We start from the raw sequence: 57671 nt of genomic DNA on the forward strand, positions 1-57671 counted from the left end.
TTTAAAAAACGGATTTTGATTGCTTTGAACATAAAGAAAGAGAGAACGAAGTTCGTCATCTCTAGGTGTTAGCTTTTCATCTACCCACTACAGTTGACAAAGAGCCGGATTAACTACCTATAGCTAGCTTAATGACAATGCCTCACTCCTACATTTTTTTCCACTCTGAATAGAGCTTAACAATCTCTCTCCAAGTAGATTCCTCTGCTTCTTTTGCTTGTGTATAAGAACTGTTGGCGCTATGAATGTAAAAAGCCAAACCTATTGCAATACAGATACTCAGAAAAATTCCAGAACTTCTAAGAAATACACAAAGTAAAAGTAACACGATACCAGTGAATTTATTAAACAACAATCCCCAATCCACTAACTTAGCATTAGAGAGATCACCCTTTGCTTTTGCATATCTAGTGGCTGCTGATTGACAAGCTATGACGTTCTTTCCTTTACTCGATTCCGGAACCTCCAATGCCATTCCATACCCTTTTCTTGCCATATCATCATTTGTTAATTTTAAAGGATAATATGAATCGCTTTCTGTCCTATCTATAAAACCAGATAAATTATAAAAATACTGACCAGAAATGAAAGCTTTAGCTTCTTCAATAAAAAATTCAATACCTATCTCTTCGGTATAACGTAGGTAATTTTTCAATAATGTTTCTAGTTCATTTCCCTTAGAAGCTGCCGTAATCTTATCCATTTCCTCCTCGCCAGTAAATATTAAGTTATACATAGCAATATACTTACTTCGATAAATCGCAGGATTTTCAGGACGTAGAATAAGTGCCTCATTTACATAGCGTAAAGAATCCTTATAATGGTGAGCATCATTATACACCCATCCAGCTAAAATTAAACTATCTACCTCTGTATCGTCTTTCCGAAACTCAAAAACTTTTTGCATGGCTGTTACTGCCAGGTCGTACTGTTTTTCGTTATAATAGTTCGCAGCCTTTTCTAGCCACATATCGAATTTAACTTTATCCTCATCCACCACTTTCTTTTCGACTATAGGTGCTTGTAATAATAGCTCATCATATTTGGCTTTAGTTGTCTCTGAAGAAAACACTTCAAACGCTTGCTTAACCAAGTCCAAGATTCTATTTGATATATCGGGAGTTTGTTGAAGACGGCTGATAGCAACACTCTTCTTCTCTTCTAGTTTCCTTTTAATTTGTTCTACAGATAGGCTCTGTGCAATATTCAATTCGTCATAAAAATTAATTAAATTCTCCATAATAAACACTCCGCCACAAATACGCTCATGTGGCTCAAATAAGATAGAATCAAGCGAGCGCCCCTTGATATAACTTTAAGTATTACAAGCTACTATAACACTTCAGTTCATATAACATCTTGATAAGCAAAACAATAATAATACTCAATGGAAATCAAAAGCAGACTACCTCCAATGGATCATTTCAGTCATCATATCAAGTCAACAAGATCTGATTTTGATTTTTGAAGAGTATAAATTTATTTTTCGATTATCTATATTTTATTGTTATTAATACAGTTCGTCAAACTTCTATTTATTTCCTCTCTTAACATGGCATACTTTTTCAAGTTATCCCGTACCGCTTCAACATTAGTTGTAACTGTACTTCCACGATTAAAAACAGACAATAACCCCATCACCCTACTCATAGATTCTAATTGTTCTGGAACAATATTCCGTTGATCTAAACCACTTTTAATCATATGTAACTTCCGATTCAAATCTTCAACTGACATCTCGTATTACCTCAATCCTCCTCTACCCACTTTTCTTCTGTTTCTTCCAAATCATCTATCATTGTGGAGGAACACTGAAGATACTGTACAATAGTCCTTAACACACCTTCACTCTCTGTAATCCTGTGTAATAGCCTATGACTAGCAGAAAAAGAACTACCTGCCAACAACAGTTCCAATTCCCTCCGTTCTCTACTTATAGCTGATAATTCTTGTTGAAGTACAGAGAGAGACTCTGACAAAAACTTTCTAATCAATAGTTTATATTGAATTTTAGTATAACTTATTACTGTCCTCAGTCTTCTCACCATATTGTTAATTCCTCAATTTTTGCTTATACTGGGATAATTCTGTAGTTTCGATTTGTACAATCTGTTTTGAATTTTCAATACTTGTCAGAATAATTTGAAGTTGTTGACCAATTTCCGCTTGCACTTGATTACCCTCTAGCAAAGCTTGAATAGCATGCCCTCTTTGCCGAATTGTTTCGTAAATTCGATTATAACGGTCAATATTCTTCTCTAAATCATCTTCCAATTTAGTAATTGTATCAATAATACTCTGTATAGACATAACTACTCTCCTATAAACGATTGGCTATATTTTGCATTCGCATAACAGCAGTTAGCATATTTTGCTTCTGTTGTTCCAATTCTACATTTGCCCTAGAAATGCCATCCATCACTTTCTTTATCTCATCCGAACTTGAGCCCTCTCCAAGCCAACTTAAATCTCCCAGCAGCTGATTATAAGATTGGTTAATATCTCGATTAAGGGGTATGATTTCTTGAAAATCATCTGCCAATTTCAGAATTCCTTTTTTTATCTCACCTATACTTTGCATACTATTCTCCCTCCAACGAAAATGGAATAATCACTTGTTTTCCTGAATAATCAATTTCATCGTATAACAAGGCACGATTCGCCTGTGGTTGCCAATGAATAAATGAAGATGTCTGACTCTGAACCACTCTCTCATCTACTCTAAGAAAAATTTTTGTATTAAAGATATCATTACTTTCAAAGCCAATACAATGTTCTTTCATTTTAGACTCTTTTAACCACCAACCAATAAAATGAATACCTGCATTCGGACCATTTTCCACTAAATTTCTCAAAGGTGGACTGGCACTAAATTGCTTAGTATAGGTCCATTTATCAAGTCCTAATCCAACTATGAACAATTTACCTGCACTATGAGTTGTCAAAACTTCTTCGACCTTGTCTTGTAAATTATTGGATTCAATAAATATTACGTTCGGAACAGTGGCGTTTACTTTTTTATAAAAATACTCATTCCTTGTAAGGTCACAGATAATAAACTTACAATCTGGAGTGGAATCTTTCAAGGACTGTAACAACCCCAAAACCATACCTAGTGCGGTATTATTCTCCTGATCCGGCACTCCTAATATAAGTAAATTTCGTCCACTCTCGCTTGGGAATGCAAGACTAGCCGCCCTATCATCCACTGAAACAATTTTACCTATGCTTCCCTGACATGACAATACTTTCACTTCAGAATCTGTATAGTAATATCTACGCTCTCCCTCAAATGTCATCGGTTGCGAATGCTTAGCCTTTGCCAAGTTCCACCACTCTTTCCTTAGTGGAGCTAAAATTCTCTCATCAGCAAATGCTATCACAGATTTTCTATTTTGAGATACCTCCCCATAGTCTAAATTCACAATTGCTTCCCGCGGTCTCAAATAGACTGCAGCATTATTATTCAATGACAAACTCTGATAAGATTCATTGAGAGAATTCTTATGAACCAATCGAATTGGAACTTGACCGAAAATATTTGTAGTTTTCCCAATAAGGGCACTAATTCCTCCTATGCTTTGTGAAGAAAGAATAAAATGTATCCCTGCCGCCCTAAATAGACGCACTGATTTTTCTAACATATCTGCTATTTTAGCCGCCTGAACTGTATCATCTCCAAACATCAACTGAAACTCATCAATAATCACTACTAAGCGCGGTAATACAAATCCTGTTTTCTCCCTATAATTCTGAATATTTTGGACATCGTACTTTTTGAATAATTTCAACCTCCTTTTGTATTCAGCATACAAGTGCATCAATACAGCACTTCCAAATTCTATATCACTTTCTAATGCCAAAACATCTGCATGAGGAAGGTAATCTTCCTTATGCAAATTAGAGTATGGTTTTAGAGTAACCCCTTCCTTATAATCAAGAAGAATCAGCCGGACTTCATCTGGTGAATAATGATAACAAATACTATGAATTATTACAGAAAGTAAGTTCGACTTTCCTTGTCCAACCGCACCTGTAACAAGAATATTATGACGTTGATTTACATCATCGCCTATAACGATTTCTGTAATCTCAGAACCATTTTTACCAATATAAAAACGAATACCTTCTGTTGATTTCTCTCTCCAAAAACCAGAATTAGTAGATGGATGGAGTGAATCGAAAGCTACTGTTGGGTACGCTGTTTTTTTACACTTAGTCGCCAACTCTTCCGTGATTCCCAAAATATGATTAACCGATATAGGTAAGAATGAATACACAGAATTAGTATTTAAATTAATTACTGTATTTCCAGATACTTCTAATTTTTGAATATTAGAATCAAAATAATTTGGATAGTACTCATCTTCATAGTAAGATACCACAACAATCGTAATCCCTGCTTGAACTGAACGCTTCATGAGAATCGACAGTAAATGGCGAATCCTATTGTCTAGCATTTCAAAATCAACATATAAAAAGACTAGCTTATAACTTTCCACAGGAGTTTGTAACATTTCCCTATACTCTAACAAACTATCTGCCATCCCTTGAAGGGTATTTTGTACCATCTGAATATAGTCCAAAAGATGGAATAAATATTTTTCCAAATCCATCTCTGAATGCAAAACGGTTAATAATTTGACTTCCCCAGAAGTAAAACTTGCAAAGGGGGCAAATGAACCTGATAGTGTATTATCAAAACATACCACTTCCAACTGGTTAGGAGCAGTATCTTGTAGGGCATGTAACAAGAGATAACGAAGTAAGTTTCCTATTGATCCGGAATCAAAATTATTACGTACCCAAATATTTCCACGACCAACAAAGGAAAGTCTTCCATCACTAAAGTGAACATAATCAGCTACTTTCAGCATAATTCTTCTCCTTCTAAAATTACTTTAGTATATTTCTTATGCTTATTAGCATCTAAGAATATTGACTAACAATCTAATATAAAACACTCCTTTATTATTGACGCTAATCACTAATTTCAATTGTTATTATATAAGTTAAAACAAGCTTTGTCCTTGCTTTGCAGAAATGAAATTTTTATAAATTATGATATAAACTTTCCTTATCAAAAAAGAAAGTTTCCAAGCACATAATTAGCTGATTTCCTTTAATTTTTTTGATAAAATAGAAATATAATACGCTTTCAAAGAGGAAGACTGAGCTATGATTTTTTTATCCTTTAGCGAAATTTTACAGGTTATACTAACTGTCAATAAGAGAAAGAAGAAAAATGTCGGCTGGGTTAAGCAAGAAGCTATTGTTAACAGTATCTTTCAATTTCTAGAAGTCCCTGGCAAGGAAGATGAGGAATTTTATGTTAGCACTTCGGATTGCTCTAAGTATTTCAACGGAAGGAAAAATATCCCTCAGAAACTCAAGAACTATCTGGCGCAACAAGATTTTTCTCAAATCGTAGAGAAATTTGCGCAGCGAATGATGCAATATACAGAAACATCGACTATTAGTATTGCCAAAAAATTATATGATGTTGCTGGTGAGCAAACAAATGTACCCAACTCTGAAAACCAACTATTTTTGGAACAGAAAAAAAGATTACACTCTTTTTATGATCAGGAAAAATATGCCCACTACATAGCATCAACCATCCTCTTTTCCCTTATCCATGTTCCCAATATCCTTAACTGCCAACAAGAAGAAACCTCCCTCCTTGATAGCCTCCACTTCAATCAGGACTTAGAGGAAGCTATCCAACAAGGACGCTATTACCAATCTTACGAACGGGACATCATTATCCATCCCGATATGAAGAAAAAAGAATATAAAGTCCTAGTCAAACGGCAGTTCATCTCCCACTATCCCAATCCTGTCCATCCTCACAAGGACCGATTTATCCTAAACACCTTCTACTCTACAGCTGCCTTACGAAGCAATAATCACTTTATCAGTCTAAAAATTAACCAAATCGATTATTCCGATAGGGTGCAGGTTCTGGACGAAGACTTGGATATTGAAAAACATCGCTTCCCTTACAAACGTAGCCTCTTAGTAGAAAATCTTCCTGCTTCTGAACTCTACCACATTGACTTGCAGACCAAGTACTTTGCCAGCTTTCCCATCCGTTTCGGCAGTTTTCGCCTGCATTCTCCGGCCAAACGTTTCAAGGTCACTGTCCGTATTCGGACCAATGAAAAACGCAAACTCTGCCTGACCTTGAAAAACTTCGGTAGCTTCAACAAACAAATTTCTAACATTGACCGTATCGAACCCAATGCCACCATGGCCTACTTTGAAAATATCGACTGGACCTTCCCGTCTTCAGGCTATGCCTACATTGTCAAACCCTGGAACGAATTTTGGCAGGATTTCTTACCACAAAGCCAGCAAAAAAGTGCAGAGGAATAAAATCCTTTGCACTTATTTTTTTATTTCCTCTTTGCATACTGGCGTGTCTCCTTGATGATGACAGGAGAGAGAGCTAGTAAGGCGATCAAGTTTGGAAGAGCCATGAGACCATTTACAATATCGGCAATGGTCCAAATCAAGTCTAGTTTGAGGAAACCACCAAGGGCTACCATTGCCACAAATAACAGACGATAAGGCAAGATGGACTTGGTACCGAATAGAAACTCGATACAGCGTTCACCATAGTAAGACCATCCGAGAATAGTTGTAAAAGCAAAAAGTACCAAACTAATCGTCAAGGCAATAGATCCTGTATTGCCAAAAACTGTTGCAAAAGCTGCCTGTGTCAGAGGAGCTCCTTCCAATCCTTCGACAGACCACTGACCTGTCACCAAGATTGTTAAACCTGTTAAGGTACAGATAATAATCGTATCGATAAAGGTACCCGTCATAGAAATCAAGCCCTGTTCAACTGGATTATCAGATTTGGCAGCCGCAGCAGCAATAGGCGCCGAACCTAGACCAGATTCATTTGAAAACACTCCACGCGCAATACCACGTTGGATTGCTTCTTTTACAGTTGCCCCTACAAAGCCACCTACTGCTGCTGCAGGTGAGAAAGCAGATTTCAGAACCAAACCAAGTGTCGGCAGCAGTTCATTCCAGTGAACTACCAAGACTATCAAACTTGCCAAAATGTATAAAATCGCCATGAAAGGAACGATTTTGGTTGAAACATCCGAAATTTTTTCAATTCCCCCAAAGATAAAGAAAGCAATTGAAATAGCTGTCACAATGCTGACCAACTGGGGAGCTAGTCCAAAACTCGAAGACATGGAAGATGCAATCGAATTAACCTGTGAAAATGTCCCCATCCCCAAAAGCGCTACGAGGACACCTGAGACAGCAAAGAAAACTGCCAAGGGTTTCCACTTCTGTCCCATTCCCAAGGTGATATAATGCATAGGTCCACCAGCTGCTTGCCCATTGGCATCCTTGGTACGGTATTTAATGGCTAAAAATCCTTCCGCATACTTGGTCGCCATCCCGAAAAAGGCCGCAACCCACATCCAAAAAAGAGCCCCAGGACCACCTGTAGTAATAGCTGTCGCAACTCCGACAATATTTCCTGTACCAACTGTCGCTGCCAAAGCTGTACAAAGGGCCGCAAAGCTGGACACATCTCCCTGTCCAGACTGGTCACTGGAGAAAATCAGACGAAAAGCCGTCGGCAATTTGCCGATTTGAAATACTCCCAACCGTAGGGTGAAATAGACACCCGTTCCGACCAATAGTAACAAGAGGGGCGGTCCCCAAACAAGATTGTTGATAGCCTTAAATAGTTCTAACATAGTTCCTCCTAAGCGTTTCTAATCCGATAAAGCTGCCGGAAAAACAAAAAGAGGCTGAACACTTCAACCTCTAGAATCAACGTGAAAAATACAGAAAAAGCCTATTTTTCAACGCTCTGTCCTTTTACCTGAGAGTTTCAGTAGCTCTACTTTTCCAAGCAGGACTACCTTGCCCCTTCGGTGCCAAAATGGTCTCTCCAGAGTTCCGTCCATTGAACAGTCAGTTTCCCTTCTACCCAATATCAACCGGTTATTCAGTTTTATCTAGTTTTATTTTAATCTAATTTCACGAAAAAATCAAGAATATTTTCTGATACTCAATGAAAATCAAAAGTAGCCTAGGAAACGAAGCCGAAGATAGAACTGGAGTTCATCAAGGTAAGTTGACAACGGATAATTTTGATTTTCGAAGAGTATGAATTTTTACAAGTCTTCCATTTTTATGATAAGGTCTGCTCGCTCCCAAATCAAAGGATTATGGGTCGCAATCACAATTAGCCGATCTGGGCTCTTCAAGGATAACAAAATATCCATAATTTCTTGGGAGCTCTTAGGATCCAAGGCAGCCGTCGGCTCATCTGCCAAAATCAATGGCGGATTTTTCAGGATGACTTTAGCAAGAGCTACCCGCTGGGCTTCCCCTCCTGAGAGTTCATAGATAGGCTGGGACAGGTCCAGATAAGACAGACCAACTGCATCAAGTGCCGCTTCCTGCCTCGATTTCCTTTCGTCTTTGGACAATTTCTGACCAATCAGTCCCAAATCCAGATTTTCTTTGATTGTCTGACTTTCTAAAAGACCAAAATTCTGAAAGAGATAGCCTAATTCCTCCCTAAAAAAGAGATGGGGCTTCAACTTTTTCAAACCCTTTCCCTTGTAGAGAATGTCACCTGCATCATAGGACTCCAACTTGGCTAAAATATTCAGCAAGGTCGTTTTTCCGCTACCACTGGCACCTATCAAGGCATAGACCTTTCCAGCCTGCAAGTCTAGCGTTACATCAGAAAACAAGCTGCGCTTCCCAAATTTCTTTTGAATTGATTGGATAGAAAACATACTAGGCTCCTTTCAAAATACGGATATTCCAAGCTCCTTCTTTCCTCGCCTGCCACCTCAATAAGTAGAGGGCATTGATTATAAACAAGGCAAAACTGATGCTACTTATAAAAATGTGACCTGTTACTACTATGCTCGCTCCCAAAGCTAATAAAAGGGCCAGTAGCTGAACCATTAGGTATTTCTGATGAATGCCCCAAAAATCCATCCCTGCAATTTCCTTGATGAAAATCTCACGTTTAAATTCTTCAAAGTATAGAAGATTCATGGTATTAAACAGGACAATTGATGTCACAATCCCTAAAATGGCACCCATAGATGTTGAAATGGTCTCTATCCGAATACGATCTAAAAGTTCCGTAAAGAGGGAAGAACTACTTTTCACTTCATTGACAAACTGAAACAGATTTCTTGCCTTCAATTCGCGCAAAAGTTTATCTCTATTTTTAAATAAGATACCGCTATCTACTTCATTCAACCAAAAGTCAGCAGATTCCTTTCCCAGACTTGACGGTGTCAGCACAACTAAAATAGGGTCTGTCAGGTATTGCACATGTTGACCAGAACGATGATTGTAGATAAACTGCTTCTGCCCATTTTTTAAATAGGCAACTTTTCCCTTAATGGTAGCTGAGCGTACTTGATTAGCAGGTCTAACCATGCGATTGATATAATCTTGGTAAAGATGGAGATAAGTATCGCTTTCAGGGCGCAATTTTTCAGGCAACAGAAGTTGAAATTCTCCTTCTTGTAGAGGGAACGCTACTTCTCCTTCTGCTAAGTTTACATCCTGTATCTGCAAATAATTTGGACTAACGTAGAGGGTGTTTCCAGCTGGATGGTAGCTATCAAGGCGTGTCCCATCTTCCAGTTGGGAGCCCATTAAATAGGCATTCAAATTACTTTTGACAAAGAGCGCGCCGTCTTCCTCCAAAGCTTGCTTTAGTAAAGGATACCAATTTTCAGGCGAATTTAGTCCTGAGCGACCATCCGCAGAAATATTCCAAGCTAAACTATAGTAATCCCCTTCATTCTCCCACTGCTGGGCACCTGCTTGATATTCCTGCCAAATCCCTGAATAATAGACGGTTTGAGCCACACCACATGACACCACCAGTAGAGCCAGCATTTGTCCCATAACCATAATGGTCAAGATTCCTTGCAGGGGCATCTTCCCTTTTAACAAGGGTAAAAAGTGATAGGTCCGAATGGCCAAGGTAAATGTAGCAGCGAAAAAAAGGACAATCAAACCAAGTAAGAAATAATAGCCCACCAAGGCTGCGACCAGATAGTAGACAGAATAGCCATCTAATCCAATGAGGTAGGCCAGTCCAACTGCTGGAAGAACCGCAAATGGGATAGTTAGAGCTATCTCTTTCGCATTTTCTTGTAGAGATAGTAGAAATAAATGCCAACGTGAATCTCCTGCAATCAAACGGATACCTGCTGTACGCAACTGCCTTACATTAGCAATCACGACCAAAGCCATATAGGTAATGAGAAAGACCAGTACGGCTAAGAATTGACCACCTTGTGTCAGAAATGCGAGTAAAGTAGCAATAGTCGAAGGCTTCCGAATCTGAACTTCATCAAAGCCAAGCGAAACAAGAAGAGACCGAAGCTCCTCTACCGTCGCTTTTCCTTGGAAAATAAAATATTTGGTTAAAAGTGCAGACTCCACTTTTTCTGATGCCTGAAATTCCTCTAGTCCTCTTGGTAGGGGAGTTTGACTAAAATTATCATAAGAAAAGGTACGTCCGCCTGATGTACTTGGCTCAATCACTCGTCTGGCAATGATACTATCCGTCTGTTGAGAATAGTCCTCTAATCGCTGTCGTACATCTGAGTAAGTCACGTCCTCAGATACCGACAAGGTAGTCACAGAAGGATAATAATGAACTAGCATAGTCTCCTTTTGGCTGACCCCCAACCAGATCATAAAGACAGCTAGAATGATAGTCGATACAAGTACAAATTTTCCTTTCATCATAATCATCTGTCTTCCTATTCTCTAAAATGTAAGAAATAGGCTAGGAAAAAATTCCAATGTCTCTGCTAAGAGTTCGCTTTAATATCTCAGCGAACTGGTTGATTGACAGCAAAATAGCAACTTCTTCAACTAAAATATTATCTATGTATAAATTATTATATCAAAATCATCTTTTTAAACATACAATTTTAATACACAAAAGCCTATTCTTTGCGAATAGACTTTCTGCGTTCCTAAATTTATTTAAGCAACTCCAAAAACAGGCCATATCCTGCTTCTTCCATTTCCTCTCTCGGTATGAAGCGAAGGGCTGCTGAGTTGATACAGTAACGTAATCCACCCTTGTCACGCGGTCCGTCATCAAAGACATGACCTAAATGAGCATGACCAGCCCGACTGCGGACTTCAATACGGTTCATGCCGTGGGACTTATCTTGGAAATAAGTCGCCACTTCCTTGCTGATTGGCTTGGTAAAGGAGGGCCAGCCGCAACCTGAGTCGAATTTGTCCGTCGAGAGAAAGAGGGGCTCGCCAGTCGTAATATCGACGTAGATGCCAGCTTGGTCGCTATTCCAAAACTCATTTTCGAATGGTCTTTCCGTCGCAGCTTCTTGAGTGACTTGATACTGGAGGTCGGTCAAGCTGTCTTTTAAGACTTGCTGGTCTGGCTTTTGGTAGTCTGCAACATCAATCAGAGGGATTTTTGCCTGCCCAAGATCGATATGGCAGTACCCTCGGGGATTTTTCTTGAGATAATCCTGATGGTAGTCTTCGGCGGGGATGTAATGTGCGAGTGGCTCCACTTCAACGGCTAGGGGGCGTCCGCCAAAGAGCTGGGACTGCTCCGTCATGACCTGCTCGATGGTCGGCAAATCAGCCTCATCCGTGTAATAGATACCAGTCCGATACTGGCGCCCCTTGTCAGGTCCCTGCTGATTGACAGAGAAGGGATCAATGACGCGGAAATAATAGAGGAGAATTTCCCGCAAATTGATACGAGTCTCATCATAGGCTAGATAGAGCGTCTCTGCGTGGTCTGTTTGTTTGAGGAGTTGATAATTGGTCGTCTCCACCTGTCCATTGGCATAGCCAACGCTGGTGTCAAGAATACCATCAATCTGGGAAAAGTAGCCTTCCATTCCCCAGAAACAACCGCCTGCTAGGTAGATTTCTTTCATGTGAACTCCTTCTTATCTGCAAGCGTGGTTTCGTCACTCTTACAGATTTTTTTCTTTCATTTCTGCTTCCATTTTGAGGCGTTGAACCTTCATGGTCGCTGTTCGTGGAATGTCGTCATAAGCCATCAAGATAGGCTCTTTCAATAGTGGTAGGTCTGCAACCATGGCCCACCAAGCTTCCCAGTTCATCTCAACATCTTCTGCCAGAGCGATAATCGGCTGCGGTGCTCCATTGACATCGCGGATAATCACGACTTCTGATAAAAAGTCCAATTTATCCAGCAATAAATCTTCCAAGGCAAGGTTGCTGTCGATGTGCTCAATGAGGTCAACCTGACGGTCTTTTAGAAGAAGTGTACCCTCTGGAGTCATGCAGCCGTAGTCACCACTATCCCACCAAGCACCGTACACATTATCTTGGAAACGGGCATCTTCTTTGTAGTAAGTCACAGCACGACCTTTTGACAGGAACTGGATATGCCCGTTTTCTCCAGCTGGGAGAGGATTCCCTTGGGCATCTGTGATACGTGCTTCTGTGTAACCTTCCAGACCAATCCCCATATCTCGTCCGCTAACTGTTCCTAGGTTTTCCAAGCGATGGTAACGTAAAATCATTGGACCACATTCACTTTGACCATAAACCTGCATAAAGACTGGATCTTGCTCTTTAGAAGCCTCCAAGAATGCGCGAAGCGTACCAATATTGATCGCATCAAAGGTTGAATGGTAATAACGAATGCTACTAAAGACCTCTGGTTTTTCCTTGGCCAATCTTGCCCATTGGACAAAGTTATTCGGATGGGTTTCCAGAGCACTTGGACGGTGAAGCGCAAGTGCCCGTTCAACATCATCTTTTCTTGCAGAAGAAAGCGGGTAGAGGGGGAATCCAAGCCCAATCGCCGAAGACACGCCGATATTATAGCGTGAATGTACAGGGGAGATATGGAAGGCCAGCAAGCCTCTCTCCGTCATCTTGTCAAAAATAGTTTGTTGCCAAGCTACTCGCCAGCCCATGGTCTGTGCTGTGTGGCAGATTAATTTTGGAACACCTGTCGTTCCCGAAGTATGAGTCATGTATTGAATGACATCTTCCGGCAGGAGATTTTCTTCAAAAGCAACTGCTTCATGCACTAGGACTTGGGGTAAAAATACCTTTGTGACCAGGTCAGTTCGAGTCATTCCTGCTACACGTTCTTCCGTTTCTTGGTCGTAGACAATGAAAGACTTTTCCAATCGCTCCGCAAACACATCTAAATTCGAAGATGGCAAATGGTAGGAAATCATAACAGGAACAGCACCCAATGCCGTTACCGCTACTGCTAACAAATAGGTGTCGAAAGCTGGGCTTTTATACAGAACCACCTTGTCCCCATAGCCAATACCTGCCGCTGCAAATTGGGCAGCTCTTTTTTGAATAGCCTCAAAAACTGTTTGATAGGTATTTTCCAATCCTAATTCAGGGAAGGATGCGTAGGGTTGGTCAAAATAAATGGCAACATTTGGAAACTCTTGAGCTGCTGTTTTAAACTGACGATAGAGATTTAATGGTTTGTAACTAATAGTTGACATATCTAACCTTTCTAAAATGACAATGATAAGGTTATTATAACATCTTGTGCCAACCTTCACAATCTTATATCTTAGCAAATATCGTCATTAAGTTTTTCTTTTATTACTTCGACGAGCGAGGAAATATCGTTTCTATATTTCCAACCTCCAACTATCTCCCAGATAGTTGGAGCAGATACTAAAAGACTATATTAGAAAATAATCACAAAAGTAAGTCTGATTATAAAAAAAGCAAGTAGTCGATTCACCACTTGCTTTCATTTTCAATTAACCAATCTCTGCCAAGATAGCTTTGATTTGATCTTTCGTGTGGACACCAGCAACTTGTTTCACAACCTGTCCATCTTTTTTGAACAAAAGAGTTGGGATAGACATGATACCAAACTGACGAGCTGTGTTTGGATTCTCATCAACATCCATTTTGTAGATGCGCAATTCATCTTCATCCACTTCACCTGCCAATTGCTCCAAAATTGGTGCTTGCATACGACAAGGACCACACCATGGTGCCCAAAAGTCAACAAGGACTACGCCTTCTTGTGTTTCAACTTCAAAGTTTGCATCTGTAATAACTTGAACCATAATTTTCTCCGTTTCTGTTTTTCTACTATCATTCTACACCAAAAAAAAATAGAAAGCGAATTTTTGCTACGGAAGAGAAATGAGATAGACATGCTTAAACAATTGTGATTTGAAAGCATGTTGATCATTCTAAAATAGACCGCAGGGTGACGAGGGGGGGAACTGAGAAATTGTTTTGCTTATAAAGTCCAGTTGTAGTAACGAGATAGGGTGACGGAGTAGATGCTACGGAAGAGAAATGAGATAGACATGCTTAAACAATTGTGATTTGAAAGCATGTTGATCATTCTAAACTAGACCGCAGGAGGACGAGGGGGAATCACGTACCAGATTCATTTACAAAAAAAGAAAAAAGTTGAAAATGTTTCAACTTTTTTCCGTCAAATCCACCACGTAGGTCAATTCTTGATAGACATCTTCTATGTCAAAGAGATCCAAGCCAGCTTCTTCGCTGACTACATAAACACCTTCTCTCAAATAGTAGGGAACTGGCTGACCTTCCATATCTGAAAAGGACAATCTGCCTCGCTCTAAATCAATTCCAAAGCGGAAGGTTGGAACATCTTGTGGCGCTCCGACCACTAGATAATCCGAACAGACTACCTCACCACCCCATTTCTGATATAAATGGTTGGCTGCATCATCCTCACGAGTAAAGATGGCTAGTTTCTCTACACCTTGCTCTCTCAACTCCTGCTCTGCTTTTTCAAAAAGTGCCTGGGCAATGCCCTGCCCTTGAAAATCAGGGTGGACAGCTAGGTTAGTAAAATAAGCTGTTCGCTTACTTGGTGCGTAAATATAAGACTGGCTGCACTCCTCAGTGTAAATATCGATGTCGATTAGACCAACAATTTGTCCGTCTACTTCAGCCACCCATTCCACACGATGATCATAAACGTCTGTCATTAGTTCGGGCTTCTCTGTTTCTCTATCATCAAAGAATGGAGAGTAGAGATAGCTGAGTGCCTTACAGTAAACCCAGCCTTTTTCATCACTGGTTTGATATTTTCTGATAATCATAAGAATCTCCCATCGGTTGATTGCTATTTAAACGTCACAATAGTACAGCCTGATCCACCTGCATTTTGTGGGGCATAGCCGAACTCCTTGACCTGCTTGTTGCGGCGTAGGTACTTGGTCACCCCTTCTCGGATGACACCTGTACCTATACCGTGGACAATGTCTACTTGTGCCAGATTGTTGAGAAGGGCCTGATCGATAAATTCATCCAGCTCCATCATTGCCTCTTCGTAGCGTTTACCACGGAGATCTAAGCGGGCTTTCGGTCCTCGTACATTGGCACGTTTGACTGTGTGAACCTGGCGTTTCTTAGGCTGCTCTGCCTTTTCCGCCTTGACTAACTCAAACTCATCTTTGGCCAAGGTCATCTTAATCAAGCCAACCTGAGCTTCCCAACGCCCGTCCTTGAGCTGATTGGTCAAGGTCCCACGTTGTCCATAAGCTGTAACGATAATGTCATCGCCCACCTTGGCTTCCCTCTGAATTTTAGCTTTCTTCAGAACCTTGTTTTTAGACAGATCCACCACTTCAGGCGCCAACTTTTTCAGCTCTGCCTTGGCTTCAATAATCTGGTGGGGCTTAAGACTAGCTGCAGCATGGAGATTTTTGAGAATATCCTCGCTTTCTGCCAATGCCATATCTACAATTTCCCTAGCTTCCAGACGTGCCTTGTTGAGCTCATTTTCCCGCTCACGATTGAGCTCGTCATAGAGCTTGCGAAGGGCTCGGTTCATCTTGTAATTTTCTTGCTCCACATCACGAATCTTATCCAGACGCTGACGACTTTCAACCGTCTGACTTTCCAATTTCTCGATAATGCGGTTCACATCGCTATCTGTATCCGTCCAAGATTGGGCTGACTGGATAATAATATCAGATAGGCCAAGACGGCGGGCAATTTCAAAGGCATTGGAGCGACCAGGAACACCCTGCATAAACTTATAGGTCGGACGCAGGCTATTGGTATCAAACTCCATGCTGGCATTTTCAATACCAGAGGTTTCTATCCCGTAGGCTTTAAGCTCAGGGTAGTGGGTGGTCACCATGGTCTTGATCCCCCGCAGACGAAGGTCATCCAAAATAGCCATTGCCAAAGACGCACCCTCCTGCGGATCGGTCCCAGCTCCCAACTCGTCAAATAGAATGAGAGAATCTTGATCCGCCTCCGCTAAAATCTGCACCGTGTGGGTCATGTGACTGGAGAAGGTTGATAAACTCTGCTCAATCGACTGTTCATCACCAATATCCGCAAAAATTTCTTTGAAGATAGCTACCCGACTGCCCTTATCAGCCAAGATAGGCAAACCAGACTGAGCCATCAGATGGGTCAAACCCAAGGTCTTAAGCATGATAGTCTTACCACCTGTGTTGGGACCTGTTATCACGATAGCCGTCAACTGACTACCGAAATAAAGGTCATTTGGTACAGGCTTAGCAATGAGCGGATGCCGAACGTTGAGAAGGGCAATATCCTGCTTCTCAGATAGTTTGGGTACAACTGCTTGATGATCACGCGCAAAGAGATGCTTAGCACGGACGAAATCAATATGCCCGATAAGCCAAGCATTGTTACGGATCACACCACTATGCGGACGGAGCATATCCGACAATTCCTGCAAGATACGGTTGAGCTCATGGCGTTCTTCTGCACGTAGGTGACTGATTTCTTCGTTCAAGGTCACCACTGCCCGCGGCTCAATATAAACGGTCGAACCTGAGGCGGAGATATCATGGACAACCCCTGCAATCTTATTGCGATAGGTATTTTTAACAGGAAGGACATTGCGTCCATTACGGCTTGCCAAAATGCTATCGGACAGCATGTCCCCCTTGGTCTTCAAAATATCCTGCATGACCTGACGAACCTGGTCCTCAGCTTCACGGATTTTTCTTCTAATACGAGCCAGCTTTTCAGAAGCAAAATCCTCGACAAAGCCTGCATCATTGATAGACTGGAGCGAACCTTGTAAGTGGGGAAAGAGCTCGATTTTCTCAAAGAGTTTATCCAGCTGGCTTAGGCTGACATTTTCCAGATTTCCATAAAAGTCCAAGAGAGATTTAGAAACTTCCAAGACCTTTTTAACAGCTAATAATTCGGCGATATTGAGGTCTGTATCCAATTCCAAACGACGCATGGCTGGACCGATGTCACTAGTAGCAGCCAGACTGAAATAGGGATTTTCCACAAAAATCTGCGCTATGTCTGTCAACTCGTCGAAGGCCTGTTGGATACGGTGGACTTCCACCATGGGCTCCAACTGTCGTAATTCTTCAAAGCCCTGTTCCGTCAAGAGATAGGGCTCAATTTTTTGTCTTACCTTGTGAAATTCAAGGGTTTCAATAATTTTATTATTCATATGTTCCTACTTAGTCTTTTCCTTAGCTTTATCTCATTATCAAAACAATAAAAGATAAAAATATAATCTTTCCCAATCTCTTAATTAAGGGTATAACAGTCAACTAATACTCAATGAAAATCCAAATCAGACTTGCTCCAAAGGTTCCCCGAACCTTTGGAGTTTGGAGATAGAGCGAACGAAGTTCGTTTCGCTCTGATGCAAATAGAACTCTGTTCCTTTTATATTTCAAGGGAACAGGCTGAGGCTGGGCAGAAAGTCCATCCTCGCTTCTCAGAGTTCGTGTCAACATCTCAGCGCAGTGGTTGATTGGCAGATTTGTTCGTGTTTCACACTCCAAATCTGACCTAATCAACTGTGCGGGGGTGGGAGTGAAACAGTCTGGGGATAGACTGTTTCAGCTCAACAACTCAAAACGAAAAATTGTTGACGAACTCTTTTAGACTGCTCGAGTTCTTTCCCACTCCCACTCATCAAATCAAGTCAACAATGTCTGATTTTGATTTTCGAAGAGTATTATAAATGACGATAAAAAGGATAAGGTCTCCCTTACCCTGCTATATTACTCAACCAGAGAGATTTTAAAAAGCTACTAGTGAATGGTGTGTACTGAATCATGATGTTGGCAAGAAAACTACTGTGCAATTTATCTTGAATCATCGCTAACGGAATAGTTGATAGCAAGACCATGACAATCTGAAGAGAAATAAAAGTCACCAAGACAGCCAAGGCGCCGCTTATGAGATTGGTCATTTTTGTATCAGGATTAAAAGCCTCTAATAGATGGACAAATATTCCTATGAAACGCACAATAGCATAAACCAAGACGTATATCAAAAGAAAGGCCAATCCCGCATAAAATACCATATCTAGGTCAAAGAGATATTTCTCATCAAAATAATAGTTGGAGCTCCCCTGAGTAGCATTGGCAAATGGCACCCAGAGATAAAGGAAGGATGCCAATTTTTTATAAGTAGCCGTCGCAACCACCAGAGCAATAATACTTCCCATGCTATAAAAGGCCTGTAGAACTAGACCACGACTGTAGCCAATGTAGAAACTCCATGCCAAAATGAGAACAATTACTAATGAAATCATACCTTGTCCTCAAGCTCATCTAAGTCAATCAAGGTCACATTCTTTTTCAAGACCTTTTCTTTGACGCTTGCAAGTTCTTGTTCCTTTTGTTCAAATGCCATCTCGCGCGTTAGTTGAACGGATAGAGCATTGATTGCCAACAAAAGCGCGAGGGTTTCAGGGTCCGCCGTCGGCATCTTTTCTTTGATGGCTTGGTATTTTTCCTGTGCAATACGCTCAATCTCTTCCATGAATAAATTATCATGCTCAGTTGTCAAGGTTAATTGCTTCCCGCCAAATGTAAATTTATATCGATTTAAGTTTGCCATATCTTACCTCTTCTTCTATCTATTATAGCGTAAAAAACTTGATTTGGCTAATCTCTCCTATAAAGAATGCTTTCTACGAGCAAAATCTACAAAACGGAATTTATCAATTTTATGCTTACTTTCTGTATATTGGAATTGCTGGGTATCACCGAGATAGACACGAGATTTAATCAAGACCAAATAATCATCCTTCGATTGCATTAGCTCACGCTCTTCTCGATTGGTCGGCTCTACCGTAATCTCTTTTTGTGCATAAGCAATATCAAGGCCTAACTTATTTTCTAGGTATTCGTAGATGGATTTTTCAACAATAGCAGTTGTCAACTCTGGCACGACATCGACAGCAAGATAATCTGTATCCACAACGGAGACCTTACCGTCAATCGAACGTGTACGGACAACTTTCCACACCTTGCTATACGGCTCAAAGCCTGTCAAGTGCGAAAGGCTACTATTAACGGTAATCATATCTAAGCTGACGACATCTGTCTTGGTAGAAAGCTGGAGAACATTTGTCAATTCCTGATAGGAAGTTAAACCTGAAACTGGGAAATTGAGAATTTCTTGCTTAAGGACCATTGAACCACGCCCTTGCACTTTTTGAATCAAACCTCCCTCAGTCAAAATCGCCAACGCCTTACGAACCGTATCACGACTAACACCATAGATTTCCTGGAGCTGTTGTTCTGTCGGTAGGGAGCTTTCTGCCGGATAAACATTTGTCCGTATTTTTTCTTTTAAGTCATTATAAATTTCTTGGTATTTTTTCATCATTTCCTCGCAAATTCATCTGTCAAATAACATACAACTATCAACATTATAACAAAATTCATTTCAAAATTTAAAAAAACTAAGCAAAAACGCTTGCATTATTTTTTGAAATCGGATACAATATTAACACAAACGAAATTTGTCCGTACAAATTTCAAAAAAGGACATGCTTCAAAAGATGTCTAAAAAATATAAGGTGACGGTTTCCATAAGCCGTCTAGAAGGAAAAATATATGGGAAAATTTGAAAAAGAAGCCAAACAGCTCCTGGACGCTATTGGCGGCAAAGAAAATGTTAACGCAGTTACTCACTGTGCAACACGTATGCGCTTTGTTCTAGCGGATGACAAAAAAGCAAACGTAAAAGTCATCGAAGATATTCCTGCTGTAAAAGGAACCTTTACAAACGCAGGTCAGTTCCAAGTCATCATCGGTAACGATGTACCAATCTTCTACAATGACTTCACAGCCGTGTCTGGTATCGAAGGCGTATCTAAGGAAGCTGCCAAGTCAGCAGCTAAAAGCAACCAAAATGCCATCCAACGTGTCATGACTATGTTGGCGGAAATCTTCACGCCGATCATCCCAGCCCTTATCGTCGGCGGTTTGATTCTCGGTTTCCGTAACGTTTTGGAAGGTGTACAATGGTCTGCTTTGAATGGGAAAACAATCGTTGAAGTATCTCCATTCTGGAATGGGGTCAACCACTTCCTCTGGTTGCCAGGTGAAGCCATCTTCCACTTCCTACCAGTAGGTATCACTTGGTCTGTATCTCGTAAGATGGGGACATCTCAAATCCTTGGTATCGTCCTTGGTATCTGTTTGGTTTCTCCTCAGTTGCTCAACGCTTATGCCGTACCTGGTACAGATGCAGCAACTATTGCCAGCGACTGGTCTTGGAACTTCGGTGCATTTAGTATTGCCCGTATCGGTTATCAAGCGCAAGTTATCCCTGCCCTCCTTGCCGGTTTGGCACTGTCTTACCTAGAAATCTTCTGGCGTAAGGTTGTTCCAGAAGTGGTCTCAATGATCTTCGTACCATTCCTATCACTTCTTCCAGCAATTATCTTGGCTCACACTGTCCTTGGTCCTATCGGTTGGACAATCGGTCAATGGTTGTCAACTATCGTATTGGCTGGTTTGACTGGTCCATTGAAATGGCTCTTCGGTGCGGTATTCGGTGCCCTCTATGCGCCATTCGTTATCACTGGTCTTCACCACATGACAAATGCCATCGATACACAATTGATTGCGGATGCTGGTGGAACTGGTCTCTGGCCAATGATTGCTCTTTCTAACATTGCTCAAGGTTCTGCGGTATTTGCTTACTTCCTCATGAACCGTCACAATGAAAAAGAAGCTCAAGTTTCACTTCCTGCAACTATTTCTGCCTACCTAGGTGTTACTGAACCAGCCCTCTTTGGTGTTAACGTGAAATACGTTTACCCATTCGTAGCGGCTATGATTGGTTCAAGTATTGCTGGACTTCTCTCTGTAACCTTCAACATCCAAGCTGCTTCTATCGGTATCGGTGGTCTTCCAGGTATCTTGTCTATCAAGGCTGAATACTGGGGTGCATTCTTCATGACAATGATTGTTGCGATTGTTGTCCCAATGATTTTGACAGCTGTTTTCAAACGTACAGGTGCATTTTCAAAAAAAGAAGAAACTGTTGAAGAAGTTGTAGTCGTAACTGAAACTGTCGTTGAAACTGGTTCTGCTATCGAATTGATCAGCCCCCTAACTGGTCAAGCAAAAGAATTGTCACAAGCTACTGACCCTGTATTTGCATCAGGTGTTATGGGACAAGGGGTCCTTATCGATCCTATCGAAGGCATCTTGGTTGCTCCAGTCGATGGTGAAGTATCTGTCCTCTTCCCTACTAACCACGCTGTTGGTATTACTGCTACAAACGGAGTTGAACTCCTTATGCACATCGGTATGGATACTGTTGGATTGGAAGGCAAAGGCTTCACAGCTCACGTCAAACAAGGTGACAAGGTAAAAGCTGGCGATAAATTGATTAGCTTTGACATCGATGTCATCAAGGCTGCTGGTCTCATCGCTGAAACACCAGTTATCGTGACCAACCAAACGGATTTCAATACAGAGGTTCTTGGAAGCCTTCCTCGTTCAGTAGAACGTGGCCAAGCTATCTTGAAAGCAACAAAAGCATAAAACAAAATAAGTGTAGAGAGTTGGTGACCCCAACTCTTTGCCGTTGATACAATCATTCTCGAGAAAGGTATTGGTAACATCATCATGACCATTGACAAGCGCAAAGTTGTCTATCAAATCTACCCCAAATCTTACAAGGACACAACCGGAAACGGTGTTGGTGATTTACGTGGGATTATAGAAAAACTCCCTTATCTGAAGGAGCTAGGAATTGACATGATCTGGCTCAATCCCTTCTACCCAAGTCCGCAGCGAGACAACGGCTATGATATCTCTGACTATACGGCCGTCAATCCTGATTTCGGCACCATGGCTGACTTTGAAGAAATGGTGGCCGTTGGTAAAGAGCTGGGTATCGAATTCATGCTAGACATGGTCCTCAACCACTGCTCAACCGACCACGAGTGGTTCCAAAAGGCCCTAGCCGGCGACAAATACTACCAGGATTTCTTTATCCTACGTGACCAACCAACTGACTGGTTTTCCAAGTTTGGTGGCAATGCCTGGGCTCCTTTTGGAGATACTGGGAAATACTACCTCCACCTCTTCGACGTGACCCAAGCCGACCTCAACTGGCGAAATCCTCATGTCCGCGAAGAACTGTTCAAGGTGGTCAACTTCTGGAAAGACAAGGGTGTCAAAGGCTTCCGCTTCGATGTCATTAACCTGATTGGTAAGGACGAAGTCCTCGAAGACTGCCCAATCAATGACGGTAAGCCTGCTTACACCGACCGCCCGATCACCCACGACTACCTCAAGATGATGAATAACGCCACTTTTGGAGCAGAAAAAGGCTTCTTGACCGTCGGGGAAATGTCTGCCACCACCATTGAAAACTGCATTCTCTACACAGCTCCTGAGCGGGAAGAACTGTCCATGGCCTTCAACTTCCACCACTTGAAAGTGGATTACAAGGACGGTCAAAAATGGACCATTATGGACTTTGACTTTGAGGAACTCAAACAACTCTTCCACACTTGGGGGGAAGAAATGTCCGTCGGAAATGGCTGGAACGCCCTTTTCTACAACAACCACGACCAGCCTCGTGCCCTCAACCGCTTTGTTGATGTGGAGAATTTCCGCAACGAAGGAGCAACCATGCTGGCTGCCTCTATCCATCTGTCACGCGGTACACCTTACATCTACATGGGCGAGGAAATCGGCATGATTGACCCCGATTACGACAGTATGGACGACTACGTAGATGTCGAGTCTATCAACGCCTACCAGATGCTCTTGGACCAAGGTCATACACCTGAGCAGGCCTTCAAGATTATCCAGGCCAAGTCCCGTGACAATTCCCGCACCCCGATGCAGTGGGATGCTTCTGACAATGCAGGCTTCTCAACAGGAACTCCTTGGCTGAAAGCTGGCAAATCCTATCCAACCATTAACGTTGAAGCCGAAAAAACAGGCCCAATCTTCACCTTCTATCAAGAACTCATCCGCCTGCGGAAAGAACTCCCTCTGATTTCAGAAGGGGATTACAAGGCAGCCTATAAGGACAGCCAGAAAGTCTATGCCTTTGAGCGTTTACTAAACGGTGAAAAATTACTGGTCCTCAACAATTTCTTCGCAGAAGAGGTTGAACTAGACCTGGCAGACGACTATGCCCACGGCCAAGTCCTCATCAGCAACTATCCTGATAACAAACTCGGTAAGAAAATTACCCTCAAGCCTTATCAAGCACTGGCGATTTTGGTTAAATAATTAATAAAAGAGGAGACCACTCCTCTTTTGTGATACAATGAAATAAAAAAGAAAAGGAAACATCATGCTCCAAGAATTTTTGAACAAGGTCAACAATCCTGTCTTGAAGGACAAACTAGAAGGCATTTTCAATCAAATCTAGCAAGAATTTCCAAGTCTAACCACAGAAATCAAGTGGAACCAGCCCATGTTTATCATGGATGGAACCTTTATCATCGGATTCTCTGCTGCCAAGGCTCATATTTCCATTGCACCTGAAACGGTTACTATGGAAACCTTTGCCAAGGACATCAAGGAGGCGGGCTACGAGGCGACTTCCAACCTCTTCAAAATCAGAGAAGACCAAGAGGTCAACTGGGACCTGCTCCGCACTATCATCACCTTTAACATGGATGAGAAGAAGGGCTATGACAAGTTCTGGAGATAAGATAAGAAACTTGTATCCCATACCTTCCAATTAATAAGCACGCAAAAATAGCCAAGCTCACCGTGAGTTTGGCTATAATTATTTTATGGATTAAATGACACGTGTACGTGGTCATAATGGTTTTCAGTAATACTTCCGCGGTCTGGCATCAAGTTCCAAGTATATGCAGGTCCATAAATACTTGCATATGGAGCATAAAAACGTTGTTTCCAGATAATATAGGAAATATTTTTCGCACCCATATTGGCAATAGCATATTCTGCTACTTGATCCCCAAGTGCTGAACTTTGTGGTACCATGAAGTCAATGGCTAAGCCTTTACCATGGTCGCCAGAATCGCCAGCACGATATCCTGAGAAGGAAGTAATACCGAAGGCGTTAGCTACTTCTGCACGGAAGGCTGCGACCTGTGGTTGCAAGCCTACATCAAATGAGCTAGTCGCTGCTTGGGTTTGGGCTGCCGCTTGTGGAGTTTCAACTACAGGCTGTTCTACAGGTGCTTCTACTACAGGTTGCTCTGCAACTTCCTCTACAGGTGCCTCAACCACAGGTTGCTCTACAACTTCCTCCACAGGCGCTTCTACTACAGGCTGCTCTACAACTTCCTCTACAGGTGCCTCAACCACAGGTTGTTCTGCAACTTCCTCCACAGGTGCTTCTGCTACAGGCTGTTCTACAACTTCCTCTACAGGTGCTTCTACTACAGGCTGTTCTACAACTTCCTCCACAGGTGCTTCTGCTACAGGCTGTTCTACAACTTCCTCTACGGGCGCTGAGGCGGTAACTGATGAAATTTGATCCAAGGGAACAACCGTATCCTCAACCGTTACTTGATTGGTTGTTAGGTCAACAGTTGCCTGAACGGTCTCATTTGTGCTTCCCTGAACAGGTGCTTCAATCTCAACCTGAGTCACTTGATTGTTTTGGTCAACAGTCGTCGTCAGTACCGTATCAGGGAAAATCAAGTTGACATCTGCAATTTGATTTATTTTCGCCAACAAGTCCATATCAACATTCATAGCTGAGGCGATGGCAGATAGGGTATCTCCATACCGAACAGTATAGGTCATCTTTCCTTCTTCTTGTACAATTTCTGGGCTAATTTCAGAAACAGTACGTGGAGCCCATTCGATGGCTAAAACATTTGTCGAAATCATCCCTGTACTAAAGAGGGAAAGAGCCAATGAAGATGTGTATAACATCTTCTTATTGTTTTTCATGATGGGTGTTTTTCTCTTGCGACGCATATGTTGTGGTTTATTTGTTCTCTTACGTTTCATAATCTTATTCCTTCTTTATTTTTGAGATAGTTCTATCTTACCTAAATTAAATCTGAAAAACAAGCCTTCAACCGTTCTTTTAAATAAACTGTCTCCACTATGTAATCTTAGGACTTTTCTGTCACACAATCAATATAAATGTCATCTGACTGTCATATTATTAGATAATACTCAATGAAAATCAAAAACAGACTCGGAGACGCAGATGCAGATAGAACTAAAGTTTATCAAATCAAGTCAACAACGTCTGGATTTTTGAAGAGTATAAGTAAAAAATAAGAGTAAGGCAGTAATCCAACAATTGGCTACTAACTCACTCTCATTTCTATTTTCGGATTAGTCAAAAACCTACATTTCTTCAGGATAAACCAAGCACCATTCTTTACGGAGTTGGGTCATGATCTCCATGACATCTTGGGTGTAGGCTAGGTGCATGGTGTTTTCGATGCCTGCGACAGCTTTTTCCATATCCGCCACTTCATAAGAAAGCGCCTTGGCTGTCTCGCCCGCTTCGATTACCTCTTGACTGCCGTCTTCAGTATAGGTAATGACTGCCGTCTGACCACGAGGATAGTCGTAAAGTTCGATGTAGCCCTTGTCGTAGGCAATAGTACCCCGTTTTGGCTGTTTGGCATGGAGGGTCAGGGCGATGGTCGCCATTTCTCCTGCATCATTGCTGAGCAAAATCCCTACCTGCTCGTCCACACCTGTCGGAGCTAATTTAACCTGAGATAGGACTTGATTTGGCTTTTCTGTCATAAACCAACGGACAAAGGACAGAGCGTAGACACCAATATCCAAGAGGGCACCGCCGGCCAAGTTCTTATTGAAAAAGCGGTTGGTCATGTCGTATTCCTTGTAGCTGCCAAAGTTCATCTGAATCATCTTCAACTCTCCAAGCTTACCACTGGCAACCACTTCGCTCAACTGACGATAGATTGGCATGTGGAAAATAGTCATGGCTTCTGCCAGGATAACCTGATTTTCTTCTGCCAGTTGAGTGGCTTCTGCTAATTCTTCTGAATTAAGCGTAATAGACTTTTCACAGAGGACATGCTTTCCAGCCTTCAAGGCCTTTCTCAAATAATTGATATGGGTATTGTGAGGCGTAGAAATATAGATAATGTCTACTTCAGGATCCTCAAACACTTCATCGATTTCTCGATAAACTTTCTCGATGCCATATTTTTGCGCAAATTCCACACCCTTGTCATAGGTACGGTTGGCTACCGAATAAAGATTTCCTCCCATAGCCTGCAAGGCCTGAACCAATTCATTGGCAATGACACCTGTTCCCAGAGTCGCCCATTTATACTTCATTTGCACTTCCATAGTGTACCTCACTTTCTTCTACCATTATAGTAAATTCCACCCTTTTCTGCACACTCTAACTAGCATTTGTGTTACAATAAGAACATGAATACCGTTGTACTAAAGGCCTCTGCCCAGCAAAAACAAGCCATGATGGCTCACTATAACCGCTATCGGCAGACCAGCAAAAACCCTTACATAGAAGCATTTTTCAAACTGACCGGTGCCAGCCTGTCCATCTACACTTCTGGAAAAGTCGTTTTTCAGGGGGAAATGGCAGAGCAGGAAGCAGGGCTCTGGGGCTATGAGCCAGAAAGCTCTGGACAGACGACTGTACCTGGTCAAAACCTGCCCATGATTGGTACCGATGAGGTTGGAAACGGGTCTTATTTTGGAGGTTTGGCAGTCGTTGCTAGTTTTGTCCGCCCAGAAGACCATGCCTTTCTCAAGTCGCTTGGTGTGGATGATTCCAAGAAAATGACAGACCAAAAAATCTGCCAAATCGCACCACTCTTAAAAGAGAAAATCCCCCACCAAGCTCTGCTATTGTCACCGAAAAAATACAACGAAGTCATCGAGCAAGGCTACAATGCGGTGTCTGTCAAGGTCGCCCTACACAATCAGGCTATTTTCTTACTCTTGCAAAAGGGTATTCAGCCTGAGAAGATTGTCATTGATGCCTTCACTTCCAGTCAAAATTATCAAAAATACTTGAAAAAGGAAGCCAACCAATTTGCCAACCCCGTCACTCTGGAAGAAAAGGCTGAGGGCAAGTACCTGGCTGTGGCAGTATCTTCTATTATTGCTAGAGCTATGTTTTTAGAAAATCTTGTCCAGCTTGGTCAATTGGTAGGCAGAAACCTGCCTTCAGGAGCTGGCAGTAAATCCGACCAAGTCGCAGCAAGCATCATAAAAGACTATGGCATGGCAGGTCTCTCTCAAACAGCCAAACTCCACTTTGCCAATACGCAAAAAGCACAAAAATTATTGAAATGAGGAAACTACTATCATGGGAAGAAGAAAACAGCAAACAAAACGATCGCCATTAGTCACCTTCTTAGCTGAGTGGGGCATCTTTTTACTGTTTATGGCCGCTTTTTTTGCCAGTCGTTACTTTATCTGGAACCCTGTATCTGTCGATGGCCATTCTATGGACCCAACGCTTCAACACCAAGAAAAATTGATTATGTTAAAAACTACTTCAATTGACAGATTTGACATCGTCGTGGCTAGCGAAACCGATGAAAGTGGCGATGAAAAACTGATTGTCAAACGTGTGATTGGTATGCCAGGTGACACCATTCGCTACGAAAACGATGTCCTCTATGTTAACGACCAAAAAGTGGACGAGCCTTACTTAGATGAATATCTAGCTGCATTCCAGAAAGATAAACTTCAAGAAGTCTATTCTTACAACAAACAATTCCAAGCTGTAGCCCAATCTGCTGAAGCTTTCACACAAGATGCCAATGGTTACGTAGACTTTACCGTGACAGTCCCAGAAGGACAATACTACCTGATGGGAGATGACCGCCTTGTCTCACTAGATAGTCGTAGTGTAGGAACATTTTCCCGTGAAAACATCAAAGGAGAAGTTGTCTTTCGCATGTGGCCTCTCAACCGTATTGGGACTGTTGATTAATACAAACAAGTTTGGAGCAATCCGTTCCAAACTTCTTTTTCATTATTATTGGAAATAAGGTCTATGAACGAAGTGTATTTTACCGGTACTATTGACCGGATTATTTTTGAAAATCCTAGTAATTTTTATAAAATCCTTCTCCTTGAAATTGAGGAGACAGACGCAGACTATGATGACTACGAAATTATTGTGACCGGAACGATTGCCGATGTCATTGAAGGAGAAGACTATCGTTTCTATGGCAATCTGGTCACCCATCCCAAGTATGGTCAGCAGCTGCAAATTTCGCGTTACGAACGCAGCAAGCCTACCTCCGCTGGTCTAGTCAAGTACTTCTCCAGCGAGCATTTCAAGGGAATTGGACGCAAAACAGCTGAAAAAATCGTTGAGCTCTATGGCGAAGATACCATTGATAAGATTTTAGCTGAACCTGAAAAACTAACCCAAATCACAGGCCTATCCAGCAAGAACATGCAGGCATTTGTCGAAAAACTCCACCTCAATTATGGAACCGAGTTGATCTTGGCAAAACTAGCCGAGTATGGCATTCCCAATAAATTGGCCTTTCAAATCCAAGACCAGTATAAGGAAAAAACACTTCAGATTATTGAAGAAAATCCCTATCAACTGGTCGAAGATGTCCAGGGGCTCGGCTTTACCATTGCCGATAGGATTGCGGAAAATCTAGGAATTGCCAGTGATTCACCCCAACGTTTTCGGGCTGGCATGCTCTTTAGCCTCATCCATCGCTCCATGGAAACAGGCGATACCTATGTGGAGGCCAGAGACTTGCTGGAAGCAACCCTTGAACTGCTGGAAAAATCCCGCCATACAGAGCTGGACCCCGCTGCTGTTGCCAAAGAATTGACGGGACTAATTGCAGACGACAAGGTACAGCAAGAAGGCACAAAGATTTTTGACAACAGCCTCTACTTTGCCGAACATGGTATCCATAAAAACCTGACCCGCCTGATGGGAAAAAATGGTTTCAAACCCTTCCCACGCGCAGACGTTGAGGCTGCCATCGCAGAGCTGGAAACTATGTCTTCCCTGACCTACGATGACATTCAAAAAGAAGCCATCGTCCAAGCCATTACCAATCCGCTTTTCATTCTGACAGGCGGACCAGGGACTGGAAAAACAACGGTTATCAACGGTATTATCGCGGTCTATGCCATCTTGCATAAGATTGACCTGACTCGCAATCGAGAAGAATGCCCAGTCCTCCTAGCCGCTCCAACTGGACGAGCAGCCAGACGAATGAATGAATTGACAGGGCTGCCTTCTGCCACCATCCACCGACATCTGGGGCTTGTCGAAGGACAGGAAGAATCCTACCGAGATGACTACCTCGAAGCTGATTTCATCATCGTGGATGAGTTTTCTATGGTCGACACTTGGTTGGCAAACCAGCTCTTCCAGAACATCTCCTCCCAAACCCAAGTTCTGATTGTCGGCGATGCGGAGCAATTACCATCTGTCAGTCCCGGTCAAGTCCTTGCTGACCTCTTGAAAATTGACAAGCTACCCAGCATCACTCTGGAACGCATCTATCGTCAATCCGATGATTCGACCATTGTTACCCTAGCCAGCCAGATTCGCCAAGGGGCTCTGCCGAGCGATTTCCGTGAGAAAAAGGCTGACCGCTCCTATTTTGAAGCGCAAAACGAACAAATTCCAGCTCTGATTGAGCGCATTGTCGGCGCAGCCATCAAGTCGGGAATTCCTGCAAACGAAGTCCAAATCCTCGCTCCCATGTACCGTGGGGCCGCAGGCATTGACCAACTCAACACCATGACCCAGGCCCTGCTCAATCCACTGGAAGAGGGAGAGTTAGAATTCCTCCATAACGAGCAAGCCTTCCGCCAAGGCGACCGGGTCATTCATCTAGTCAACGACGCCGAAGCCAATGTCTTCAATGGCGACTTGGGCTATATTACCGACCTCCTGCCTGCCAAGTACACCGACTCCAAGCAGGACGAGATTACCATCAACTTCGACGGTAGCGAGGTCACCTATCCACGCAATGAATGGTACAAGATTACCCTGGCCTATGCCATGTCCATCCACAAGTCCCAAGGCAGCGAGTTTCAGGTCGTCATCCTTCCCATCACGCGCACCAGCCACCGCATGCTCCAGCGCAATCTAGTCTACACCGCCATCACCCGCTCCAAGAGCAAGCTCATCCTCCTGGGTGAAATCTCCGCCTTCGACTACGCCGTCAAAAACGCCGGAACCGTCCGAAAAACCTATCTGGTCCCACGTTTCCAAGGGGAAATGGCAGAGCAGGATAGCAAGGAAGCTTTAGCTGAAAAAGACGAAAGTAAAACAGCTGCAACCGTCCAAACCCAGCCCCCTACACAGCCAGACAGGAAAGAACAGGTTAAAGTAGTCAAAGAAAACAACCAACAACTCTCCCTTCTTGATCAAGACCAGCCAGAAAAAACAAGGCCCCAACTCACAGAATACATCCTCACTGTGGACAACTTGCTAACCATCGACCCTATGATTGGCATAGAACAGGCAGATATTGAAGAATTTTTTAAAGCATAAAAACCAGCAAGTCAGTAGATTTGCTGGTTTTACTCTTTTATAATCGTTTCGTTTGCTTTTAGTACAAGGCAACGATATGCAGACTACTTCAACTGTCCAGTGGAGTGTTTAAACTCGGAAATAAGGAAATGAGGCTTCCTCGCTCTTCGTAGTAATAAAAAATACACTAATTGATACTCAATGAAAATCAAAATCAAGCTAGGCGACGCAGATGCAGATAGAACTGAGGTACATCAAATCAAGTCAACAACGTCTGATTTTGATTTTCGAAGAGTATGACTATATCATCAACCATGATTCATCAAGCTGCCCCTTTGTTAATCTGAACTGCTTGCCATGTTCATCAATCAGTGCATGAAGCTCCTGAGCGTCTTTTACCGACCAATCTTTTATATGCTCTGTAAATTCCTGTCTCAAACTCAAATAATCCTGAGACTGGCTAAGTCCTAACCGATTAAATAGTCGAAGAGCATATTGATCCGCCACAAAAACACTTCTTCGACACAAATAGAGCAAAATGACATCCGCAGTTTCATTGCCAACCCCCTTCAAGCTCAGCAGCTCTTTTCGGAGTACTGCTGTCTCAACACGATCTAGACGAGAAAAATCTCCATCGAACTGATTGGCCCACTCAACCACCGACCGAATGTAGAGTGATTTTTGTTTGAAGAATCCTGCTGGGCGAATGCATTCTTGTAAATCCTCCACAGGCATCTCTAAAAGCGAATGAATTGTCAATCGTCCCTCCAACTGTTCTAAAGCACGCTTGGCATTTGCTTCCGTTGTTTGCTGAATAAGAATCATAGATACCAAATCCTTTATGGGATTTTCATCATTCCACCAGTGAAATTCACCATATCGCCGTTTTAAATTTTGGTAAAGAACCGTCAACTGTTCCACTACTATCCCCCATATCACCTTGTTTCTCCTTGCCATTATAGCACGATGAGTAAAGAGATACAATGCTACAGTTCCTCTAGTAATATTGTATCTACAATCGCTTCAAACTGCTCTGCTTCAACTTCTGGGAAATAGTTGAGGCAGTTGGCAGTCGCAAAGGCTGCTGCTTCTTTCAAAAAGATTTCTGGGGCTTGACCTTGACTGATTCCCTTGACTAGCAAGCCCAGGTAGAAATCCCCTGCGGCAATCGGATTACGCGTTTCTTTCTTTGGAGATTGGATACGGAAGAAGCGCTGACCAATCTTAGCTAGACTCCCCTTGCCTCCCATGGTAATGATGATATTCTCATGAGGAGTCACTTCTTTCAGGATACCTAAAATAGCTTCAGGACTTTCTTCATCCAGCTCTGGATAAATATCTTTCAGCTCTTCATTATTGATTTTGATAAGGGCCGGCCTAGCTTGATAAGCCGCACGTAAAGCTGGTCCACTGGTGTCCACTATGGTCAGAACCTCTGGGTATTTTTCAATAAACCGCTGAATATAATCATCCGGCATCCCCTTCATCAGACTGCCTGAAAAGACTAGGATGTCGCCAGCTTGCAGGCTATTTTCAATCTGCTGAGTGAATTGGTTGAGCAAATCCTCTGTTAGTTCAAAACCTTTTTCATAAAATAGTACTACATCGCCTGTGCTGGTTTCTACGTAAATATTGCAGGTTCTTGTGTTCTGATTATTTTCAACCACGCACAGGGCATTTCCACCATCAGCATTAAGCTCCTGAATATAGCGACCAATCTGCCCACCTAAAATGGTATGGATAGTGTAGTCTGTCACTCCATTTTCTCGAAGTGCATAGGCCACGTTGAAACTTTTTCCACCAGGATAATCCCTCACTTCCGTCGGTCTCAGGGGAATATTCTTTTCAATCTTTTCCACAAGAAGCGTGCGGTCTAGGGCTGGATTGGGACAAATCAAGTGAATCATGACGGTCTCCTTTTTAGTTTTTGTTTATATTATTATACTATATGCAAGTAAAAAATAAAAAGATAATTCCTCGATGGAACTATCTTTTAGACCATTTAAATTTTTTATGCAAGTACGGAAATTCGTTCCTGCTGGTAGCCACCTTTTTCCGCAATGTCAACCAAAGCCACAGCATAGTCGGCATAACTAATATAGCTTTCACCTTGGGCATTGACTTGGAAAACCTCGCCAGCCAAAGTGTAGGCACCTGCTTTTTGTCCTTCCGCATCAAAATCTGCTGCTGGGCTGATATAGGTCCAGTTGACCGCTGTCGCCTGACGATAGAGGTCTAGACCAGCACCCATAGCCTCAGCGATTGGCAGGTAGTCCGCAGGGAAATTTGGAGTATCTTTCAGCATAGCTGTCTGGCTCTCGTCTAAATAAAGACTGCCTGCACCACCAACTACTAAAAGACGAGTTGGACTACCAGCAAGGATAGTCGCTAGATGCTCAGCAAGACGAGCGTGATCCGGCAAGGTTTCTGGTGTCCAAGCACCAAAAGCATTGACTACTATATCAAAGCCTGCCAAATCTTCTTTGGTAAGAGCAAAAGCATCCTTCTGGATTACTTCTTGGGCTACGCTCTTGTTTTCAGAACGGACAATAGCCGTCACCAGATGACCACGTTCTACTGCTTCCTTTGCAATAGTTTGACCTGCTTGACCATTCGCTGCAATAATAGCAATTTTCATATTGATACCTCACTTATTTCGTTGTAATAACTTTATTTATAACGTAAGTATAAATCATTTCGGTTGTAATGTCAATTGTTACAGCTCGAAAATTAAAAAAATCATCAAACTGATGATTCCTTCATTTAATGTAATTATAGTTCCGCCAGTAAATCAGCAATGGTCGTCTGTGCAAGTTCTCTTTCCAAAGCCGACTGAGCATTTTCCAAACGACTATCTAGCAGAGGATGAATATTGCGACCTACCTGGCAGGAAGGATTCGGTTGCTCATGAAAAGCGAATAATTGGCCTTTTTCTCCAAATAACTCCACAGCCTGATAGACATGCAAAAGTGTAATCTGGTCTGGACCCTGTGCCAAGCGAGCACCTCCAACACCACGCGCTACTTCTACCAGACCAGCCTCCTTGAGTTGGGACAAAATATTTCGGATAATGACAGGATTAACCCCGACACTGCCTGCAATGCTAGTACTGGTCTGTTTTTCTTTTTCTCCTTCCAAAGCCAAGAGAACCAAGATATGGCTGGCAATGGTAAATCTACTTGAAATTTGCATCTCTTCTCCTTTTTTTCAGTCTATCATAGACTGAAACAGAACTCAAGCCTGAAAGTTTGTGACTGTCACTCCTAACAACCGGATACCTTTTTCAACTTGTCCAATCTCTTCAATCAACTGACGAACCTCTTTTTCAATGATATCTAACTGGTCGGTGTATTCATCAAGACTATGGCGTTTGGTTAGTGTAGAAAAATCACCATAACGCACCTTTAACACAATTGTTCGACCCTTCTTTTCATTACGCTCCAAGCTACCAGCAACCCGTTGACAAAGACTGGTTAACTCTTTCAGTACGTCCTCATCTCGATAAAGTAATTTCCGATAGGTTCTTTCCTTACCAATAGACTTGCGCACTCGATCCACCTTAACAGGTGAATTGGAAATTCCCCTAGCCTTGCGATAGAGGTCAAAACCGAAACGACCGAATGTATCAATCAAAACCATCTCTGGTACATCTAACAGATCCTGTCCTGTGTAGACCCCCATATCATGTAGTCGTTCTACAGTTTTCTTGCCAACACCATGAAATTTTTCAATCGGCAAGGATGCCAATACCCCCACAGCCTCTTCTGGTAAAATCAAGGTCAATCCATGTGGTTTTTCCATATCCGAAGCAATCTTTGCCAAAAATTTGTTATAGGAAACACCAGCTGAAGCTGTCAGATGCAACTCATTCCATATGTCGTATTGGATTAGTTTGGCGATTTTAACTGCTGAGCTAAGGCCTAACTTATTTTCCGTCACATCTAGATAGGCCTCATCGATAGACATGGGCTCCACCAAATCAGTATAGCGATGGAAAATTTCTCGAACCTGTCGCCCAACTTCCTGATATTTTTCATAATTGCCAGAAATGAAAATCGCCTGAGGACAACGCTCATAGGCTTCTTTTGAGGACATAGCCGAGTGAATCCCAAAGGCACGCGCCTCATAATTACAAGTCGACACAACACCTCTTCCGCCAGACAACCTAGGGTCCGCTCCAATAATAACAGGCTTTCCTTTCAATTCAGGATTGTCCCTTACCTCAATGGCAGCAAAAAAAGCATCCATGTCTACATGAATAATTTTTCTAGATAAATCATTGATTAGAGGAAAAATTAACATGAACACTCCTTTCTGCTCCTTCCTACTAGATATATTATAGCCTATCTAACAAATTTTTTCATAAAGCGAACATTGACAGGCAATTAGTACTCAATGAAATTCAAAATCAGACTAGGCGACGCATATGCAGATAGAACACCACTACTTCGCATTTTTAGATAGTAGAATTTTCAAATATATAAACTTAGACGTGTCCTGTCTCTAATTCCATTTTGCTATAAGTTTGCGAAAAGCTTCGATAAACAATACAAAAGAGGCAGGTCCGATACCTACCTCTAATGCATTTGGAGAACAAGCTAATTATTTTTTTCTGAAATGACTACTCAAATCGTCTTCTTCGAGCTGCCATAGCCATTAGACCTACTAAACCAGCTGCTAGGAGCAAGCCTTGTTCAGTTGTTTCACCTGTTTGCGGTAAAGTAGCTGAAGTAGCTTTTGCTGGTTTTGGACTAGCAGCTTCTTTCGCCAAGCTTGCAGGATCAATACTTGGAAGAGCTGCTACTGTAGGAGCATAGTTAGGAACTAAGCCTCCATCGAAAGCAGGTAATGGTTCTGCTTTAACACTATCACCTTTTGCAATCACAAGCGGTGGCAATTCCCCTAGCGGAAGAGGATCTGCTTTGGCACTTTCTCCTTTAGCAGTGACGATGTCCTCATCTTGTTTGACTGGCTCATCAACTGGTTGTTCAACTGTGCCTGGATTTGCTGGCGTTTCGGTAGCATTCAAGCGAGCAACTGTAGCATCTAAGATATTTGCTGTCAAAAGATTTGCAGCTTCGACAGAAGCCATAAAGCCTTCTACTTCTTTGACAAGAGCTGTCTTACCTGCTGAACGTGCTGCAGTAAGTGCTGCTTCATATGCTGACTTATCAAGGATGGCTTCTTCCTGAACAGGTGTCAAGAAACGGAATTCAGCAGCAGACATAAATTGATCTGCAGTATCACCGTATGAGGCAGTACCTGTAATCACAATCTTCTTAGCCTTAATTGTCTTACCGAAATCAATTGTCTTAGTAGCACTTGTTGCTGGCCAATCCGCACCAGTAAAGGTATGTTCCACGTTTTGATCATCAGTAATCACCAATGTCAATGCTTTCAAGATACCGTTGAGGCCTGATTGTCTCGGCACGTATTCAAAGCGTTGAATGTCAACTGGTCTACTAAGGTTCACTGTCGCTGGCTCATTAATATGACGGCCATTCCATGGTGTGTGCCAGATAGTAGAAGGATTGCCATCAAAAGCTTTAGCTAGTTCTTCACCTTCTTGAGCATTAGCCTGAGCCAAGCCAATATCTTCGTTTGTGATTGCTGTTTTCTTCACTTGAAGATTTTGACGGGCTGTATTGGCAGTAGCAATCAAGGTACGAGCGTCTTCGATACTAATATCCTCAGGAGCTGCAGACACTGCTAACAAAGCTTCTTTGTACGGTGCCAAACTTGCTTGAGTATAGTTTTCATTCAAGACTGGGGTATTTAAGTTATAGTAATCTGTTGTCAACAAGTGACCAGTCAAGGTAACTTCTTCGATCACCAGATTATCTAGCATAAAGTCATTGTAGCCTCGGAAGTTGGCATTTCCACCAGTATCTCCCTTAGTATCACCACCACGGCGAGTTGAGAAGATACCAACCCAAGTATTGCCAGACTCTGCACCTGTAACTAAGAAACTTGCTTTCTTAGCCTTATCACTATCTTCCCATGAATTGTTCAATGGATTCAGCGTTAGGCTACCGGCATCATTGTTATAACGTCCTTCACCGATAGCAAAGGCATAAGTTCCATTGGAACCAGCTTCATAATCAAAGCTTACACGATAGGCCTTGCCAGCTTCAAAGCGGAAGTTTTGTGGAATAGTTTGGTAAACAATGCTATTGCGAGCTGTCAGACCATTTGTCTTGAGTGACCAAGTACCTTCAATGACATCGTCCACCTTCTTACCATTCCAGCCACGCTGAGTATATGGAGCATGTTTCTCTGCAAGGTGGGTACGGTTGTCCTCAACTCGTTCAATACCACCGATAACAAATGGGAAAATACCTTGCGGAACACTCTCAAAGTTTTGCTTGAAGGTACCAGCAGTTGTATTGTGACCACCTGCAAACATGGTTGAATCATTTTCAAAGACACGAATTTCATCAAAATAAGTTGCTGCCGCATCTGCATCACGAGATAGGGTCAAGTGTACATTATCCACATTGTCTCCAGTTGTGAAGAAGACATACATGTTTTGGAAGTAACTTGTATTATCAACCGTTGCGTTTTGTTGCAATGTATTATGAGCATAGGCTTTTACATAGTTCAGAGCAATAGACTCATTTGTATAGTTTGTAACTTCTGAACTGCCTGTATTGACCGTAATGCTAGCTTTTGCAGTACTACGGTTGTCTACCCCTACATAAGCTGCATAGCTGGTATTTGGTTTCAGACCAGTCAATTTTTGACTGAGACTAACTTTGGATGTATTGCCTTGGATACGGAGCATATCGTTGGCACCTTGGGATTTGACCAAAGTAGCCTTGCTAGTGTCACCATCAATTGTCCAATGGTCTAGCTTACCAGAGTTAAAGCCTTGGTCATAGATATGCATGCCGTCACTCCAGGACATCTCTGGATTTGTCTGTGGAGATTTATAGAGGACATACGGCACATTTGCATCTGCTTGAATGGTAATTTGACCATTGGTTACTGCCAATTCTTGAACATCTGTCTTACCTAGCTCAGTAAGTTTGTAGAGATAAACCTTATTACCAGTCCAATCTGAAGGAAGGGTCCAAGTTGTGGCACCTGCTTCTTCGTTGAAATAGTACATTTTGTGTTTGTCACTAGTCAGGTCATTACCATTCGCATCCCAGTTCCAAGGCACCAAGTAAGCTGCTCCATCTTGAATCGTACGACCATTCAAGGTTACTGTCCGTTGACGGTAGCCAGCATTGTTAACATCATTTGACTTACGGGTCAAGACCAAGGTATTGTCAGACTTGTCTTTCAAAGTGATTTCCATCTCTGGCGTCCAAGTATAGGTTTCACCGTTGTCCGTCATACGAACAGGGTCACCATTCTTCCAGTTGGTTACTTGGAAGTGTTGGATATACTTGGTCATCAGGTTGTTGGCAAACAAGTTGGTAATGTAACCATTATAGTCACTACGTCCTTGCCATCCTTCGAAATCTTTCATATCGTAGCCACCAAGCAATGGATAGTTGGCTGCGCCACCGTAAGCTGGGTAGTCACCAACCCATGAATCTTTTTGGTGGTTACGGATAAAGCGAGCGATGTTTGAGTTGATACCTTTCAGAGTAAAGCCACCGTAGGTCAAATCTGCTGCCCAGTGTTGGAAGGTCGAGTCATACTCACCTGCATAACCCCATTCAAAGGCATTTCTCCAACCTTGCATATTGATTTCTTTGGCAAGAACATGAGTTTCCCAAGCATTTTCGCCACCAGACTGACCATTACCCCACACATCGACATAGATAAAGTCTAATCCGTCACCCAGTTCTTTCTTCAAATCTTCCCAACGTTTCAAACGGTTGTGGGCCAAATCATAATGACCACTGATGTTGATACCTTGATCAATCCAGTTCCAACCATAGGCGTAGTCACCATTTGCCTGACGACGAAGAATCTCTTCAGAGAAGTATTGGGATTCTGGATAGGTTTCAGATGCATTGACGTGAATACCTAGTTTTGCACCATATGGTTGTGATTTTTCAATCAAGGTCTTGAAGTCTTCTGTGCCACCGATACGTTTACCAATATCTGCATAATTCAAGTGTCCAGAGTCATGACCTTCACTACCATAACCTTTCAAGAGGATACTTTGTCCCAAACCATCTGTATGAAGGGCAATTTTCTTAATACCATCCAAGGTCATCAAGAATGGGTTTTGAGCCTGTGATCCAAAGTTCATAGCAATACGGTAAGCTACCAGTTCCGGTACATATTCATGCCCTTTTGGATTGTTCATGATGTCACGGTAAGCTATAGCCCCATCTTGCCAGTCTACCTTATTATCATTGTTTACATCAGCTGCAAAAACTACTTTTGCACTTGGCAATTCGAGAGTATATTCTGGATAAACGACACCGTTGTGGGCTCCCTCCCATCTCCATGGAGAGGAAGCAATTCCTAGATGAACACCAGTTTCACCATCAACAGTATATCGGTGGCTATTTGTTGTCAAGCGTGTAAAGTCACTTGCACCACCACCATAGCTATTTTGTGAATTACTCCAAACTGCTGCCGCAAATTGATCTGTTGAAACAAAGCCATACATGTATCCTTGACGTTGGTAATTCACACCATCTTGCAATTGAATATGCTCATCACCTGTACGATGGGTGTGGGTCGACATGCGGCTTCCATCAAATTTTGCATCGGTTTGATGGCTAGCGACTGAAACCAAATTATTTTCATCAAAAGCAATGGTTTGAATCAACTTGGCAACATCATCAATCTCTGCTCCATAGGTCACTTGGTTGCGGTTATTAACTTCCAAAACATCAAAGTGAAGTTCTTTACCTTCTACCTTGATTTGAACTTTGATAGAAGCGTTGATTTTGTTAGCTTCATCCACAACATCCAAAACATAGTGAGCGGTCTTGTCGTCAACTTTGTTATAGGTAACGGTTGGCGTCACTTTCACATTGTTGATGCGTAGTGAATTGAGGGAATGAACCTGTCCAAATACCTTGTTCCCGTTGAAAGTATATTCTCTAACACGTGGGAAAGCCCGGTCAATCTTGGCAGTCAATTCACCTGAATTGAGTTCATCATAGGCAACTGCCGCATCATTGACAACAAAAGCTGTTGTAGGTGTTTCTTCTTTTTCATCTGCAGGGGTCACACCTGTTTGGTCATCTGCTTTTATATCAACCTTGGTTAATTGCTGACCAAATGTACCTAATTTCAAAACAACTCGTTTTTCAGCTGACAAGGCTTCTTTCACAGCTGTTTCCAAGTTTAGTGTATCAAACAACTGTACATCATTGTTAGTAGCATTCAACTGCCCATCTGATTTGTATGAAATCGATAGAGTATTTTTACTATCTTTTACAGGAGATGTAGTGACTGTCCGTTCACGTAGCCAGTTTCCTGTACCGTTAACCTTGTACTCCCAGAACCATCCTAAATTATCATATCCAACAAAGAGGAAGTTGTTGACATCTTTGTATTTGACAAAGACTCCAAAACGGCCTTGGTTGTTTTCAGAACGCTCTACAAACTCCAAGTTTAGATTGACATTGCCTTCTGGACTACCTTCCAATCCAGCTTTTTCAAAGATGGCAATGCTATCTCCATTATTGTTTTGTGTCGTTGAAGAAAGTGCATTGTAACGAACTCCACCTTCTTCCTTAATGGCAACTGTTCCTTTGATAGCTGAAGTAGATGTCCAGTCTGGTTGGATTTCGGTTGGCTTAGGTGTATTCGTTTCTCCTGTACCTGTTGTAGCAGGAGTTGTTGGCTGGCTAGCTGTTTCTGAAACTCCTTCTTGGTTTTTAGCAACAATATCTACCACTGTACGATCAGTATTACGGCTAGTAACTTTTAATTTAGCTGATAAGGTATTCTTTAAATCATTCCAAGCTGCTTCGGGAATTTGCTGAGCCGCAAACAATTCCTGTGCCTCGGTCATGGAATCCGAAAGAATGGATGCCGAAATCTCACCAGTAGGTGTTAAATTGACACTTAAATCATAGAGAACATTTCTTTCAGGAGCTGGTACCCGTTGACCTTGGTACCAAGTACTTGCACTTGGAGACTTGTACTCCCAGAACCAACCCTCTTTATCATAACCAACTAAAACATGCTTATTCTGATCAGTATGGTTAAGATAGATACCAAAGCGAGCCTGTGCTGGTTCAGAGCGTTCTACAAATGACAATGATACCTCCGCACTGCCATCTGCATTCATCTTCAAGTCCGGATTTTCAAATGTTCCGATATTTGTCGAATTGTCCTGACCCTCAACTGAGGACAAGCGGTTGTAACGAATTCCTTCTTCTTCTACGACCTCAACTGTACCAGCCGGTATAGAAGTTGGCGTCCATTCCGCAGCGACTTCTTGAGATTCTGACTGGGCAAAATTCAATTCCGTCCGCGCAGCTTCTATATCCGTAGCAACTACCTCGTCTGTTTGGGAGCTATCTTGATCCACAACTCCTTCATTTGTATTGCTAACATCATTGTTTTCTATCGTCTCAACAGGAGTATCGGCAAGTGCTATTCCCTCTGCCAATACTGTTCCACCTGAAAATAGAGAAATTCCTACGATAACTGACGCCGCACCTACTGTCAATTTTCTAATTGAATATCTATTCTTCTTAGAAAATAATTCCTTAGAGTAAGCTCTCATCGTCTGCCTCCTTTTATCTTTTGTTATTAATATACACATATATTCTACATGATAACGCTTTCTTTTTCAATATATCAATCTATTATATTTGACGGTTGTTATATATTTTAATATAATGATAATTCGAGAGACCGATGACTGGATTATTGGATTTATATTCCACTACTTGGAAAAAATTCAAATTTATTTTTCAGTGTTTTGTCTTGAAGAAAGTGCTTACATATGATATACTAAAATATGTGAAAAGTAACAATATCTTAAAGGAGAACCCTCATGTCAACAAAAGTTAAAACAAAAAATGTTGCTGAAGACATTTTCGCCCAAGCCTGGGAAGGCTTTAAAGGTACAGATTGGCAAGATAAGGCAAGTGTAACACGCTTCGTTCAAGCCAACTACACTCCATACGATGGAGATGAAAGCTTCCTCGCAGGCCCAACTGAGCGTTCACTTCATATCAAAAAAATCATCGAAGAAACAAAAGCTGGCTACGAAGACACTCGCTTCCCAATGGACGTAGATCGTGCTACTTCTATCGCTGATATTCCAGCAGGTTTTATCGATAAAGAGAATGAACTCATCTTCGGTATCCAAAACGATGAGCTCTTCAAACTCAATTTCATGCCACGTGGTGGTATTCGTATGGCTGAAACAACGCTTATCGAAAACGGCTATACTCCAGACCCACTCCTTCATGAAATCTATACAAAACACGCTACAACTGTAAACGACGGTATCTTCCGTGCCTACACCGCTGACATCCGTCGTGCTCGCCACTCACACCACGTTTCTGGTCTTCCAGATGCTTATTCACGTGGCCGTATCATCGGTATGTACGCTCGTTTGGCACTTTACGGTGCAGACTACTTGATGGAAGAAAAAGTAGCTGACTGGAATGCGATTACTGAAATCGATGAAGAATCAATCCGTCTTCGTGAAGAAATCAACCTTCAATACCAAGCATTGCAACAAGTTGTACGCTTAGGTGACTTATACGGTGTTGATGTTCGCAAACCTGCGATGAACACCAAAGAAGCTATCCAATGGACAAACATCGCCTTCATGGCAGTATGTCGTGTTATCAACGGTGCTGCAACTTCTCTTGGTCGTGTGCCGATCGTTCTTGACATCTATGCAGAACGTGACTTGGCTCGTGGTACATTTACTGAATCTGAAATCCAAGAATTTGTTGATGACTTCGTATTGAAACTTCGTACAGTGAAATTCGCTCGTACAAAAGCCTTCGACGAAATCTACTCTGGTGACCCAACATTCTTGACAACATCTATGGCAGGTATGGGTAACGATGGTCGTCACCGTGTTACTAAGATGGACTACCGTTTCTTGAACACACTTGACAACATCGGTAACTCTCCAGAGCCAAACTTGACAGTTCTTTGGTCTGACCAACTTCCATATTCATTCCGTCGCTACTGTATGGCAATGAGCCACAAACACTCTTCTATCCAATACGAAGGTGTGACAACAATGGCGAAAGATGGTTATGGCGAAATGTCATGTATCTCTTGCTGTGTATCTCCACTTGATCCAGAAAGCGAAGACCAACGCCACAACATTCAGTACTTCGGTGCTCGTGTTAACGTTCTTAAAGCTCTTCTTTCAAGCTGGAACAACGGCTACGACGATGTTCACAAAGATTACAAAGTGTTCGATGGTGTTGAACCAAATACTTCTGAAATCTTTGACTACGATCAAGTTATTGCCAACTTTGAAAAAGCCCTTGACTGGTTGACTGACACTTATGTAGATGCAATGAACATTATCCACTACATGACTGACAAGTACAACTATGAAGCAGTTCAAATGGCCTTCTTGCCAACTCACCTTCGTGCAAACATGGGCTTCGGTATCTGTGGCTTCGCAAATACTGTTGACTCATTGTCTGCTATCAAGTACGCACAAGTGAAACCAATCCGTGACGAAGATGGCTTCATCTACGATTACGAAGTAACTGGCGACTTCCCACGTTATGGTGAGGATGACGACCGTGTAGATGACATCGCGAAATGGCTCATGGAAGCATTCTTCTCTCGCTTGAACAAGCACAAATTGTACAAGAATGCTGAAGCAACTGTGTCTATCTTGACAATCACTTCAAACGTTGCTTACTCTAAACAAACAGCTAACTCACCAGTTCACCGTGGTGTATTCCTCAATGAAGATGGCTCTGTCAACACTTCTAAAGTAGAATTCTTCCCACCAGGTGCTAACCCAACTTCTAAATCTCGTGGTGGTTGGTTGCAAAACTTGAATACTCTTTCTAAACTCAACTTCAAACATGCCAACGACGGTATCTCATTGACAACTCAAGTTTCACCAAAAGCTCTTGGTAAAACATTCGATGAGCAAGTGAACAACTTGGTGACAATCCTTGACGGATACTTCGAACAAGGTGGTCAACACGTCAACTTGAACGTTATGGACTTGAACGACGTTTATGACAAGATTATGGCAGGTGAAGATGTTATCGTTCGTATCTCTGGATACTGCGTAAACACTAAATACCTCACTAAAGAGCAAAAAACTGAATTGACTCAACGTGTCTTCCACGAAGTTCTTTCAATGGACGACCACGCTGCAGAAGTTTCAGGCCAAGCATAATAAAAAGAACACTCTTGATGAGTGTTCTTTTTATGTTCTCTTTCAAATGTGTCAAAATAGAGAAAACAGGCTGGATGACTAATTTTTCTTTTTTAGCACGATCATTTGTTAGATCATCATGTTATTCCATTAATAAATTAGTTGCTAAAACAAGAAAACATTCAAATTATCATAAAATTTGTAAATTTTATGAGATTTTTATAGTATTTTGTGATATAATATATGCAACTATTTGAAAGGAGATTATATTATGAATAGTTACCAAGAAAATAGAAAGAAATTTTCATTTAGAAAATTATCTGTAGGTTTGGCATCTGTTACTGTTGCTACTTTCTTTATGGGAGCAGAGCTTGTCTCTGCTAATACGACTACTTCTACAGAAACTACTGTAATCGAGACTCCAGTTTCTGAGCCTTCCAGCCTTGCTCAAAACATTGAAACTTCTTTTGAGGAAGAAGTGACTGTGGTTTCTGAAAATTTGATTAACGGTCAAACAGCTACTGAAGTTGTGGCCACTGAAATTGCAGAGACAACCTCTCAACCAGTTGTTCCAGAAGCAACTGCACAAACTGGTGACCTCATCTCTGTAAACGTAACTACTACAAACCCAGTTTCAAATACTGTTGAAGAAAACAACAAAATTATTGAAACACAAGAAGACACAGTGACTGTAGTCTCCACCTACAAGTCTGACTCTAGCGCTCCAATTGGTAAAGAAGCACCAATTACTGAAACGATTGAAACATCAGGAGTATATGAAACCGCTTCAGCCTATATTACTGAGCGAGAAGTCATTACAAAAGTGACAAGTGTTGAAAATGTAAAAGTTGAAAAAGGTGCAACATCTACGGTTACACAAGGACAAAATGCTGATGTCGTATTTGTCATTGATACATCTGGTTCCATGGCTAATACCATTCAAGGAGTGATTGATAATATCACTAACTTTGTAAGTGGTTTGAACCAAGAAAGTATCAAAACAAGATTAGGACTAGTGGCCTATGGAACTAGGTATGAAACTTTTCAATTTGGCAATTCTTACTTTACCACTGATGCCACAAGTTATTTAGCAACCTTAAAAACCTTGCCGTATTTATCACATGGTTCAAGCGAAAACCCTACAAATCCTTTGAAATTTATTGCTTCAGATTATGACTGGTCAGTTGATGCAAACACTGCTCGTTTTGCCATCGTCTTCACCGACGAAGATATTAATACATATATAGACGAGACTGCTTCTGTACAAGAAACAGCAACTGCCCTTAAAACAGCGAAAATTGCTACAACTTTTGTTTTTGACCAGTACAATACTGGCGAAGCTGTCGCTGAATTCACACCCATCATTCAGGCAACTGGTGGTCAAGCAATTGATATCAGACAGGATTATTCGCAAACCTTCACTAATAATCTAACTCAATGGGTTGTGACCAATGTGAACTCAAACACTTATTACTATAAAATTGTAACGGAAGAATACAAATCTTATGTAGAATTGATAGCAATTCAAAAAGCTCCAACAGCACCCAACAAATCCATTACAACATCCACTAAGCCAACTACTAATAATGAACTTGAGCAAGCGCCTGTTGCAAAGTCGTCTTCACTTCCATCTACAGGTGAAAAAACTTCCGTTAAGTTAACTACTTTAGGATTATTGTTCTCATTCATTGCTGGAACATTAAGCTTTAAAAAGCGTAAAATCAAATTGTAGAGCCTAAAAAAAAAACTCAAAGGACTTGCTAACGCAGGTCCTTTTTCCTGTATCAGAAAATCCTCACACAATTTGCGGAAGGAATGGGAAAATACGGAAGGATAAAGAGCTGGTCCAAAAACACCCTCACGAAATCCAATTCGAGAGGGGGAATTCATTTCCTAGTTATTGTAAATATAAGTAATCTCTCCAGCTGTATCCGTTGGATAGAACCAGCCACGGAAATTATCCACCCACTGTTGTCCACGGTAGTTGGCTTCAAGAACTTGGATTTGCCCTTCTTCGTTGACAGCTGTCACATAGGCAACGTGTCCTAATGCACCATCATTCCATGAAATAATGGCACCGACTTCTGGAGTTGTCCCTGTTCGGAAACCATCACGCGCTGCATTAGCTCCCCATGTAGCCGCATCACCCCACCAGTCGCCTACCCATGAAGCAACTTTTTGCACACCCCATGTACATTGACCAACTGGATAGTTGATACCTGGCTCGTACTCATAGCCTGGTAAATAGTAACTGTCAGTAGCCGTATCAACCGTCTGATTCCAAATTGTTTCTGTTAACTTGAGAATTTGACCTGGATGAATATTGGCATCTAATGTCAACTGATTTTGTTCCAGCAAATTATTGATATCCAATGAAAAGGTATCCGCAATACCATATAGAGAATCCCCAGACTGGACTACATACTCAGCTTGATTGGCACTTGCTTCGACAACTACCTCTTCTTGGCTGTTCAAGCCGGGAATCGTCAATGACTGGCCAGGAGTAATCACGCCTAGAATATCCATGCCATTGGCTTCTGCAAGCTGATAGGGATCCACACCGTATTGGTCAGCAATGGAATAAATGGAGTCACCTTCAGCAACAAGATGACTGTCTGCTGCAATACTACTTGTCACCGAAAAGCTAAGAGCCATACTAGCTACAAGGACACTTAATTTGCTACGATACTTTTTCATAAACACCTCCTAAATATACTTTTATTTTATCAGGATTTTCTTTTAATAACTATGTCAAAATTATTACAAATCTGAAACTATCTCATTTCTTATTTAAGGTATCAAATAATTTGATAGAGTGGAAAATGTATTGCCATTTCGAATGGTGACCTGCTTGTAAAAAGGGGACTTTGCCAACTGCTTGTGATAGGCTGTTTGTAGATAGCTGCCTTCAGTGTATTTGCCCCAATAAATAGCATGCTCGGAGAGATGTAGTACTTCATCACCTAGATGCAAGGACTGAATATAGTCCACCATAGCCTGCTTATCCAATCCTTCGGTGAAGAAGAGAACATCCTTTCTCGCCAATTCTTCTTGCCACCAAGCTGGAAGCTGATCGATTTCTGCCTGATAATCTTGAGCGTCTAGTAGAGCAAATTGCTCCACAAAGGGGTATCTTTCTGTGAAAAAAGTTTGAAATTCAGCAACAATGTCCCCTCTATTCTTGGTTGAATCAAAGAAGAGATTACCGCTATTAATGTAGGTTTCAACCTTGTCATAGCCCAAATCTGCCACCGCTTGACGCAATTCAGCCATGACGATTTTGTTACGACCACCAACATTGATCCCTCTCAGCAGAAGAACATATCTCATTGCCCCTCTTCCTCCAAGACCTGACGAATCAAGGCCATAACCTGGTTTCTATCCAACTTCCACTGGGCCCGCTCATCCTTGTCAAAAGTACGATTCGAGAGAAAAATCGCAGCTTTCTGCAAGGGACGGTTATACATGATAAAGGTCCCCGTATAGCCTGTGTGCGACAACCAGTCCCCCTTCTTATCCCAAGCCAGAGACCGCTTGCGCTTATCATCAAAACCGTAATCCTGCGTCAAATCTGCCGCAAAGTCAGCCGTCAGATAATGTCCCAAGAAGATTTCTAAATCCTTGACCGTCGAAAAGAGACCTGCACTTCCCGCGTGGAGGCCTAGGACACGCGCCTTGGGATCATGCACCACACCTGCTTTGACGCCACGCACCGTCGGCACCGCCTGACTGACTGGTCCATAAGAGGTTTGGGACATGCCAAAGGGCTCTAGAACGCCTTGACTGATCAGCTGGTCCAGACTTGCTCCACCCAGTTCCTCCAGCAAAAAGCCCAGCAGAAGAAAATTGATATCTGTATAGAGAAAATCTTTTTTATCCGTCACCTTAATCTTCAAAATCGCCTCTTTGAGCTGGTCTGCATCCAGTCTATCCCGATTGGGAATGAAGGGATCAATACCACTGGTGTGGGTCAATAATTGCCGGATGGTCACTTGACTATTCTGAAAAGCAGGATAGTAAGACTGCAAGGTCCTATCTAGCTCCAAAGCTCCGCTATTGACCAGAAAAGTTGCAAGAGTACCTACACCAACCACCTTAGACACGGAGGCCAAATCATAAGTCAAACCCGCCTCAACTGGCGTCTGACCATCCTGGGTACCCAGATAATACTCCTGCCACTGACCCTTAGAAAAAAGAGCCAGACTGGCACCAGGATAAACTCCTTGCCCAATCTGCTCTGAAATCTTATCTAAAATCGCTTGTCTCATTTTTCGAACCACAATTCAATACCACTTGGATCAACCGTTTGAATAAAGCTTGCTTTTTTATCTTTAAAGAATGGTCCTTCCAACTGGCTTTCCAAATGCGCCCAATCAAAGTCCTGCTCGACGAGAAAACGCAAGCCTTCTAAATCCCAAACTTGTTCTGCAGGAGTTAATAAATCCTCACCTTCTGCTCCAACAAAACGCAAAAAGGCTTGTTGAGGTAGGATAGCCTCATAATAGTCTTGACTGATACTAGCCTGTGGGGTATTAATCCAAATAGACTCTACTGTAAAAGCAGTCAATCCAGAAAAGTCATCCTGCACCTTAAATGGAACAGGTGGAAGGATTGCTTTTAGGTCATCAACAGATGCTTCTGCGTGTAAAAGGAAGGTGTCTCCTTCTGGCGACACAGCTTCAAAACCATAGCCATTTTTTCCTTGGTAGAGCTTACTATACTGTGACCCTTGCGCCAGTAAAGCTTCAATTTCAGAGGCATTGTCTACTTTTATCACAATTTTATTCAATTTTTTAAGCCCTTCGACAGCACGGGTGCGATTACCAGGAGATTCTGTCAAAACGAGCTTCGTTTCTGGACTTGTTCTATCTCCAAAATCAGCAAATGGACCATCTTCTAGCTTGGTTTTCATTCCTAGATTTTTTTCTAAAAATCCTTGATTAATAGCCCTATTATTAATACGTAAAACAGGGACTATAGCTTCATTTTTTCTCAACACGATACATTTCACTCCTCAGTCATTCTACAATATTGTATAAAAAATTTCGTCATTTTACAACTAATTGTATCGTCGTTTTATACATTAATATCTTTGTGTATGCTGATAATTTTTAGACAAACACTAGCTAATCAGATATAATAGCTATTATAGACTATTATCCTAAAAAAGAGGAGAATTTATGCGCTTTAATCAATTTTCTTTTATAAAAAAAGAGACCTACGTCTACTTGCAAGAGCTTGATGCTCTAGGATTTCAACTGATTCCTAATGCAAGTAGTAAGACAAATTTAGAAACCTTTGTCAGAAAGTGCCATTTTTTAACAGCCAACACCGACTTTGCCCTGTCCAACATGATTGCGGATTGGGAGACAGATCTTCTGACCTTCTTCCAGTCTGACCGTGAGTTGACAGACCTGATTTTCTATCAAGTGGCCTTTCAGTTGCTAGGCTTCGTGCCTGGTGTAGATTATACAGATGTGGAAGAATTCCGCAAGTCCAGCCATTTCCCAATTGTCTATGGGGACATCATAGACAACCTCTACCAGTTGCTGGCTACCCGCACCAAGTCTGGAAATACCTTGATTGACCAGCTGGTCAGTGACGACCTGATTCCAGAAGACAATCACCACCACTTCTTCAATGGTAAGTCACTAGCAACCTTTTCAACCAAAAACCTCATTCGCGAGGTGGTCTATGTCGAAACGCCTGTCGATACCGCTGGGACTGGGCAGACAGATATTGTCAAGCTGTCCATTCTCCGTCCGCAGTTTGACGGAAAAATCCCTGCGGTCATTACAAACAGTCCTTATCATCAAGGAGTCAATGAAGTTGCCAGCGACAAGGCCCTGCACAAGATGGAAGGCGAGTTAGCGCAGAAACCTGCTGGCACCATTGAGGTCAAGCAGACCAGCATCACCAAACTAGACTTGGACCAGCGGGACCTACCTGTCAGCCCTTCCACCGAAAAACTGGGCCACATCACTTCTTACTCCCTCAATGATTATTTCCTTGCTCGTGGTTTCGCCAGCCTCCACGTGTCTGGGGTCGGTACGCTGGGCTCGACGGGCTACATGACATCTGGCGACTACCAGCAGGTGGAGGGCTACAAAGCGGTGATTGACTGGCTGAACGGTCGCACCAAGGCCTACACAGACCACACTCGCTCGCTTGAGGTCAAGGCCGATTGGGCCAATGGTAAGGTAGCGACGACGGGACTGTCTTATCTCGGTACCATGTCCAATGCCTTGGCAACAACTGGCGTGGACGGATTGGAAGTCATCATCGCAGAAGCAGGGATTTCCTCTTGGTATGACTACTACCGTGAAAACGGGCTGGTGACCAGCCCTGGTGGCTATCCAGGCGAAGATTTGGACAGCTTGACCGCCCTGACCTACTCCAAGAGTTTGCAAGCAGGTGACTTCCTCCGCAATAAAGCAGCCTACGAAAAAGGACTGGCTGCCGAGCGTACTGCGCTGGACCGCACCAGTGGCGACTACAATCAATACTGGCATGACCGCAACTACCTGCTCCACGCTGATAAGGTCAAGTGTGAAGTCGTCTTTACCCATGGCTCACAGGACTGGAATGTCAAGCCAATCCACGTCTGGAATATGTTCCATGCCCTGCCAAGTCACATCAAAAAGCATCTCTTCTTCCACAACGGTGCCCACGTGTATATGAACAGCTGGCAGTCCATCGACTTCCGTGAGTCCATGAACGCCCTGCTCAGTCAAAAACTGCTGGGCTACGAGAATAACTATCAACTGCCAACGGTCATCTGGCAGGACAACAGCGGTGAGCAAACCTGGACGACCTTAGAAACCTTTGGCGGTGAAAAAGAGGCTGTCTTGCCACTGGGAACAGGAAGCCAGACTATTTCCAATCAGTATGCCCAAGAAGATTTTGATCGCTACGGCAAGGCCTATCCAAGTTTCCACCAAGACCTCTATACAGGCAAGGCCAATCAAATCAGCATGGAACTACCTATGACGGAGGATATCCTGATTAACGGACAGGTCACACTGAAACTCCGTGTAGCTTCTAGTGTAGCTAAAGGCCTCTTATCTGCTCAACTATTGGACAAAGGAAATAAAAAACGCCTAGCCCCAATCCCGACACCAAAAACGCGGTTGAGTCTGGATAATGGTCGCTACCATGCCCAAGAAAATCTGGTGGAGTTGCCTTATGTAGATATGCCACAACGCTTGGTAACCAAGGGCTTTATGAACCTGCAGAACCGCACCGACCTGATGACTGTCGAGGAAGTGGTGCCAGACCAGTGGATGGATCTAACCTGGAAGCTGCAGCCGACCATTTATCAGCTGAAAAAAGATGACGTCTTAGAGCTGATTCTCTATACAACCGACTTTGAGTGTACTGTTCGGGATAATAACAACTGGACCATTTCTCTTGATTTGGAGCAGTCTAGCCTTCATTTACCATATTAAAAAGAGCTTCCCCTTGCGGAAGCTCTTTTGATACCTTGTTTATGGTAGTGGATGTATAATCACACCCTGCACCACACGGTTGACGGTGCCTGTTGGCGATGGTGTATCTGGCAAGTTGTTGCACTTAATGGCTGCCATAATAGATACCGTTTGGGCAAAGATGATGTAAGGGAAGGTTAGGAAAACATCTGGCAGATCTGCTCCGCCTTCTGCCAAGACAAAGTTAGCTGCCTCTGTATCTGCTAGCTTGTCAGCCGACAATACCACTATCCGCTCTGCTATGCCATCACCATGAACTTCATTAAGCAAGTCCACATCATACTGACGAGTGTAGGCATCGTTTGAGGCAAAGAGGAAAATCAAGGTCTTTTCATTGATGAAGGATTTTGGTCCATGACGGAAACCGAGTGGTGACTCGTACATGGTCGCAATTTTGCCTGCTGTCAATTCCAGAATTTTCAACTGAGCTTCGTGGGCAAGACCATAGAAACCACCTGAACCGAGGTAAATCACTCGCTCAAAATCAAGGTTAATCAAGTCTTGCACGTAGTCTTCACGGTCCAAAACATCTTGACCCAGACGGGCAATGGTATCGACCCAAGCAGTTTTTTCTTCTTGGCTAGCTGGTGAGAAGACAAGCAGAGCAGTCAAGGACATACAGCTATATGAGCCTGTCATGGCAAAGCCCTTATCGTTTGAACCAGCCGGTTGCAAGAGCAAGAGATTGTCCGCATCCCCTTCAGCCGCAAGAGCCAATTTGCCCTCTGGTGCACAGGTAATAGTCACTTGGTACAATTTATCTACCAATTGCTTAGCGACTTCAACTGCTGCCACACTTTCTGGTGAATTACCTGAACGGGCAAAGGATACCAAAATCGTTGGCACATCTGCCTGTAAATAGTCATGTGGACGACCAACCAGCTCCACTGTACCAATGGCAGAAAAACGAATGTGTTTCAAGTCATTGACTTGGTTGAGGTAGTTGGCAATGCTTTGCCCAACAAAGTCTGAAGTCCCTGCGCCTGTAAAAACAACGTGAACAAAGTCATGTTTTTCCTTGATTGATTTTAGAAAACTCTCGATTTTTTCCAATTGGTCAAGATAGAGTTGATAAGCCTCTTTCCACAAGCCAGGCTGTTGGTAAATTTCGGTCGCCGTAATAATAGCTCCCAACTTTTCTAATTCTTCTTTTGCTAAACGGAACATAGCTCCTCCTTGTTTTTCTGGTTATAACCAGTTTTTTCTTATATTATAGCTAATTTATCTCTCAAAGTCAATTTAAAATAGATTAATATGTCAAATTTATATCCGATATTGCTGACTATAACTTATTTTAAGAAGGTAGCATTATCTATATAAAACATGTTATAATATTTACTACGCCTCTGCCTTTGAAAATTTTTAACAATAAGGCAAAATAAGGCAACGAAAATTTAACAAGAGGGTCTAAACCCTTGATACGAAAGGAATCTTAAAAATCTTATGATGAATATGCAAAACATGATGCGCCAAGCTCAAAAACTTCAAAAACAAATGGAGAAGAGTCAAGCTGAGTTGGCTGCTACTCAATTTACTGGTAGCTCTGTACAGGACTTGGTTACCGCTACTTTTACTGGAGATAAGAAATTGGTTTCTATCGACTTCAAGGCTGATGTTGTGGATGCAGACGACCTTGAAACCTTGCAAGAAATGACAATCCAAGCCGTCAACGCTGCACTTACAAAAGTTGACGAGGCAACTCAGAAAAAACTAGGTGCCTTTGCAGGTAAATTACCTTTTTAAAAGAAAACGCGATTGGATATTCTCCTCTCGCGTTTTTTTATTCAAAATTATAAATCAAAGACTGAAGTTGCAGGAAAAAGAGGTCTGGATAACGTCGATTCTCTTTCATTTCCTCCATCAGACTTTGGAGGTCGGTCATGTTGTCAGTGATGATACCGTCCACTTGTAGTAGCAGCATCTTGGACATACTCTCTTCTTCATTCGGTGTCCAAGCATAAACTGACTTCCCACGAATCCAAGATTTTACCATAAAGTTTTGATCAAGCGAGGTATACTCCATAGTATAGCCGTCAGCAACCGTCGTCGGATAGATAGAGTTGAACGGAAGAATAAAGAAGGATACTAATTTCTCGCTATACTGCTTTATTTCGATAATAGTACGGTAGTCTAATGATTGCATCTGGTGTCCTTTGGCAATCAAACGTTGACCGTATTTTTTTAAGAAATTCTGGGTGAGTTTTGGCGAATCTGCTTTGGTCACTTTAATTTCTACCAATAATTTCTGTCCCAGCTCATCCGCTTTTTCAAGATATTCATCAAAAGAAGGAACTGGAGCTGCCATGCCGTTTTCTGATGCAGTCATCCCTGTCAACTCTGCAAGAGTATAGTCATGTGTACCTCCGGGATTGCCCGTCAAAGCCAATAAATCCGTGTCATGCATGACAATAAACTGACCATCCTTCGTCTCCTGAACATCCATCTCAATATAATCTGGCTTGAGTTGAGAGGTTTTCTCTAGGGCCTCGATAGAGTTCTGGACAGCATTGCCATTGTCGACACCGCGATGGGAAATGGTAACTGGCAGGGTATCGAAGGGATAGTAGAGTGCAAGCGCTCCTTGGGTACCGAATACCAGACCAGATACTAGCAAAATTGCCAATCGCAGGCGATGACGGAGGCGTTTACGGCGGTAGTTTGGCAATTGTTTCCCTGTTAAGAGACTTACAAATCCCATCATAAAGAGTGCAACTACTCCGTAGTAGGCTAGTTTTAGGATTGCATAACAAACAACTGCCAGCCAATATGAAGGGCCTGTGTCTGGTAGATAAGGTTCAGCCACTAGCTGTACTAGATAGAGCAATATTCCTATTCCTGTGAATAGGAGGACTGGAAAAGTGACCAGCCAAATCAGACGGAGAAAGGAACTGACTTGCTTTCTTCCCTTGGTCTTCTTCCAAGAATAAGCGATGGATTCCTTCACACTCCTGTGTTCAAAGTAAATGTTCGGCAGAGCGTACATAAAGCGTGATGCAAGCCAGAAGAACAAGAGGAGGAAGACCAAAATCAATATTCCTAGCCAGACTGTGTTGGATAGGTAATCTACGATAAATTGGGGTACTACAATTTTATTAAAATAATAGATATTTAATACCCGTCGTAGAAATGGGAGAAGAATAACTGAGTAAAAGAGCAGAAATAAAACCTTTGGTAGGCTGCTGTGACGGATAATCGCCACCATACTATCTCGTACATCCCGTAAATAGTCGGGGAGGTGCTTGACTTTTTCATCCAACAGTTGCCAAACCCCTGTGAACAATAGAGCTAATTCTAGATAGGCAATGGCAATGTTGACAAAAAAGAGGAGAATAAACAAGCCTGTCACGAGCAGATTTTCAGCAAACACCGACAACAAATTCGTCGGTGAAAGATAGGCATGCCCTGTCATAGCTAAGAGTCCCTCAGAAATCCATGAATTGAGCGGTATCCAAACAAATTCCATAAAGGTAAACAGGGTAAAAAAGAGCAAAAGAATCTTGTCTAAGTTGTAATATATTTTTTGAAATTCACGTTGTATCTTTTTCATGATTCTAGTGTCCCATATTCTGACAGGAATTGCAAGCCTTCATCAAATATGCTAGACTAGAAAAATAAAGGAGGTTCTCATGATTAGAATTGCACCGATGACTGAAGATTATTTGCATACACTTTGGAAGATTGGCCATCGTGAAGCCGCACCTCGCTGGAAGGAATTTGCAGCTCCCTATTTTGATGACTACCAGGCCTGCGCCACTTTTGAAGATTTTCAAGCACTTGAACTCTACCAGTGGTTACAAAAAGATTGTGTCAGAGCAATCCTAGTGGATCAGCTGCCTATTGGATTTGTGAGCTATTACTGGGAGTGCCAGTCAACACGCTGGCTCGAAATCGGGATTGAAATCTATGACGATAAGGTCTGGGGAAAAGGATATGGCACAGCTGCTCTCCAACTCTGGATTGATACCATTTTCCAGCAATTTACAGAATTGGAACACATCGGGCTCACTACCTGGTCTGGCAACAAGGGCATGATGAGAACCGCAGAAAAATTAGGCATGACCAAAGAAGCCCACATCCGCAAGGTTCGATACTGGCAAGGGCATTATCATGATTCTATCAAATATGGAATTTTAAGAGAAGAATGGGTAGAACAAAAAAAATCAAGTTCCTAAGAGCTTGATTTTTTACTTATCTATCTTCCAAACAAACGTGCAAAGAAGCCTTTAGCTTGCACTTCTTCTGCCTGTGCTTTAACTTCGTCCAATTCCAACTTGAGAACTTCCTTATCGGCCATAGCTTTTAGTGTCAATTGCTGTTGCTGATCCAACTGTTTATCCTTCTCAGCAATCTGCACATCTTTAACCTTGAGTTGTTCATCTTTTTCGGCAAGTTGCTTATCTTTGGCTTTTAATTGACTATATAAGCGGATGATTTCAGCATTTTTCTCGTCAACTAAAATTTCCATCAATTCACGATGCTTGACTTCATCACTAATCGGCTCATCTTCAAAAATGGTTGTTTTGTAGATTTCCTCCAACTTAATCAAGCCAGCACGATTTACAACGGTCACACCCTTGTCATTTTTATCTACAAATTCTTCAGGAAGTGATTTGACACGATTATTCATAGCCTGCCGGCTCACTCCTAAAATTTCAGCTAACTCACTGACTGTTTTTTCGATTCCCATAATATCCTCGGTACTTACATTTCTCATAGTTTGTATCATTAAAATATTACCACAGAACCCTATCCCTGTCAAATCTAGGGGAATTTTCTTACCAAGCATTAGTGGATAATCACAAACCTCAAAAGCATCTTATCTCAATGCAATGTTATGGAGAAACGAAATATACATTCTATCTAATAAAACCATTTTTAACACTCACTTGCTTGAACCAATATCCAGATTTTTTGACAGTACGCTTCTGAGTTTGGAGGTCAAGCGAGACCAAACCGTATCGGTTCTTATAGGTATTTAACCAAGACCAGCAGTCAATAAAGGTCCAGACCATATAACCCTTACAGTTCGCTCCTTCATCAATACCTCGATGGAGCTGAATCAAATGGTCTTCCATGAAGTTAATCCGATAGTCATCCTGAATCATGCCATTTTCTTCAAAAACATCCTCCCCTTCAACTCCCATGCCGTTCTCAGTTACCAACCATTCGATATTGCCATAGTTTTCCTGGATATTTTTGGCAATGTCGTACAGCCCTTCTTCGTAAATTTCCCAGCCTCTATGGGGATTTATTTTCTTGTCAGGCTTATCATAAGGCTGGAAATACTGGGATAGGAAAGTAGCTTCTCCGTTCCATCCATCTTCTGAAGGAGCCTGCACGCGCAGGGGCTGGTAATAATTCACCCCCAGGAAGTCAACCCTATTTTCTTTGATAATGGTCAATTCCTCCTCTGTGGTTTCTGGACGTAAACCGTGCTTTTCAAGAATGTCAACCAGTTCCCTCGGGTATTGTCCCAAAACAGATGGATCCAGAAAGCTTCTCGTTTGAAATAGCTCAGCAATCCGCGCTGCCTGTAAATCTTCTGGACTCTGACTTCTTGGATAGGCAGGAGTAAGATTGAGAACAATGGAAATTTTGTGGTCTGGGTGTAGTTGGTGACAGGCCCGAACAGCCAAAGAACTAGCCAGTTGAGTATGATACGCTACGACCACAGCTGCCTTTGCATCCACCTTGCAAGGATAATGATAGCTTCCTAGATAGCCACATTCTACTGGAACAATGGGTTCATTAAAGGTAATCCAATGATCCACCAGATCTCCAAAGAGACTGAAACACTGGCGAGCATAAGCCTCATAGGCCCAGACAATCTCCTTATTTTCCCAGCCCCCTTTTTCCTGTAAGACATAAGGCAAATCGAAATGATAAAGATTGACCAAAAGCTTTATCCCACGCTCTCGAATACCTGCAAATACAGCCCTATAAAACTCCACAGCTTGCGGATTGACCTCGCCTATCCCTTCCGGAATCAGACGTGACCACTGTATAGAGGTGCGAAAAATACTATGACCTGTTTCCACCAACAAATCCAAATCTGACTGGAAATGTTCATAGAAAGTCGATGTTTGTTCCGGTCCTATTTGCTGGTGAAAGAGCTCAGGTTCCTGACTGTACCAGTAATCCCAGTTATTCCACCCCTTTCCATCACCAGCTACGCTTCCCTCACTTTGAGG

Annotated in this window: 43 protein-coding genes, 1 pseudogene and 1 riboswitch (1 of these 45 running past the window's edge); of the genes and pseudogenes, 12 read left to right on the plus strand and 32 right to left on the minus strand. The window is 42.3% G+C overall.

The genetic code is table 11. The features are described 5' to 3' along the window. Positions 1–148 precede the first annotated feature (148 nt). The 5 genes from NOL38_RS05045 to NOL38_RS05065 form a co-directional block, all read right to left on the minus strand. Entirely contained in the window at positions 149–1240 is a 1092-nt protein-coding gene (locus NOL38_RS05045) for a tetratricopeptide repeat protein (RefSeq protein ID WP_099809970.1), read from the minus strand. A 254-nt stretch (positions 1241–1494) separates the two neighbouring features. Continuing rightward, complete coding sequence (locus NOL38_RS05050) at positions 1495–1737, minus strand: hypothetical protein (RefSeq protein ID WP_248029052.1); 243 nt, start codon at positions 1735–1737, stop codon at positions 1495–1497. Between the two features lie 315 nt (positions 1738–2052). Continuing rightward, positions 2053–2310, minus strand: a complete 258-nt coding sequence (locus NOL38_RS05055; protein ID WP_248029053.1) for a hypothetical protein — start codon at positions 2308–2310, stop codon at positions 2053–2055. 10 nt (positions 2311–2320) lie between these two features. Then, the gene (locus tag NOL38_RS05060; protein WP_099809966.1) at positions 2321–2581 is read right to left on the minus strand and encodes a hypothetical protein; all 261 of its coding nucleotides are present in this window, start codon (positions 2579–2581) and stop codon (positions 2321–2323) included. Position 2582: 1 nt separating this feature from the next. Further along, complete coding sequence (locus NOL38_RS05065) at positions 2583–4877, minus strand: FtsK/SpoIIIE domain-containing protein (RefSeq protein WP_099809965.1); 2295 nt, start codon at positions 4875–4877, stop codon at positions 2583–2585. Between the two features lie 301 nt (positions 4878–5178). Here NOL38_RS05065 and NOL38_RS05070 point away from each other — a divergent pair, with 301 nt between their 5' ends. Beyond that, a complete protein-coding gene (locus NOL38_RS05070; protein ID WP_277941558.1) occupies positions 5179–6378 on the plus strand; it encodes a hypothetical protein in 1200 nt (399 codons plus the stop codon). A 20-nt stretch (positions 6379–6398) separates the two neighbouring features. On the opposite strand, the gene NOL38_RS05075 is transcribed toward NOL38_RS05070, so the two are convergent. From NOL38_RS05075 to treR, 11 genes are all read right to left on the minus strand, one after another. Continuing rightward, positions 6399–7730, minus strand: coding sequence for an alanine/glycine:cation symporter family protein (locus NOL38_RS05075; protein WP_277941559.1), 1332 nt, complete (start codon positions 7728–7730; stop codon positions 6399–6401). Between the two features lie 106 nt (positions 7731–7836). Next, a riboswitch (glycine riboswitch) is annotated at positions 7837–7941 on the minus strand. A 212-nt stretch (positions 7942–8153) separates the two neighbouring features. Beyond that, positions 8154–8786: an ABC transporter ATP-binding protein gene (locus NOL38_RS05080; protein WP_105120225.1), complete on the minus strand. Its 633-nt coding sequence runs from the start codon at positions 8784–8786 to the stop codon at positions 8154–8156. Between the two features lies 1 nt (position 8787). Next, a complete protein-coding gene (locus NOL38_RS05085) occupies positions 8788–10773 on the minus strand; it encodes a DUF1430 domain-containing protein (RefSeq protein WP_341829392.1) in 1986 nt (661 codons plus the stop codon). A gap of 242 nt (positions 10774–11015) precedes the next feature. Beyond that, complete coding sequence (gene msrB, locus NOL38_RS05090; protein ID WP_248029057.1) at positions 11016–11954, minus strand: peptide-methionine (R)-S-oxide reductase MsrB; 939 nt, start codon at positions 11952–11954, stop codon at positions 11016–11018. A 39-nt stretch (positions 11955–11993) separates the two neighbouring features. After that, positions 11994–13523, minus strand: a complete 1530-nt coding sequence (locus NOL38_RS05095; RefSeq protein WP_024414344.1) for an AMP-binding protein — start codon at positions 13521–13523, stop codon at positions 11994–11996. 267 nt (positions 13524–13790) lie between these two features. Then, entirely contained in the window at positions 13791–14105 is a 315-nt protein-coding gene (gene trxA, locus NOL38_RS05100) for a thioredoxin (RefSeq protein WP_002941035.1), read from the minus strand. A gap of 366 nt (positions 14106–14471) precedes the next feature. Further along, positions 14472–15125, minus strand: a complete 654-nt coding sequence (locus NOL38_RS05105; RefSeq protein ID WP_277941560.1) for a GNAT family N-acetyltransferase — start codon at positions 15123–15125, stop codon at positions 14472–14474. A 23-nt stretch (positions 15126–15148) separates the two neighbouring features. Further along, positions 15149–17482 carry an endonuclease MutS2 gene (locus NOL38_RS05110; RefSeq protein ID WP_277941561.1) on the minus strand — a complete coding sequence of 778 codons (2334 nt, stop codon included), beginning with the start codon at positions 17480–17482 and terminating at the stop codon, positions 15149–15151. A 549-nt stretch (positions 17483–18031) separates the two neighbouring features. After that, entirely contained in the window at positions 18032–18580 is a 549-nt protein-coding gene (locus tag NOL38_RS05115; protein ID WP_277941562.1) for a CvpA family protein, read from the minus strand. Then, positions 18577–18888, minus strand: coding sequence for a cell division protein ZapA (gene zapA, locus NOL38_RS05120; RefSeq protein ID WP_044753576.1), 312 nt, complete (start codon positions 18886–18888; stop codon positions 18577–18579). Before zapA ends, NOL38_RS05115 begins: the two co-directional genes overlap by 4 nt. A 57-nt stretch (positions 18889–18945) precedes the next feature. Next, the gene (gene treR / locus NOL38_RS05125) at positions 18946–19659 is read right to left on the minus strand and encodes a trehalose operon repressor (RefSeq protein ID WP_277941563.1); all 714 of its coding nucleotides are present in this window, start codon (positions 19657–19659) and stop codon (positions 18946–18948) included. A gap of 233 nt (positions 19660–19892) precedes the next feature. On the opposite strand from treR, the gene treP reads away from it, so the two are divergent. The 3 genes and pseudogenes from treP to NOL38_RS05140 all read left to right on the plus strand — a co-directional run. Beyond that, positions 19893–21836, plus strand: a complete 1944-nt coding sequence (gene treP, locus NOL38_RS05130; protein ID WP_277941564.1) for a PTS system trehalose-specific EIIBC component — start codon at positions 19893–19895, stop codon at positions 21834–21836. Between the two features lie 84 nt (positions 21837–21920). Further along, positions 21921–23546 carry an alpha,alpha-phosphotrehalase gene (gene treC, locus NOL38_RS05135; RefSeq protein WP_277941565.1) on the plus strand — a complete coding sequence of 542 codons (1626 nt, stop codon included), beginning with the start codon at positions 21921–21923 and terminating at the stop codon, positions 23544–23546. 157 nt (positions 23547–23703) lie between these two features. Beyond that, positions 23704–23973 (plus strand): annotated as a pseudogene (locus NOL38_RS05140) (iron chaperone); the annotation flags it as partial. An 83-nt stretch (positions 23974–24056) separates the two neighbouring features. Here the strand turns inward: NOL38_RS05140 and NOL38_RS05145 are convergent. After that, the gene (locus NOL38_RS05145; protein WP_524534367.1) at positions 24057–25193 is read right to left on the minus strand and encodes a LysM peptidoglycan-binding domain-containing protein; all 1137 of its coding nucleotides are present in this window, start codon (positions 25191–25193) and stop codon (positions 24057–24059) included. Positions 25194–25601: 408 nt separating this feature from the next. Next, on the minus strand, positions 25602–26585 hold the full coding sequence (locus NOL38_RS05150; protein WP_277941567.1) for a Gfo/Idh/MocA family protein: 984 nt from the start codon (positions 26583–26585) through the stop codon (positions 25602–25604). Between the two features lie 84 nt (positions 26586–26669). Here NOL38_RS05150 and rnhC point away from each other — a divergent pair, with 84 nt between their 5' ends. From rnhC to recD2, 3 genes are all read left to right on the plus strand, one after another. Next, positions 26670–27560 carry a ribonuclease HIII gene (rnhC, locus tag NOL38_RS05155; RefSeq protein WP_277941568.1) on the plus strand — a complete coding sequence of 297 codons (891 nt, stop codon included), beginning with the start codon at positions 26670–26672 and terminating at the stop codon, positions 27558–27560. Between the two features lie 13 nt (positions 27561–27573). Next, complete coding sequence (gene lepB, locus NOL38_RS05160; protein WP_099876373.1) at positions 27574–28206, plus strand: signal peptidase I; 633 nt, start codon at positions 27574–27576, stop codon at positions 28204–28206. Between the two features lie 63 nt (positions 28207–28269). Continuing rightward, positions 28270–30759, plus strand: a complete 2490-nt coding sequence (recD2, locus tag NOL38_RS05165; protein ID WP_277941569.1) for an SF1B family DNA helicase RecD2 — start codon at positions 28270–28272, stop codon at positions 30757–30759. A gap of 279 nt (positions 30760–31038) precedes the next feature. On the opposite strand, the gene NOL38_RS05170 is transcribed toward recD2, so the two are convergent. The 6 genes from NOL38_RS05170 to NOL38_RS05195 form a co-directional block, all read right to left on the minus strand. Further along, entirely contained in the window at positions 31039–31677 is a 639-nt protein-coding gene (locus tag NOL38_RS05170; protein ID WP_277941570.1) for an endonuclease III domain-containing protein, read from the minus strand. A gap of 47 nt (positions 31678–31724) precedes the next feature. Then, positions 31725–32645, minus strand: coding sequence for a 1-phosphofructokinase family hexose kinase (locus tag NOL38_RS05175; protein ID WP_277941571.1), 921 nt, complete (start codon positions 32643–32645; stop codon positions 31725–31727). Between the two features lie 104 nt (positions 32646–32749). Next, positions 32750–33376, minus strand: coding sequence for an NAD(P)-dependent oxidoreductase (locus tag NOL38_RS05180; protein WP_277941572.1), 627 nt, complete (start codon positions 33374–33376; stop codon positions 32750–32752). A 134-nt stretch (positions 33377–33510) separates the two neighbouring features. Then, a complete protein-coding gene (locus NOL38_RS05185; RefSeq protein WP_277941573.1) occupies positions 33511–33930 on the minus strand; it encodes an Rrf2 family transcriptional regulator in 420 nt (139 codons plus the stop codon). Positions 33931–33972: 42 nt separating this feature from the next. Beyond that, positions 33973–35040 carry a DNA polymerase IV gene (gene dinB / locus NOL38_RS05190; RefSeq protein WP_277941574.1) on the minus strand — a complete coding sequence of 356 codons (1068 nt, stop codon included), beginning with the start codon at positions 35038–35040 and terminating at the stop codon, positions 33973–33975. 319 nt (positions 35041–35359) lie between these two features. Then, positions 35360–41395, minus strand: coding sequence for an endo-alpha-N-acetylgalactosaminidase family protein (locus NOL38_RS05195; protein ID WP_277941575.1), 6036 nt, complete (start codon positions 41393–41395; stop codon positions 35360–35362). Between the two features lie 273 nt (positions 41396–41668). Between NOL38_RS05195 and pflB the strand changes: the two genes are divergently transcribed. Next, on the plus strand, positions 41669–44014 hold the full coding sequence (pflB, locus tag NOL38_RS05200; protein WP_023369171.1) for a formate C-acetyltransferase: 2346 nt from the start codon (positions 41669–41671) through the stop codon (positions 44012–44014). A gap of 250 nt (positions 44015–44264) precedes the next feature. Continuing rightward, positions 44265–45725 carry a VWA domain-containing protein gene (locus NOL38_RS05205; protein ID WP_277941576.1) on the plus strand — a complete coding sequence of 487 codons (1461 nt, stop codon included), beginning with the start codon at positions 44265–44267 and terminating at the stop codon, positions 45723–45725. A 161-nt stretch (positions 45726–45886) separates the two neighbouring features. Here the strand turns inward: NOL38_RS05205 and NOL38_RS05210 are convergent, their stop codons facing one another. The 4 genes from NOL38_RS05210 to NOL38_RS05225 form a co-directional block, all read right to left on the minus strand. Continuing rightward, positions 45887–46690, minus strand: a complete 804-nt coding sequence (locus NOL38_RS05210) for a LysM peptidoglycan-binding domain-containing protein (RefSeq protein ID WP_277941577.1) — start codon at positions 46688–46690, stop codon at positions 45887–45889. A 93-nt stretch (positions 46691–46783) separates the two neighbouring features. Next, on the minus strand, positions 46784–47323 hold the full coding sequence (locus tag NOL38_RS05215) for a DUF1697 domain-containing protein (protein ID WP_277941578.1): 540 nt from the start codon (positions 47321–47323) through the stop codon (positions 46784–46786). Further along, a complete protein-coding gene (locus tag NOL38_RS05220; protein WP_277941579.1) occupies positions 47320–48261 on the minus strand; it encodes a serine hydrolase domain-containing protein in 942 nt (313 codons plus the stop codon). Before NOL38_RS05220 ends, NOL38_RS05215 begins: the two co-directional genes overlap by 4 nt. Further along, entirely contained in the window at positions 48258–48992 is a 735-nt protein-coding gene (locus NOL38_RS05225) for a CppA family protein (RefSeq protein ID WP_425244232.1), read from the minus strand. The genes NOL38_RS05220 and NOL38_RS05225 overlap by 4 nt, the downstream gene beginning before the upstream one ends. A 181-nt stretch (positions 48993–49173) precedes the next feature. Between NOL38_RS05225 and NOL38_RS05230 the strand changes: the two genes are divergently transcribed. Further along, positions 49174–51441 (plus strand): Xaa-Pro dipeptidyl-peptidase, encoded by a 2268-nt coding sequence (locus tag NOL38_RS05230; protein ID WP_277941581.1) that lies wholly within the window; start codon positions 49174–49176, stop codon positions 51439–51441. A 39-nt stretch (positions 51442–51480) separates the two neighbouring features. Here NOL38_RS05230 and NOL38_RS05235 read toward each other — a convergent pair whose 3' ends face one another. Next, positions 51481–52647, minus strand: coding sequence for an SIS domain-containing protein (locus NOL38_RS05235; RefSeq protein WP_277941582.1), 1167 nt, complete (start codon positions 52645–52647; stop codon positions 51481–51483). Positions 52648–52923: 276 nt separating this feature from the next. Between NOL38_RS05235 and NOL38_RS05240 the strand changes: the two genes are divergently transcribed. Beyond that, positions 52924–53223 (plus strand): YbaB/EbfC family nucleoid-associated protein, encoded by a 300-nt coding sequence (locus NOL38_RS05240; protein ID WP_002941492.1) that lies wholly within the window; start codon positions 52924–52926, stop codon positions 53221–53223. 37 nt (positions 53224–53260) lie between these two features. On the opposite strand, the gene NOL38_RS05245 is transcribed toward NOL38_RS05240, so the two are convergent. Beyond that, a complete protein-coding gene (locus tag NOL38_RS05245; protein ID WP_277941583.1) occupies positions 53261–55027 on the minus strand; it encodes a glycerophosphodiester phosphodiesterase in 1767 nt (588 codons plus the stop codon). A 79-nt stretch (positions 55028–55106) separates the two neighbouring features. Between NOL38_RS05245 and NOL38_RS05250 the strand changes: the two genes are divergently transcribed. After that, positions 55107–55652, plus strand: coding sequence for a GNAT family N-acetyltransferase (locus NOL38_RS05250; RefSeq protein ID WP_277941584.1), 546 nt, complete (start codon positions 55107–55109; stop codon positions 55650–55652). Between the two features lie 20 nt (positions 55653–55672). Here the strand turns inward: NOL38_RS05250 and NOL38_RS05255 are convergent, their stop codons facing one another. Then, complete coding sequence (locus NOL38_RS05255) at positions 55673–56167, minus strand: DUF536 domain-containing protein (RefSeq protein ID WP_015646325.1); 495 nt, start codon at positions 56165–56167, stop codon at positions 55673–55675. A 169-nt stretch (positions 56168–56336) separates the two neighbouring features. Further along, positions 56337–57671 carry the 3' portion of a 6-phospho-beta-glucosidase GmuD gene (gmuD, locus tag NOL38_RS05260; RefSeq protein ID WP_277941585.1) on the minus strand. 66 nt of this gene lie beyond the right edge of the window, so the window shows 1335 of its 1401 coding nt (coding positions 67–1401); its start codon lies beyond the right edge, outside the window; its stop codon occupies positions 56337–56339.

The organism is Streptococcus suis (genome assembly GCF_029616525.1).
GTDB classification, from domain to species: domain Bacteria; phylum Bacillota; class Bacilli; order Lactobacillales; family Streptococcaceae; genus Streptococcus; species Streptococcus suis_AF.

Bases quoted from the DNA above. Each gene is read 5' to 3' on its own strand.
- dinB (WP_277941574.1), bottom strand. From the start codon at position 35,040: ATGTTAATTTTTCCTCTAATCAATGATTTATCTAGAAAAATTATTCAT.
- NOL38_RS05070 (WP_277941558.1), top strand. From the start codon at position 5,179: ATGATTTTTTTATCCTTTAGCGAAATTTTACAGGTTATACTAACTGTC.
- NOL38_RS05240 (WP_002941492.1), top strand. From the start codon at position 52,924: ATGATGAATATGCAAAACATGATGCGCCAAGCTCAAAAACTTCAAAAA.
- NOL38_RS05255 (WP_015646325.1), bottom strand. From the start codon at position 56,167: ATGGGAATCGAAAAAACAGTCAGTGAGTTAGCTGAAATTTTAGGAGTG.
- trxA (WP_002941035.1), bottom strand. From the start codon at position 14,105: ATGGTTCAAGTTATTACAGATGCAAACTTTGAAGTTGAAACACAAGAA.
- NOL38_RS05145 (WP_524534367.1), bottom strand. From the start codon at position 25,193: ATGAAAAACAATAAGAAGATGTTATACACATCTTCATTGGCTCTTTCC.
- NOL38_RS05080 (WP_105120225.1), bottom strand. From the start codon at position 8,786: ATGTTTTCTATCCAATCAATTCAAAAGAAATTTGGGAAGCGCAGCTTG.
- treC (WP_277941565.1), top strand. From the start codon at position 21,921: ATGACCATTGACAAGCGCAAAGTTGTCTATCAAATCTACCCCAAATCT.
- rnhC (WP_277941568.1), top strand. From the start codon at position 26,670: ATGAATACCGTTGTACTAAAGGCCTCTGCCCAGCAAAAACAAGCCATG.
- NOL38_RS05195 (WP_277941575.1), bottom strand. From the start codon at position 41,395: ATGAGAGCTTACTCTAAGGAATTATTTTCTAAGAAGAATAGATATTCA.
- treR (WP_277941563.1), bottom strand. From the start codon at position 19,659: ATGAAAAAATACCAAGAAATTTATAATGACTTAAAAGAAAAAATACGG.
- NOL38_RS05065 (WP_099809965.1), bottom strand. From the start codon at position 4,877: ATGCTGAAAGTAGCTGATTATGTTCACTTTAGTGATGGAAGACTTTCC.
- NOL38_RS05175 (WP_277941571.1), bottom strand. From the start codon at position 32,645: ATGATTCACTTGATTTGTCCCAATCCAGCCCTAGACCGCACGCTTCTT.
- treP (WP_277941564.1), top strand. From the start codon at position 19,893: ATGGGAAAATTTGAAAAAGAAGCCAAACAGCTCCTGGACGCTATTGGC.
- NOL38_RS05050 (WP_248029052.1), bottom strand. From the start codon at position 1,737: ATGTCAGTTGAAGATTTGAATCGGAAGTTACATATGATTAAAAGTGGT.
- lepB (WP_099876373.1), top strand. From the start codon at position 27,574: ATGGGAAGAAGAAAACAGCAAACAAAACGATCGCCATTAGTCACCTTC.
- NOL38_RS05115 (WP_277941562.1), bottom strand. From the start codon at position 18,580: ATGATTTCATTAGTAATTGTTCTCATTTTGGCATGGAGTTTCTACATT.
- NOL38_RS05250 (WP_277941584.1), top strand. From the start codon at position 55,107: ATGATTAGAATTGCACCGATGACTGAAGATTATTTGCATACACTTTGG.
- NOL38_RS05105 (WP_277941560.1), bottom strand. From the start codon at position 15,125: ATGATTATCAGAAAATATCAAACCAGTGATGAAAAAGGCTGGGTTTAC.
- NOL38_RS05220 (WP_277941579.1), bottom strand. From the start codon at position 48,261: ATGAGACAAGCGATTTTAGATAAGATTTCAGAGCAGATTGGGCAAGGA.
- NOL38_RS05085 (WP_341829392.1), bottom strand. From the start codon at position 10,773: ATGAAAGGAAAATTTGTACTTGTATCGACTATCATTCTAGCTGTCTTT.
- NOL38_RS05230 (WP_277941581.1), top strand. From the start codon at position 49,174: ATGCGCTTTAATCAATTTTCTTTTATAAAAAAAGAGACCTACGTCTAC.
- NOL38_RS05215 (WP_277941578.1), bottom strand. From the start codon at position 47,323: ATGAGATATGTTCTTCTGCTGAGAGGGATCAATGTTGGTGGTCGTAAC.
- NOL38_RS05110 (WP_277941561.1), bottom strand. From the start codon at position 17,482: ATGAATAATAAAATTATTGAAACCCTTGAATTTCACAAGGTAAGACAA.
- NOL38_RS05180 (WP_277941572.1), bottom strand. From the start codon at position 33,376: ATGAAAATTGCTATTATTGCAGCGAATGGTCAAGCAGGTCAAACTATT.
- NOL38_RS05210 (WP_277941577.1), bottom strand. From the start codon at position 46,690: ATGAAAAAGTATCGTAGCAAATTAAGTGTCCTTGTAGCTAGTATGGCT.
- NOL38_RS05245 (WP_277941583.1), bottom strand. From the start codon at position 55,027: ATGAAAAAGATACAACGTGAATTTCAAAAAATATATTACAACTTAGAC.
- NOL38_RS05150 (WP_277941567.1), bottom strand. From the start codon at position 26,585: ATGGAAGTGCAAATGAAGTATAAATGGGCGACTCTGGGAACAGGTGTC.
- NOL38_RS05095 (WP_024414344.1), bottom strand. From the start codon at position 13,523: ATGTCAACTATTAGTTACAAACCATTAAATCTCTATCGTCAGTTTAAA.
- recD2 (WP_277941569.1), top strand. From the start codon at position 28,270: ATGAACGAAGTGTATTTTACCGGTACTATTGACCGGATTATTTTTGAA.
- pflB (WP_023369171.1), top strand. From the start codon at position 41,669: ATGTCAACAAAAGTTAAAACAAAAAATGTTGCTGAAGACATTTTCGCC.
- NOL38_RS05075 (WP_277941559.1), bottom strand. From the start codon at position 7,730: ATGTTAGAACTATTTAAGGCTATCAACAATCTTGTTTGGGGACCGCCC.
- NOL38_RS05205 (WP_277941576.1), top strand. From the start codon at position 44,265: ATGAATAGTTACCAAGAAAATAGAAAGAAATTTTCATTTAGAAAATTA.
- NOL38_RS05185 (WP_277941573.1), bottom strand. From the start codon at position 33,930: ATGCAAATTTCAAGTAGATTTACCATTGCCAGCCATATCTTGGTTCTC.
- NOL38_RS05055 (WP_248029053.1), bottom strand. From the start codon at position 2,310: ATGTCTATACAGAGTATTATTGATACAATTACTAAATTGGAAGATGAT.
- NOL38_RS05235 (WP_277941582.1), bottom strand. From the start codon at position 52,647: ATGTTCCGTTTAGCAAAAGAAGAATTAGAAAAGTTGGGAGCTATTATT.
- msrB (WP_248029057.1), bottom strand. From the start codon at position 11,954: ATGAAAGAAATCTACCTAGCAGGCGGTTGTTTCTGGGGAATGGAAGGC.
- zapA (WP_044753576.1), bottom strand. From the start codon at position 18,888: ATGGCAAACTTAAATCGATATAAATTTACATTTGGCGGGAAGCAATTA.
- NOL38_RS05060 (WP_099809966.1), bottom strand. From the start codon at position 2,581: ATGCAAAGTATAGGTGAGATAAAAAAAGGAATTCTGAAATTGGCAGAT.
- NOL38_RS05045 (WP_099809970.1), bottom strand. From the start codon at position 1,240: ATGGAGAATTTAATTAATTTTTATGACGAATTGAATATTGCACAGAGC.